The sequence below is a fragment of the Variovorax sp. V213 genome, from assembly GCF_041154455.1.
GTDB lineage: Bacteria > Pseudomonadota > Gammaproteobacteria > Burkholderiales > Burkholderiaceae_C > Variovorax.
Genome location: NZ_AP028664.1, coordinates 1949128 through 2005095, shown reverse-complemented (window position 1 = coordinate 2005095; position 55968 = coordinate 1949128). Strand labels below are relative to the sequence as shown.

General features: G+C 67.1%; 52 protein-coding genes and 1 pseudogene (2 of these 53 cut by a window edge). 30 read left to right on the top strand and 23 right to left on the bottom strand.

Going from position 1 to position 55968, the window contains the following annotated elements; translation table 11 throughout:
• A protein-coding gene (gene glyA / locus ACAM55_RS09555) for a serine hydroxymethyltransferase (RefSeq protein ID WP_369655787.1) crosses the window boundary here: on the top strand, positions 1-943 show its 3' portion. The gene continues 302 nt to the left of window position 1, outside the view; the window shows 943 of its 1245 coding nt (coding positions 303-1245); its start codon lies beyond the left edge, outside the window; its stop codon occupies positions 941-943.
• Positions 944-962: 19 nt separating this feature from the next.
• Positions 963-1406, top strand: coding sequence for a transcriptional regulator NrdR (gene nrdR / locus ACAM55_RS09550; RefSeq protein WP_012748200.1), 444 nt, complete (start codon positions 963-965; stop codon positions 1404-1406).
• A 46-nt stretch (positions 1407-1452) separates the two neighbouring features.
• On the opposite strand, the gene ACAM55_RS09545 is transcribed toward nrdR, so the two are convergent.
• The 6 genes from ACAM55_RS09545 to pilV form a co-directional block, all read right to left on the bottom strand.
• On the bottom strand, positions 1453-1989 hold the full coding sequence (locus ACAM55_RS09545) for a GspH/FimT family pseudopilin (RefSeq protein ID WP_369655786.1): 537 nt from the start codon (positions 1987-1989) through the stop codon (positions 1453-1455).
• Between the two features lie 20 nt (positions 1990-2009).
• Positions 2010-2435 carry a type IV pilin protein gene (locus ACAM55_RS09540; protein ID WP_369655785.1) on the bottom strand — a complete coding sequence of 142 codons (426 nt, stop codon included), beginning with the start codon at positions 2433-2435 and terminating at the stop codon, positions 2010-2012.
• The gene (locus ACAM55_RS09535; RefSeq protein WP_369655784.1) at positions 2432-6265 is read right to left on the bottom strand and encodes a pilus assembly protein; all 3834 of its coding nucleotides are present in this window, start codon (positions 6263-6265) and stop codon (positions 2432-2434) included. The genes ACAM55_RS09540 and ACAM55_RS09535 overlap by 4 nt, the downstream gene beginning before the upstream one ends.
• A 148-nt stretch (positions 6266-6413) precedes the next feature.
• On the bottom strand, positions 6414-7067 hold the full coding sequence (locus ACAM55_RS09530; RefSeq protein WP_369655783.1) for a PilX N-terminal domain-containing pilus assembly protein: 654 nt from the start codon (positions 7065-7067) through the stop codon (positions 6414-6416).
• Entirely contained in the window at positions 7064-7996 is a 933-nt protein-coding gene (locus ACAM55_RS09525) for a PilW family protein (protein ID WP_369655782.1), read from the bottom strand. Before ACAM55_RS09525 ends, ACAM55_RS09530 begins: the two co-directional genes overlap by 4 nt.
• A 28-nt stretch (positions 7997-8024) precedes the next feature.
• On the bottom strand, positions 8025-8615 hold the full coding sequence (pilV, locus tag ACAM55_RS09520; protein ID WP_369655781.1) for a type IV pilus modification protein PilV: 591 nt from the start codon (positions 8613-8615) through the stop codon (positions 8025-8027).
• Between the two features lie 203 nt (positions 8616-8818).
• Between pilV and ribD the strand changes: the two genes are divergently transcribed.
• The 10 genes from ribD (at position 8819) to tolA (ending at position 16684) form a co-directional block, all read left to right on the top strand.
• Positions 8819-9916: a bifunctional diaminohydroxyphosphoribosylaminopyrimidine deaminase/5-amino-6-(5-phosphoribosylamino)uracil reductase RibD gene (gene ribD, locus ACAM55_RS09515; RefSeq protein WP_369656363.1), complete on the top strand. Its 1098-nt coding sequence runs from the start codon at positions 8819-8821 to the stop codon at positions 9914-9916.
• 87 nt (positions 9917-10003) lie between these two features.
• Complete coding sequence (locus ACAM55_RS09510) at positions 10004-10684, top strand: riboflavin synthase (protein WP_369655780.1); 681 nt, start codon at positions 10004-10006, stop codon at positions 10682-10684.
• On the top strand, positions 10681-11835 hold the full coding sequence (gene ribBA, locus ACAM55_RS09505) for a bifunctional 3,4-dihydroxy-2-butanone-4-phosphate synthase/GTP cyclohydrolase II (RefSeq protein WP_369655779.1): 1155 nt from the start codon (positions 10681-10683) through the stop codon (positions 11833-11835). Before ACAM55_RS09510 ends, ribBA begins: the two co-directional genes overlap by 4 nt.
• A 6-nt stretch (positions 11836-11841) precedes the next feature.
• A complete protein-coding gene (gene ribH, locus ACAM55_RS09500; protein ID WP_369655778.1) occupies positions 11842-12309 on the top strand; it encodes a 6,7-dimethyl-8-ribityllumazine synthase in 468 nt (155 codons plus the stop codon).
• Positions 12306-12842: a transcription antitermination factor NusB gene (gene nusB, locus ACAM55_RS09495; RefSeq protein WP_369655777.1), complete on the top strand. Its 537-nt coding sequence runs from the start codon at positions 12306-12308 to the stop codon at positions 12840-12842. The genes ribH and nusB overlap by 4 nt, the downstream gene beginning before the upstream one ends.
• An 88-nt stretch (positions 12843-12930) precedes the next feature.
• Entirely contained in the window at positions 12931-14127 is a 1197-nt protein-coding gene (locus tag ACAM55_RS09490) for a pyridoxal phosphate-dependent aminotransferase (RefSeq protein ID WP_369655776.1), read from the top strand.
• Positions 14124-14582, top strand: a complete 459-nt coding sequence (gene ybgC, locus ACAM55_RS09485; protein ID WP_369655775.1) for a tol-pal system-associated acyl-CoA thioesterase — start codon at positions 14124-14126, stop codon at positions 14580-14582. Before ACAM55_RS09490 ends, ybgC begins: the two co-directional genes overlap by 4 nt.
• The gene (gene tolQ / locus ACAM55_RS09480) at positions 14579-15301 is read left to right on the top strand and encodes a protein TolQ (RefSeq protein ID WP_369655774.1); all 723 of its coding nucleotides are present in this window, start codon (positions 14579-14581) and stop codon (positions 15299-15301) included. Before ybgC ends, tolQ begins: the two co-directional genes overlap by 4 nt.
• 15 nt (positions 15302-15316) lie before the next feature.
• On the top strand, positions 15317-15754 hold the full coding sequence (locus ACAM55_RS09475) for an ExbD/TolR family protein (RefSeq protein WP_369655773.1): 438 nt from the start codon (positions 15317-15319) through the stop codon (positions 15752-15754).
• A 3-nt stretch (positions 15755-15757) separates the two neighbouring features.
• The gene (tolA, locus tag ACAM55_RS09470; RefSeq protein WP_369655772.1) at positions 15758-16684 is read left to right on the top strand and encodes a cell envelope integrity protein TolA; all 927 of its coding nucleotides are present in this window, start codon (positions 15758-15760) and stop codon (positions 16682-16684) included.
• A 44-nt stretch (positions 16685-16728) separates the two neighbouring features.
• Here tolA and dnaE read toward each other — a convergent pair.
• Positions 16729-20246: pseudogene (gene dnaE, locus ACAM55_RS09465) on the bottom strand (DNA polymerase III subunit alpha).
• A 61-nt stretch (positions 20247-20307) separates the two neighbouring features.
• Between dnaE and ACAM55_RS09460 the strand changes: the two are divergent.
• Positions 20308-21093, top strand: a complete 786-nt coding sequence (locus ACAM55_RS09460) for a sulfurtransferase (RefSeq protein ID WP_369655771.1) — start codon at positions 20308-20310, stop codon at positions 21091-21093.
• A gap of 38 nt (positions 21094-21131) precedes the next feature.
• Here the strand turns inward: ACAM55_RS09460 and ACAM55_RS09455 are convergent, their stop codons facing one another.
• The 4 genes from ACAM55_RS09455 to ACAM55_RS09440 form a co-directional block, all read right to left on the bottom strand.
• The gene (locus ACAM55_RS09455) at positions 21132-22046 is read right to left on the bottom strand and encodes a pirin family protein (protein WP_369655770.1); all 915 of its coding nucleotides are present in this window, start codon (positions 22044-22046) and stop codon (positions 21132-21134) included.
• A 13-nt stretch (positions 22047-22059) separates the two neighbouring features.
• On the bottom strand, positions 22060-22623 hold the full coding sequence (locus tag ACAM55_RS09450) for a flavodoxin family protein (RefSeq protein ID WP_369655769.1): 564 nt from the start codon (positions 22621-22623) through the stop codon (positions 22060-22062).
• 58 nt (positions 22624-22681) lie between these two features.
• The gene (locus tag ACAM55_RS09445) at positions 22682-23119 is read right to left on the bottom strand and encodes a DoxX family protein (protein WP_369655768.1); all 438 of its coding nucleotides are present in this window, start codon (positions 23117-23119) and stop codon (positions 22682-22684) included.
• Between the two features lie 97 nt (positions 23120-23216).
• Positions 23217-23918 carry a pirin family protein gene (locus ACAM55_RS09440; RefSeq protein WP_369655767.1) on the bottom strand — a complete coding sequence of 234 codons (702 nt, stop codon included), beginning with the start codon at positions 23916-23918 and terminating at the stop codon, positions 23217-23219.
• Positions 23919-24085: 167 nt separating this feature from the next.
• Here ACAM55_RS09440 and ACAM55_RS09435 point away from each other — a divergent pair, with 167 nt between their 5' ends.
• From ACAM55_RS09435 to trmB, 4 genes are all read left to right on the top strand, one after another.
• A complete protein-coding gene (locus ACAM55_RS09435; protein ID WP_369655766.1) occupies positions 24086-25039 on the top strand; it encodes a LysR family transcriptional regulator in 954 nt (317 codons plus the stop codon).
• A gap of 87 nt (positions 25040-25126) precedes the next feature.
• Complete coding sequence (locus ACAM55_RS09430; RefSeq protein WP_369655765.1) at positions 25127-26209, top strand: NAD(P)/FAD-dependent oxidoreductase; 1083 nt, start codon at positions 25127-25129, stop codon at positions 26207-26209.
• 14 nt (positions 26210-26223) lie between these two features.
• Positions 26224-27147 carry a tRNA glutamyl-Q(34) synthetase GluQRS gene (gene gluQRS / locus ACAM55_RS09425; protein WP_369655764.1) on the top strand — a complete coding sequence of 308 codons (924 nt, stop codon included), beginning with the start codon at positions 26224-26226 and terminating at the stop codon, positions 27145-27147.
• Entirely contained in the window at positions 27147-27884 is a 738-nt protein-coding gene (trmB, locus tag ACAM55_RS09420; RefSeq protein WP_369655763.1) for a tRNA (guanosine(46)-N7)-methyltransferase TrmB, read from the top strand. The genes gluQRS and trmB overlap by 1 nt, the downstream gene beginning before the upstream one ends.
• Before the next feature lie 28 nt (positions 27885-27912).
• On the opposite strand, the gene ACAM55_RS09415 is transcribed toward trmB, so the two are convergent.
• Positions 27913-29358 (bottom strand): PLP-dependent aminotransferase family protein, encoded by a 1446-nt coding sequence (locus tag ACAM55_RS09415; protein ID WP_369655762.1) that lies wholly within the window; start codon positions 29356-29358, stop codon positions 27913-27915.
• Positions 29359-29451: 93 nt separating this feature from the next.
• Between ACAM55_RS09415 and ACAM55_RS09410 the strand changes: the two genes are divergently transcribed.
• The 3 genes from ACAM55_RS09410 (at position 29452) to ACAM55_RS09400 (ending at position 31999) form a co-directional block, all read left to right on the top strand.
• Entirely contained in the window at positions 29452-30201 is a 750-nt protein-coding gene (locus ACAM55_RS09410; protein ID WP_369655761.1) for an NAD-dependent epimerase/dehydratase family protein, read from the top strand.
• Positions 30198-30737 (top strand): cupin domain-containing protein, encoded by a 540-nt coding sequence (locus ACAM55_RS09405; protein WP_369655760.1) that lies wholly within the window; start codon positions 30198-30200, stop codon positions 30735-30737. Before ACAM55_RS09410 ends, ACAM55_RS09405 begins: the two co-directional genes overlap by 4 nt.
• Positions 30738-30841: 104 nt before the next feature.
• Positions 30842-31999 (top strand): ABC transporter substrate-binding protein, encoded by a 1158-nt coding sequence (locus ACAM55_RS09400; protein WP_369655759.1) that lies wholly within the window; start codon positions 30842-30844, stop codon positions 31997-31999.
• A 1-nt stretch (position 32000) separates the two neighbouring features.
• Here the strand turns inward: ACAM55_RS09400 and ACAM55_RS09395 are convergent, their stop codons facing one another.
• A complete protein-coding gene (locus tag ACAM55_RS09395; RefSeq protein WP_369655758.1) occupies positions 32001-32720 on the bottom strand; it encodes a Crp/Fnr family transcriptional regulator in 720 nt (239 codons plus the stop codon).
• Between the two features lie 133 nt (positions 32721-32853).
• On the opposite strand from ACAM55_RS09395, the gene ACAM55_RS09390 reads away from it, so the two are divergent.
• The 7 genes from ACAM55_RS09390 (at position 32854) to ACAM55_RS09360 (ending at position 41165) form a co-directional block, all read left to right on the top strand.
• On the top strand, positions 32854-33444 hold the full coding sequence (locus ACAM55_RS09390; RefSeq protein WP_369655757.1) for an HD domain-containing protein: 591 nt from the start codon (positions 32854-32856) through the stop codon (positions 33442-33444).
• 34 nt (positions 33445-33478) lie between these two features.
• A complete protein-coding gene (locus ACAM55_RS09385; RefSeq protein WP_369655756.1) occupies positions 33479-34246 on the top strand; it encodes a class II aldolase/adducin family protein in 768 nt (255 codons plus the stop codon).
• Between the two features lie 83 nt (positions 34247-34329).
• Entirely contained in the window at positions 34330-35256 is a 927-nt protein-coding gene (locus tag ACAM55_RS09380) for a LysR substrate-binding domain-containing protein (protein WP_369655755.1), read from the top strand.
• A 77-nt stretch (positions 35257-35333) separates the two neighbouring features.
• Complete coding sequence (gene tcuA, locus ACAM55_RS09375) at positions 35334-36761, top strand: FAD-dependent tricarballylate dehydrogenase TcuA (RefSeq protein WP_369655754.1); 1428 nt, start codon at positions 35334-35336, stop codon at positions 36759-36761.
• A gap of 34 nt (positions 36762-36795) precedes the next feature.
• Positions 36796-37971, top strand: coding sequence for a tricarballylate utilization 4Fe-4S protein TcuB (tcuB, locus tag ACAM55_RS09370; RefSeq protein WP_369656362.1), 1176 nt, complete (start codon positions 36796-36798; stop codon positions 37969-37971).
• A gap of 112 nt (positions 37972-38083) precedes the next feature.
• Entirely contained in the window at positions 38084-40360 is a 2277-nt protein-coding gene (locus ACAM55_RS09365) for a glycoside hydrolase family 3 N-terminal domain-containing protein (protein ID WP_369655753.1), read from the top strand.
• A 121-nt stretch (positions 40361-40481) separates the two neighbouring features.
• A complete protein-coding gene (locus tag ACAM55_RS09360; RefSeq protein ID WP_369655752.1) occupies positions 40482-41165 on the top strand; it encodes a methyltransferase in 684 nt (227 codons plus the stop codon).
• Between the two features lie 141 nt (positions 41166-41306).
• On the opposite strand, the gene ACAM55_RS09355 is transcribed toward ACAM55_RS09360, so the two are convergent.
• From ACAM55_RS09355 to urtA, 8 genes are all read right to left on the bottom strand, one after another.
• Positions 41307-41657, bottom strand: coding sequence for an alpha/beta hydrolase (locus ACAM55_RS09355; protein ID WP_093018010.1), 351 nt, complete (start codon positions 41655-41657; stop codon positions 41307-41309).
• A 147-nt stretch (positions 41658-41804) separates the two neighbouring features.
• Entirely contained in the window at positions 41805-42149 is a 345-nt protein-coding gene (locus tag ACAM55_RS09350) for a zinc ribbon domain-containing protein (protein WP_369655751.1), read from the bottom strand.
• 7 nt (positions 42150-42156) lie between these two features.
• Positions 42157-43389, bottom strand: coding sequence for a formamidase (fmdA, locus tag ACAM55_RS09345; RefSeq protein WP_369655750.1), 1233 nt, complete (start codon positions 43387-43389; stop codon positions 42157-42159).
• Positions 43390-43426: 37 nt separating this feature from the next.
• Positions 43427-44116: an urea ABC transporter ATP-binding subunit UrtE gene (gene urtE / locus ACAM55_RS09340; RefSeq protein WP_369656361.1), complete on the bottom strand. Its 690-nt coding sequence runs from the start codon at positions 44114-44116 to the stop codon at positions 43427-43429.
• Between the two features lie 15 nt (positions 44117-44131).
• Positions 44132-44875 carry an urea ABC transporter ATP-binding protein UrtD gene (urtD, locus tag ACAM55_RS09335; protein ID WP_369655749.1) on the bottom strand — a complete coding sequence of 248 codons (744 nt, stop codon included), beginning with the start codon at positions 44873-44875 and terminating at the stop codon, positions 44132-44134.
• Between the two features lie 14 nt (positions 44876-44889).
• Positions 44890-46101, bottom strand: coding sequence for an urea ABC transporter permease subunit UrtC (gene urtC, locus ACAM55_RS09330; RefSeq protein WP_369656360.1), 1212 nt, complete (start codon positions 46099-46101; stop codon positions 44890-44892).
• 34 nt (positions 46102-46135) lie between these two features.
• A complete protein-coding gene (urtB, locus tag ACAM55_RS09325) occupies positions 46136-47050 on the bottom strand; it encodes an urea ABC transporter permease subunit UrtB (protein WP_369655748.1) in 915 nt (304 codons plus the stop codon).
• A gap of 67 nt (positions 47051-47117) precedes the next feature.
• Positions 47118-48383, bottom strand: coding sequence for an urea ABC transporter substrate-binding protein (gene urtA, locus ACAM55_RS09320; protein WP_369655747.1), 1266 nt, complete (start codon positions 48381-48383; stop codon positions 47118-47120).
• Between the two features lie 261 nt (positions 48384-48644).
• Here urtA and ACAM55_RS09315 point away from each other — a divergent pair, with 261 nt between their 5' ends.
• Together ACAM55_RS09315 and ACAM55_RS09310 are read left to right on the top strand one after the other, a co-directional pair.
• A complete protein-coding gene (locus tag ACAM55_RS09315; protein ID WP_369655746.1) occupies positions 48645-52037 on the top strand; it encodes an ATP-binding protein in 3393 nt (1130 codons plus the stop codon).
• On the top strand, positions 52015-52923 hold the full coding sequence (locus ACAM55_RS09310) for a response regulator (protein ID WP_369655745.1): 909 nt from the start codon (positions 52015-52017) through the stop codon (positions 52921-52923). The genes ACAM55_RS09315 and ACAM55_RS09310 overlap by 23 nt, the downstream gene beginning before the upstream one ends.
• Positions 52924-53601: 678 nt before the next feature.
• On the opposite strand, the gene ACAM55_RS09305 is transcribed toward ACAM55_RS09310, so the two are convergent.
• A complete protein-coding gene (locus tag ACAM55_RS09305; protein ID WP_369655744.1) occupies positions 53602-54732 on the bottom strand; it encodes an ATP-binding protein in 1131 nt (376 codons plus the stop codon).
• Positions 54733-54860: 128 nt separating this feature from the next.
• Between ACAM55_RS09305 and ACAM55_RS09300 the strand changes: the two genes are divergently transcribed.
• Entirely contained in the window at positions 54861-55145 is a 285-nt protein-coding gene (locus ACAM55_RS09300) for a DUF1488 family protein (RefSeq protein WP_369655743.1), read from the top strand.
• Here ACAM55_RS09300 and ACAM55_RS09295 read toward each other — a convergent pair.
• On the bottom strand, positions 55131-55968 hold the 3' portion of the coding sequence (locus tag ACAM55_RS09295; protein WP_369655742.1) for a DMT family transporter. The gene runs 77 nt beyond the window's last position; 838 of the gene's 915 nt are visible here — the last part of the coding sequence; its start codon lies beyond the right edge, outside the window; the stop codon is at positions 55131-55133. The two genes, ACAM55_RS09300 and ACAM55_RS09295, sit on opposite strands and share 15 nt — an antisense overlap.

Genomic DNA, 55968 nt, shown 5'->3' with positions numbered 1-55968 from the left:
CAACGAAGCCGTGATGCTCGCCTTCCTGAAGCCCGGCGACACCATCATGGGCATGAGCCTGGCCGAAGGCGGCCACCTGACCCACGGCATGCCCCTCAACATGAGCGGCAAGTGGTTCAACGTGGTGAGCTACGGCCTGGACGCCAACGAAGCCATCGACTACGACGCGATGGAGCGCAAGGCGCACGAGCACATGCCCAAGCTCATCATCGCGGGCGCCTCGGCCTATTCGCTGCGCATCGACTTCGAGCGCTTCGCCAAGGTGGCCAAGGACGTGGGCGCTATCTTCATGGTCGACATCGCCCACTATGCGGGCCTGGTGGCCGCGGGCGTGTATCCCAACCCTGTGCCGCACGCCGACGTGGTGACGTCCACCACCCACAAGAGCCTGCGCGGTCCGCGCGGCGGCATCATCCTGATGAAGTCGCAGCACGAGAAGGCCATCAACAGCGCCATCTTCCCGGGCCTGCAAGGCGGCCCGCTGATGCACGTGATCGCCGCCAAGGCCGTCGCGTTCAAGGAAGCCATGACGCCCGAGTTCAAGGCCTACCAGCAGCAGGTGGTGAAGAACGCCCAGATCGTGGCGGACACCCTCACCGAGCGCGGCCTGCGCATCGTGAGCGGCCGCACCGAAAGCCACGTCATGCTGGTCGACCTGCGCGCCAAGGGCATCACCGGCAAGGAAGCCGAAGCCGTGCTGGGCAGTGCCCACATGACGATCAACAAGAACGCGATTCCCAACGACCCTGAAAAGCCGATGGTGACGAGCGGCGTGCGCATCGGCACCCCCGCCATGACCACGCGCGGCTTCAAGGACGAAGAAGCCCGCATCACCGCGAACCTGATCGCCGACGTGCTGGAGAACCCGCGCGACGCCGCCAACATCGATGCGGTTCGCGCCAAGGTCCATGCGCTGACAAGCCGGTTCCCGGTCTACCGCTGATCCAGGAAGACGTGGCCGCATGAAATGCCCTTTTTGCGGTCATCTCGAAACGCAGGTCGTCGAGACCCGCGTATCGGAAGACGCCGACTTCGTGCGCAGGCGCCGCCAGTGCAGCGCCTGCGACAAGCGCTTTACCACCTATGAGCGGCCGGACGTCAACTTTCCGGTCGTCGTCAAGAAGGACGGCAGCCGCGCCGACTTCGAATCGGGCAAGGTTCGCGCCTCGATGATGCTGGCGCTGCGCAAGCGGCCGGTGAGCATCGAGCAGATCGACAACGCATTGCTGCGCATCGAGCAGAAGCTGCTCGCCAGCGGCTTGCGCGAAATCGATTCGACCAAGGTCGGCGAACTCGTGATGCGCGAGCTCAAGAAGCTCGACAAGGTGGCCTACGTGCGCTTTGCCTCCGTATACCGGAGCTTCGAAGACGTGGACGAGTTCAGGCAGCTGCTGCGGGACATCTGAGCACACACGCTCGCGGTGGGTTCGTTCGGCGGTTCAATTCAGCCATTCACTGGCTGTCCTTGCCACAAGCGCCGCTTCCGCAATCCCCCTTGACTTCGGGGTTGCAGACCCTGGCTCGGCCCGACGCCGACACCACGATCGACGCCCTGCGGCCCGACTCCGCCTTCAGGGTCAGGCACCCGGCGCCGAAACCCGAGCTGCCCGCCCGGCGAGAGAAGCCGTTGCTGTCGTAGTCCAGCCCCTGCACGAATCCGTCCCCCAGCGCCGCGTCGACGCTGATTCCGGCCGGCAGCTTTTCGAACTTGCGCAAAGTTTGGGGCACGGCGTCGGATCCCGACCGCACGGCCCATCCGCTCGACCAGTCGTTTCCATTCAGCGCCACGACGTGGACCCGCTGCGAACGTTGAATAGCCTCGGTCCGGGCGAAATTCAGCGCCGCGACGAAGCCGTTGGACGCGGCCGCAAGGCGCTGGTGGAGCAGCAGATCGCGAAATGCGGGGACACCGAGGGAGCCCAGGATCGCGACGATCGCAATGACTGCCATCAATTCCACCAGCGTGAAGCCGCCCTGCGGCGCGAGCACTCGCCCGCGGCCACCCGCTCTCATTGCCAGCACCGCCCGCCCGCAGTGCCGTCGCAGCCCTTGTCGCCCGTGCTGTCGATCCAGAGCGTCCCGACCTCCGGATCGGAGAGGCCCGGCCTGGGGGTTGCGGTCAGCCTGATGCAGCGGTCGATGGTGTCCTGCCCCTCGCAATTGCCGCTCTGGACGAGGTATTTGCCGCCTGCGCCGCCCTCCCCGGAGCCGCCTTCGTAGCGCCTGTACTGTCCGCTCAAGGTGTAGTTGCGCTCCTGCTGCTGCATCTGCTGCACCAGGGCCGACCGCGCCTCGGTGCGCCAGCCTTTGCGCACGAAGTCCAGGTACGACGGGTAGGAGATTGCGGCCAGGATGGCGACGATCGCAAGCACGATCATCGCTTCGATCAAGGTGAAGCCGCAGCTGCGCCCGGCACCGCGTTGCACTGCCTTCATGGTTTCGCACCCCGGTAATCTGCAATCTGGCGCCAGTTCAGGCGCCCGGACACCCGGGAGACCTGGCCGCCCTCCACAGGCCGCGCGATGGACATGCGAGGCGCACCCGAGCCACCGGGAACACCGACGTTGACGACGGAAAGCTTCTTCGTTTCCGTTCGGCGTCCGAACGCATCGGTGGCCGTGTAGGCGCCCTCGCCCAGTTCGACCAGAAGAGGCGACGACAGCAGCCCGACGCTCGAAAGGACGCAGGTTCCGCCTTGCGACAGGCCGGTCATCGCATTGACCGCGCAGCTTCGGCCGCCACCGTTGGCGCTGCATGCCTCGGCATTCGGTATCAGCGTGTTGAAGAACAGATAGCCGTCGCTCAGCGTCAACCGCGAGACCTGCCGCTCGCCCAGTTCCAGCGCGCCCGGAAAATCGAAATACCAGCCGCGGCGGCTCACGGCGCTGCCGGTGGCGGTGCCATAGACGAAGGGCTCGCCCAGGATAGCCGGCAACGACTGGCCTGCGGCGGCAACAGCCCGCCGCGCCTGGAGTTGCGTACGCGTTTCGCCGGCCGGAATCGCCTTGCCGCTGTCGTACACGCCGTACAAGCTCTGCACGCCGCGGTTCGCGCGGCCCATGTCGTCGGCGCTCACGAACTTGCCGGTGCCGAACAGCACGATGGCACCGCCGTTCGGCCCGGCCCCGACTTCGGGCGCTACGGTGATGGGCTGGCGCTTCGCATCTGTGCCGCCCGATGTCGCCACCATCAACGGAAGGCCACCCAGCCCGAGTGCGTTGGCTTCGCTCCACGGCGCATTGCCCGTGAAGTCGAACTTCCACAGGTTGCCCTGCGTGTCGCCAGCGTACAGCCAGCGCGCCCAGCCGTCCGCCGCGGCAAAGTCGCCGGGCGTGCCCAAGGCATTCACGAGCGCGTTGTCGGCCGGTGCGGGCAGCACGACCTTGTGATAATTGAGGCCCCGCTTCCATGCTGCGCCGGCCGGTTTGTCGAGCGAGAGCAGGAACAGCGCGGCGCGCCGGTCCGCATTGGCGTTGTTGAACCCGGACGCAACGACCGCGAACCACGCATAGGCCGCGGGCTGGGTGCGAGTCGCTGCCGAGAGGCGGAACTTCATGATGCGTGGCGCCTGGAGCACATGGCCCATATCGCCGTCGTCCGCACCGGTGAACTCCCACAAGACCTTGTCCGCTGAAAAGGCGGCGGGGTCGGAAATGTCGAGCGCAAAAACGCCGGTGGCCCCGGCCCCCGTGCCGGAGACCAGCACCGTCTTCCACGCACCGCCGGCCATCTGCGCCTCTGCCGCCGCGGCCGAGCCGTCGACATAGGCCTGATGCGCATAGTTGGGCGAGGTGTAGCCGGCCAGCTTCGACGACACCGCGCGGGGAACATAGGCGAAAAGCTCGTGGCCCGTGGCGGCCGAGAATGCATGCAGCATGCCGTCGTTGGCGCCGACGTACACGGCCTGCGGCCTTCCCTTGTGAGCATCGAGAAACTGTTGGTACTCGGCACCTCGCACGTTCGGGCTCGGATGGCCGACGAAGAGCGGGTTCGAATTGGCAACGTCGCCCATCACCGAATCGCGCACACGGAACGTGCCACCGGACGCTGACAGCTCCTTGCGCCGGTCGCCGCGCAGGTAGGCCAGCCGCTCGGGGCCCAGGCCATCGGATGCCGCTGGCACGGCATAGGGCTCGGCGTTCAAAGCGCTTTGCAGCGACTTGTCCAGTGCGTTCCACTGAAAAGGCGTGCCGACGCCGGCAGCCGAGAGGGTGAAGATGTGCCGGTCCGCCGGCTCGCGCGCAGGCACTGCGGGTTGGGCCGATGCATCGCCGGTCAGCAAGGCGCCCGCGTCCCAGCTGGGTTCCTCGGCCTGGCGAACGGTGCCCGAGCCTGCGTCGTAGGCCAGTGAATACGCCAGCAACGTTCCCGACCACCTGCGCCCGCCGAACCGGGCCACATAAAGACTGCTGCCCGCGGCCCCGATGCGGTTCGACGAAATGGCCGCGTCCGCCGTGCTTCCGCCCGATGGCGCCGCCGCCGACCGGAATACGCGCCGGATCGCGGCCAGGAGCTGCTGCGGCTCGCCGGCCAGGAAGTAGTTGGACGGCTTCGGCTGGCCGTCGTCGTCGATGCCTTCGGCCCATTCGGCATTGCTGGCCACGTCCGCCCGGCCACCGCCGCCCGATGCGAGGAACGGATTGCCGTCGTTGTTGCTGTCCACGAAGCCGCCGTATTTCGATGCGAGGTACAGGGCGCTGCCGCGCTGGCCCTGCCGAACGGCGCCCTGCCCGCCCGCGTCCAGATCGATGCCGAAGGTCTGGACTCGCGCCCCGGCAAAATCGGCGCGGATCTTCTGCGTATTGGCCCAGTAGGCCAGACCCGCCATGCCGAACGAGCCCCTGTCTGCGCCAGTTTCCGCGCCGGCGATGGCGCCCGAGGTCAGTTGCGCGCCGCCCTTGTAGTTGAAGGCCGGAAGCCCCCGGTTGCCGGTGGTGGCAAGGCCGGTCTTGCCCGAAGGATGCGTGTAGGAAAGCGATTCGCGGTTTTCGAATGCACCGACAAGGCGGGTCCAGTAGGAGGTGTCCGGCTCGAACGACGCGCTGCTGAAGCCGCGGCCGCCGCCAGACATGCCTGGCAAGGAACGGTCGTCGTGCGTTTCGAGATCGCCGATCGCCAGGATGTGGTTCTTGCGGCAGCTCGCCGCCACCGGGTCCCAGTTGCTCTTGCGGCTCTCGTCGCGCCATGGGACCGTGTCGTTGTAGACCGGCAATCCGTCCTTGCGCGGATCGTCCGTTGCGGTCACCCCGGCCATCGCTCCCGGCGTGGGCGCCTTGGCCTGCAGGTAGCGCAGCGACTCATAGTAGAGCTCGCCCGCGGGGTCGAACTTCTTGTATGCGCCGCCGCGTCCGAATCGGTTCAGGTAGTTGACGACGCCGCTGTATCGGCCACCCTGCGCAGCCGCATCGGGATCGTGGACGAAGACGCCGGTCGCCGCGTTCCACTCGGCCTGGGGGTTGTCCACGCTGTCGAGGCCGACGTCAAGTTTTCGAGGCCCCGTGTATTTCATCGGCGCGCGCAGCACGCCGCCGTAGCGCGCCGGGTCATCGTCCAGCAGGTAGCCGAAAACGGCGAAGCGCATGCGGCTCGAATGGCGCTGGACTTCGCCGACGGGTTTGGACTGGCCGCTCGGGTATTTGAGGCAGAGATCGACGCGCGTCGCGGCTTCGGCCGCGGTGCAAACCTCGACCCGGGCAAAGTAAGGTGCGTTCGCAGCGCCGGGGCCATATTGCTGGTCGGTACCGGGGCTTGCACAACTGCCGCTGGCGCTCGGCCCCACGAACATGCGGCCGGAACAATGGTTGAAGTGAACAGTGCCCGCCGCGCGAACGCCCGTGCGGCCGTCCGCCACGAGCGGCGTGAGCTTGTCGAGGTTGCCCGTTACGGTCTTGTCGGGAAAGTAGCTGCTGCGATAGAAGTCTTCTTGCAGAACCGCGCGCTGCAGCACGGTGCGGTCGGCTTCGTCCACCACCCGGTCTCCGCCTGTCAACGCGAGCCGCAGCACGTCGATGGTGGAGGTTGCCGCCCAGTTCAGCAAATTGCCGCTCCACTGATTGGCGCATGCGATCTCGCCGCCGGCGAGCTTCGCCGCAGGTGCAAGGCGCCTGAAGTAGCCATCGGCCGCCGCATAGCCGTAGCAGGCCATCGGATCCCAGTAGCCGCGATAGACCTTCTTCCAGTCGAAGCTGCCGCGGTACGCGGCGCCGGCGTTCGAGAACTCCAGCGCGAGATCGAGCACCAGGTTCGGATCGGCGCGAGATGCCATGGAAGACAGCGGTTCGCTCGGAAGCTCGACCTGCTCAGCCGCAAAAACGCATGGGGCGTTGCAAAGGGCCAAGGCAGCAACAACCGCAGCCGCGACGCCGCAGCCGCTTTCAAGAGAACACATTCGGGTCCGTTTCAAGATGAAGAACTCAGGAAGGGCAGCCGGGGCTCGCGCCCGACTTGTACAAGTTGGTCTGCAGCACCACCTGCGTGTCCTCTTGCATGCCGTAGCCGATGGCCGTGACGCGAAAGAGATATGAGGCGCTGCGCGCGCTCGCGCTCTGCAACTGGTCCGGCTGCCAGCCGCCGAGATTGCGAACCGCCTCGACGATGTAGCGCGGCGCACGCGCGGGCAATGTTCCGGCGCGTGCGTCCGTAGCGCCGTCGCCAGCGGCATAGGCTTGTCCGGTGAAGGTGCCGTAGACGATGGATGTGGTGCTGTCGACAGCGAAGTCGGCGGCCATCCACGCCGGCTTGTCGCCGGCCTCGGCTGGCGCACACAGCCCTTGGCGCATGCCCGCGCCACCGCATCCGGGAACAAAGGCCGAGATATCACTGCCGTTGAAAAGACAGAGGCGCTGGGCCGCGCTGGAATTGGGGCCGAGCACGTCGCGTTCGGCGTCGACGAGCGCGGCTTCGGCGGCCTGGAACGCAACCTCGGTGTCGCGCTCGTTGCGCGCACTTCGCTCGCCCACCAGCGACACTTGTGCCGCACCGATGCCCAGCGCCATGGCAATGACCAGCATCAACAGCACCACGATCAACGAGAAGCCTCGTTCCGGCAAGCGACGAGCCCGGCTCACGGCGCCGGCTCCTTCATGACGTTGCGCAGCATGACGGTGAAGGCCGCGGTGCGACGCAGCCTGCCATCGGCCGGGGGCTTGAAACTCGTGCTTGAAAACTCCGCGCCCAAGGGGTAGAGCGTCTCGCCCTGCAGACGAGGCCAACTGTTGTTGCGGCCACTTCGCGCGACCATGCCGATGCGAAGACCGACGACCTTGCGCCATTCACCGTTGATGGCGGCAACCGATCCCGCCTGCGCCTCCAGTTGCGCGGCGTCGAGCCAGCGCTCGGGCACGCCATCGCCGTTGCCGTCGTAGGCATAGACGACCTTGAACACCTCGATGCCGCGCGCGAGCGGCTCGGACCTGAACGTGTCCACCGTTTCGCTGTGGTACTTGCAATAGAGCTCGGGCTCCTTGTCGGCCGCTTCGGCAACGTGAAAGAAGCTCCACGCACGATCGGCAAGCGCCGGCTTGCCCGCCGACGGCCCGGCCTGCGCAATCCCCATGCAATCGACCATGGTGCCGTCGGGCTCGGTGCCGTCGCCTCCGGTGCGGCTGCGGCCGAAGAAGCGCACGCGAAGCGAGTCGCTTCCGTTCACGCCCTTGCTGTTGTGGGTGCCGTGGCTTTCGCCCGTGGCGCTGACCTTGGCATTGCTCGCGCCGACGATGTCGAGGTCGGAAGGATCGTCCGGAGATGCCGCCAGATTCGCCCTGCTGGCAATGACCACGGTGCCGTCCACGGCGGCGTGGTCGGGCGCGTAGTCGGAATATCCGGCCTGGCGCACGATGCCCCGGACGACGAAACCCGCGAACCTCAGCGAATCTTCCACCGCCTGCGCTTCCGCATTGGCAACGAAGAGCTGCCTGCTGCCGAGAAAGGTTGCCGTGGCCGCAAGCACGACCAGCAGCCCGGCAGCCATGGCGACCAGCAGTTCGACGAGCGTCATGCCTTGTGCGCGGCAAGGCCGAGCGGTATCAGGACCCGTCATGGCCAGCCTGTGCCCAGCCGGAGACCAGCTGCATCACGAGACGGGGCGCGAGCTCCCGTTGCGACTTGATGTTTGTCGCATCGGCATGCGGTGCCCAGCCGAGCTTTGCGACCAGGTTGCGGCCGGTCTGGCTGCATGCCCAGGCATATTCGCCGGCCGCCGCGTTCCAGGGCTTTTCGTCGAAACACACGCGCACCCGGGCACCGGGCAGTGCCTTGGCAACGCGGCGCGTCCATTCGCCGATGTCCCACGCGGCCAGGCCCGCAGCATCGCAGGACGCGCCCGGCGCTGCGCATCCCCCCGACGCAGGGCTCGCGCCGCCTTCGCTGGCCAGGCGATCGACCAGGTAGGCATTGGCGGCATCGTTTCTTGCTGCAACGCCCGGGTTCATGCGAACCTTCTCGGACAGGTCGCGCACGAGACCGACCGCCGCGTGGAACGTTGCAGCCTCCTTGCCCGCGCGCACCGCCGCCAGCAGCATGCCGATCGCGCCGAGCAGGCCAATGCTCAGCACCGCGACGGAAACGAGCACCTCCACGAGCGAGAAGCCCGCACCGGACCGCCTTGAGGTCGTCATTTGTCGATGTCCTCCCGTCTTGCAACTTGGGTTGCTTCTTTGTTCCCGCCATCGAATCCGCAGCGTAGGCGTCGCCTTCGGCAGTGCATTTGCCGTTCGTCCGCTTTGCACTGCCGCTCGTATGATCCGGCGGCTCCGGTGTTAAATAATTCCTCTCGCAGCCCATGCCCTTCCCCGAACAAGATGCACAAGACGCGCAGCACATGGCCACGGCCTTGCGGCTGGCTTCCGCGGCGCTGTTGCTGACCGACCCCAACCCTCGCGTCGGCTGCGTGCTGTGCGATGCAGAGGGCCGCGTGCTGGGCCAGGGCCACACGCAGCAGGCCGGCGGGCCGCATGCCGAAGTGATGGCGCTGCGCGATGCGGCGGCCAAGGGCCATGCGGTCGCGGGCGCCACCGCGTACGTCACGCTCGAACCCTGTTCGCACCACGGGCGCACCGGCCCCTGCTGCGACGCCCTCATCGCAGCCGGCATCGGCCGGGTCGTGGCATCGCTCGCCGACCCGAATCCGCTGGTGGCGGGCCAGGGCTTCGCGCGCCTGCGCGCGGCCGGCGTCCAGGTGGAAACCGGCCCGGGCGCTGCCGAGTCGCGCGAACTCAACATCGGTTTCTTCAGCCGCATGGTCCGCAAGCTGCCCTGGGTGCGCCTCAAAGTGGCGGCCTCGCTCGACGGCAAGACCGGCCTTGCCAACGGCGTGAGCCAATGGATCACCTCCGAAGCTGCCCGCGCCGACGGCCACGCCTGGCGCGCCCGCGCCAGCGCGGTACTGACGGGCGTGGGCACCGTGCTCGAAGACAACCCTCGTCTCGACGTGCGCCTGGTCGATACGCCGCGCCAGCCGCATCTGGTGGTGGTCGACAGCCACTTGCAGACGCCGCCCGATGCTCATGTTTTCATAGCAGGCCGGCCGGTGTGGATCTATGCCGCAACGCGCGACGAAGCCCGCGCCAAGGCGCTGGAGGCACGCGGCGCCACGATCACCTGCCTGCCCAACGCAAGCGGAAAGGTCGACCTGGGCGCCATGCTGCAAGACCTGGCGCAGCGCGGCGTCAACGAGCTCCACGTCGAAGCCGGCCACAAGCTCAACGGCTCGCTGATCCGCGAAGGCTGCGTCGACGAACTGCTGGTGTACCTGGCGCCCAAGCTGATCGGCAGCGGCCTCGACATGGCAAGCCATCTGCATGCCGAGGGCCCACTCACCACCTTGGCGGGCGCGCTGCCGCTCGAATTCAAGTCGGTGGAGATGCTGGGACCGGATCTCCGGATCGTCTCCCGGGTGAGCGGACGGGACAGCTTCTAGGCCCTTCCCCCGCTGGGGCGGGCAAATTGCATGGCGCAAAGCGCCATGAAAAGCCGGGGGACTCACAGCATCTGCGAAAATGTGCAAATGTTCACCGGAATCATTACCGGCGTGGGGCGCATCGCCGCCATCCACGACCTCGGCCCCTCCTCCTCCTACGGCAAAAGACTCGGCATTTCGGTGCCCGACGGGTATCTCGACGATGTCGGGCTCGGCGACAGCATTGCGCTCAACGGTGCCTGCATGACCGTCACCACCCTCGATCCGGCGCAGCAGCAGTTCACCATCGACATTTCGGCCGAATCCCTCGACAAGACCGCGGGCCTCACCGAAGAAGGCGCCCGCATCAACCTCGAGAAGGCGCTGCGCGCCAGCGACCGCCTGGGCGGCCACATCGTGTCCGGCCATGTGGACGGCATCGGCACGGTGAGCCACTTTGCGCCCATCGGCGAAAGCTGGGAGCTGCGCGTGCTCGCACCGCCCGCGCTGGCGCGCTTTCTCGCCTACAAGGGCTCCATCACGATCAACGGCGTGAGCCTGACCGTCAACAGCGTGGCCGACAGCGATGAAGGAAGCGAGATCAGCATCAACCTGATTCCGCACACCGTCGAGAACACCTCGCTGGGCGGGCTGAAGGCTGGCTCCAAGGTCAATCTCGAAATCGATACCGTGGCGCGCTACGTGGAGCGCATGCTTCAGGCCGGCGTTCTTGCGCCCGCATCCATGGCCTCCACGCGATCCACGTACTCCAAGGACACTGCCGAATGAACGCTTCCGTCACACCCATCGGCGCGCCCCGCACCTCGCGGGCACCCGCGCCGATTTCCCCGGTCGAGGAGATCGTCGCCGAGCTCGCCGCCGGCCGCATGGTGATTCTGGTGGATGAGGAAGACCGCGAGAACGAAGGCGACATCGTCATTGCGGCCGACCACATCACGCCCGAAGCCATCAACTTCATGGCACGCCACGCGCGCGGGCTGATCTGCCTCACGCTCTCGCGCGAGATGTGCGAGCGGCTGCAACTGCCGCCCATGGTGTCCCGCAACGGCGCCAAGCACTCGACCGCCTTCACCGTTTCGATCGAAGCAGCCGAGGGCGTGACCACCGGCATCTCCGCCGCCGACCGCGCGCGCACCGTGCAGGCGGCCGTGGCACGCAACGCCGTGGCCGCCGACCTGGTGCAGCCGGGCCACATCTTTCCGCTGCAGGCGGTGGACGGCGGCGTGCTGATGCGCGCCGGCCATACCGAAGCCGGTTGCGACCTCGCGGCCATGGCCGGCTGCTCGCCCGCCTCGGTGATCTGCGAGGTGATGAACGAAGACGGCACCATGGCGCGCCTGCCCGACCTGCAGATCTTTGCGGCCGAGCACGGGCTCAAGATCGGCACCATTGCCGCGCTCATCGAGCACCGCAGCCGCACCGAATCGCTGGTCGAGAAGGTCGGCTGCCGCGACATCCAGACCGCGTGGGGCATCTTCACCGCCCACGCCTTCACCGACAAGCCCAGCCGCGGCGTGCACCTTGCGCTGGTGCGCGGCAAGTGGGCGCCCGAAGACACGGTGTCGGTGCGCGTGCACGAGCCGCTGTCGGTGCTCGACGCGCTCGAAATCAACCGATCGCTGCACTCGTGGAGCCTCGATGCCAGCCTGGCGCACATCGCGAACGAAGGCAAGGGCGTGGCCGTGCTGCTCAATTGCGGCGAAACGGCCGGCGAACTGCTCGCGCAATTCGACGGCACCGCACGGCCCGCGCAAGCCCCCGAGCGCGGCCGCATGGACCTGCGCAGCTACGGCATCGGCGCGCAAATTCTGCGCGAATGCGGCGTGCACAAGATGAACCTGCTCGGCACGCCCCGCCGCATGCCGAGCATGGCCGCAGGCTACGGCCTCGAAATTGCCGGCTACCTCACGAAAGACTGACACGACATGCAAGGTGCAAACAAGGGTGCGGATGCAAAGCCGCTCGACGGAAAAGGGCTGCGCATCGGCATCGTGCAGGCGCGCTTCAATGCCGACATCACCGATGCGCTGGCCGCGGCATGCCTCGCCGAGCTCGAGAAGCTGGGCGTGGCCGCGGACGACATCCATCACGTGCGGGTTCCCGGCGCGCTCGAAGTGCCCGTCGCCCTGCAGGCGATGGCCGTGCGCGGCGGCTACCACGCGCTGGTGGCGCTGGGCTGCATCATCCGCGGCGAAACCTACCACTTCGAACTGGTGGCCAACGAATCGGGCGCAAGCGTGAGCCGCGTTGCGCTCGACCACCGCCTTCCCATCGCCAACGCGATCCTCACGACCGAAAACCTCGAGCAAGCCGTCGCCCGACAGACCGACAAGGGCCGCGATGCGGCCCAAGTGGCTGTCGAGATGGCGCAGTTGCTGGCCTCCCTGACATGACCGAAGACAACAACAAGACAGCCGGCGCCAAGCCGCGCCAGGCGCGCACCGGACTCACCAGCACCGGCGCGCGCAAGGCTTCGGCCAAGTCGAACCGCAGCCGCGCGCGCGAATTTGCGCTGCAGGCGCTCTACCAGCACCTGGTGGGCCGCAACGACCCGACCGAGATCGATCACTTCACGCGCGACCTCGCGGGCTTCCACAAGGCCGATGCCGCGCACTACGACGCACTGCTGCACGGCTCCATCGAAGGCGCCGAGCAGCTCGACGCGCTGATCCGGCCGCTGCTCGACCGCAAGTTGGAAGAGATCTCGCCCATCGAGCATGCCGTGATGTGGATCGGCGTGTACGAGTTCCAGCATTGCCTGGACGTGCCGTGGCGCGTGGTGCTCAACGAGTGCATCGAGCTTGCCAAGGAATTCGGCGGCACCGACGGCCACAAGTACGTGAACGCCGTGCTCAACGGCCTGGCACCGCAGCTGCGCGCCGCCGAGGTCGAGGCCGACCGGGCCTCGGGCAAGGCCAGGACGTGAGGAGCGCCGCCCGGCCGCCCGAAGGCGCTCGCCCCCTCGCTTGCGAGGGGGATGGCGAAGGCGCGCAGCGCCGTAGCTTGGGGGTGCAATGAGAATCTCGGCGCGCGCACAGCGCATCGAACCCTTCTATGTGATGGAGGTCGCCAAGGCCGCCGGCGTGCTCGCGCGCGAGGTGGCCCACACCGACCGGCCGATGATCTTCCTGAACATCGGCGAGCCCGACTTCACCGCGCCGCCGCTGGTGCAGGAAGCCGCCGCGCGCGCCGTGCGCGCGGGTGCCACGCAGTACACCCAGGCCACCGGCCTCGACCTGCTGCGCGAGCGCATCAGCGGCTGGTACGCGCAGCGCTTCGGCGTCGACGTGCCGGCGCGCCGCATCGTGGTGACCGCCGGAGCCTCGGCCGCATTGCAGCTGGCTTGCCTCGCACTGATCGAATCCGGCGACGAGATCCTGCTGCCCGATCCCAGCTACCCGTGCAACCGCCACTTCGTGAGCGCCGCGGACGGCAAGGCCGTGCTGATACCGACCACTGCCGAAGAGCGCTTCCAGCTCACCGCTGCCAAGGTCGAAGCCGCATGGACCGACAAGACGCACGGCGTGCTGCTCGCCTCGCCCTCCAACCCCACGGGCACCTCGATCGCGCCCGACGAACTGCGCCGCATCCACGAGGTGGTGTCGCAGCGCGGCGGCATCACCTTGATCGACGAGATCTATCTCGGCCTCTCGTACGACGACGCGTTCGGGCAAACGGCGCTGGCTATCGACGACAACGTCATCAGCATCAACAGCTTCAGCAAGTACTTCAACATGACCGGCTGGCGCCTGGGCTGGCTGGTGGTGCCCGAAGCGCTGGTGCCGGTGGTCGAACGGCTCGCGCAGAACCTTTTCATCTGCGCAAGCACCGTGTCGCAATACGCGGCGCTGGCCTGCTTCGAGGCCGAGAGCATTGCCGAATACGAACGCCGCCGCGCGGAGTTCAAGGCGCGCCGCGACTGGTTCATTCCGCAGCTCAATGCGTTGGGCCTCAACGTGCCTGTGGTGCCCGATGGCGCCTTCTATGCCTGGGCCGACTGCACCAGCGTCGCGGAGAAGCTGGGCATTTCGGGCAGTTGGGATTTCGCCTTCGAAACCATGAAGCGCGCCCACGTCGCCGTGACGCCCGGCCGCGATTTCGGCACCGCCGAGACGGCCAGGTTCGTGCGCTTCTCCACCGCCAGTTCGATGGCGCACCTGCAGGAATCCGTCGAACGCCTGCGGGCCATGATCGCGAACCCCGCCCGATGAGCTACGCGTTTCCGATCCGCGTCTACTGGGAAGACACCGACGCCGGCGGCATCGTGTTCTACGCCAACTACCTCAAGTTCATGGAACGCGGCCGCACCGAATGGCTGCGTTCGCTGGGCGTGGAGCAGCGCAAACTGCGCGAGGAAACCGGCGGCCAGTTCGTGGTGAGCGAAACACAGCTCAAATACCATCGCCCTTCCCGCCTGGACGACGAACTGCTGGTTACAGCCGATCTCCAGCAACTGGGCACCGCGTCGTTGATAATCGGTCAACGCGTGCTATCAAAAACAGAGCAAGAGCGTACCGGGGCCGCCGCACCCGTGCTGTTGTGCGAAGGCACGATCCGCATCGGCTGGGTGGATGCCTCCACATTGCGCCCCGCGCGCATACCGGCCCAAGTTTCGGGAACCCTCGAGCGCTGCGGCGGCTCCATGACTCAACCTTTCAAGCCATGAACCAAGACCTCTCCATCATCAATCTCCTGCTCCATGCGAGCTTCGTGGTGCAACTGGTCGTGCTGCTGCTCGTGATCGTCTCGATCGCCAGCTGGGCCGCGATCATCCGCAAGTACTTCGCCCTGCGCCGCATGCGCGCCCTCAACGACGATTTCGAGCGCGAGTTCTGGTCGGGCACCAGCCTGAACGAACTGTTTGCCTCGGCCGCGCAGAACGCCAAGTTCGCCGGCCCCATGGAGCGCATCTTCGCTTCGGGCATGCGCGAGTACCAGAAGCTGCGCGAGCGCCACGTGAGCGACGCCGCCACGCTGCTCGACGGCGCCCGCCGCGCCATGCGCGCGAGCTTCCAGCGCGAACTCGACGCGGCCGAGCAGAACCTGTCGTTCCTGGCCACCGTCGGTTCGGTGTCGCCGTACGTCGGCCTTTTCGGCACGGTCTGGGGGATCATGCATGCCTTCACCGGCCTGGCGGCGCTGGCGCAAGTGACGCTGGCCACCGTGGCGCCCGGCATTGCCGAAGCGCTGGTGGCCACCGCCATCGGGCTGTTCGCGGCCATTCCGGCCGTGGTGGGCTACAACCGCTTCGCGCGCGAGATCGACAAGATCGCGATCGCACTGGAGACCTACATCGAGGAGTTCTCCAACATCCTGCAGCGCAACCTCTCGGCCAACCCGGCCGCGGTGGCGTCGGCAACTTCGGCGGCTCCGGCCAACCGCTGAGCGGAGGTCCAGCGCATGCCCGCCGTTTCATCCCGGGGCCGAGGCCGCCGCACGATCAACGAGATCAACATGGTCCCGTTCATCGACGTGATGCTGGTGCTCCTGATCATCTTCATGGTCACCGCGCCGCTCATCACGCCGAGCGTGATCAACTTGCCTTCGGTCGACCGTGCCAACAAGCAGCCCGACAAGCCGATCGAGATCGTCATCAAGAGCGACGATGAGGTGCAGATCAAGAAGGACCCCTCCGCCGGCAGCGGCGGCGCGTCGATTCCCATGACCCAGATCGGCTCCGCGGCCAAGACCGCCCAGGGCGGCGACGACCAGCGCCCCGTGGTCATCAGCGCCGACAAGTCCGTCAAGTACGAAACCGTCGTGAAGGCGATGAACCAGCTCAAGCGCAGCGGCATCGAGCGCGTGGGCTTGTCCGTCACCACCACGGGCGGCAAATAAGGCATGTCGCTCGCCCTGGATCGCCCCGAGTTCGCACCACCGCCGCAGCGCGGCACGCCGCGCGCGGTGCTGCTCGCGCTGGTCGCGCATGCGCTCTTGATCGCGGCGCTGACATGGGGAGTGCGCTGGCGCAGCGAGGCCGACGACGGCGCCGTCGATGCGGAGCTGTGGTCGTCCACGGTGCAGCAGGCCGCCCCGCGCCTGTCCGCGCCACAGGCACCCACGCCGGCTCCCGCGCCTCCGCCGCCTGCGCCACCACCCCCGCCACCGCCTCAGGTGAAAGCCCCCGAGCCCGCACCGGCGCCGCGCGCCCCGGACATCGCGCTCGAGCGCGAGAAAAAGCTCAAGGAAGAAAAAGAGCAGAAGGAGCGCGAGCTCGAGCGCCAGCAACAGCAGCGCAAGAAAGAAATCGAAGCCAAGCAGCGCGCCGAAGACGAGGCCGAACGCAAGAAGGCACAGCAGCAAAAGCTCGCCGAGCAGCAGAAGAAGCAGCAGCAGGAGGCCGAAGCCAAGCAGGCCGAAGCGAAGAAACAGCAGGAAGCCGCAGCCAAGCAGGCGGCGGCCGACCGCGCCGCAACGCTCAAGCGCATGCAGGGCCTGGCGGGCGCCAGCGGCAGCGACGACTCCAAGGGCACGGCCATGCGCTCGTCAGGACCGTCGAGCGGCTATGCGGGACGCATCGCGGCCGCGGTGCGCCCGAACATCACCTTCCCCGATGCCGAGACCGTCAACGGCAACCCGGCGGCCGAGTTCGAAGTGAATCTGGCGCCGGATGGCACCATCGTCGGCGTCAAGCTCACCAAGTCGAGTGGATTGCCAAGCTGGGACGAAGCCGCCGAACGCGGCCTGCACAAGACCGACAAGCTGCCGCGCGACACCGACGGGCGCATCTTCCCGTCGCTGATCGTCTCGCTGCGGCCCAAGCGCTAGCAGGGCCGGCCGGGCGCTGCGCGCGCCCGGCCGCCCCTCGCCGCTCATTCGTAGACTACCGAGGCTTTTCCGGCTTCCGCCTGCGCCGTCCAGCTCGCAAGCGCGGCGTCGGTCGGGAAGAACTTGGCGCGCTCCCCGAGCTGCAGCTCGACCTGCGCGCCCCCGCGCGCCATCGAGAGACGCACCGGCAGGCCCTGCACCAGGTCGCCGTGTTCGCTTTGCTCGGTGCGCGGCGGAAAGTCTTTCACCAGGCGTGCGATGTCGGGCGCCTTGCCATTGACCGCCACCCGCAGGAACTTGCCGAAGCGGCAGCGCGCCGTGGCCAGGTCCCACACCTGCTGCACCTGAAAGCGCGCCTCGAACCCGCCGCGCCCCGGCTGCAGGCGGCCGCTCACGATCACCAGTTCGTCGTCTTTCAAGGTGTTGCGGTTCGCGTTGATCAGCGCCTCGTCGGCGGTAGCGTCGATCGAGTCCGACTTGTCGTCCAGCTTGAAGATCGCCAGGCGCCCGCGCTGGCCGTTGATCACGCGGAAGTCGCTCACAATGCCCGCGATCACCTGCTGCTCGCGCGTGTCCATCAGGTCGCCGATCTCGCGCTTGCAGAATCGCCTCACCTCGTGCGAGACCTCGTCGAACAGGTGGCCCGAGAGATAGAAGCCCACGGCCGTTTTCTCGTAGGTGAGTCGCTCCTTCACGCCCCAGGGGGTGGCGTCGACCAGTTCGGGCTCCTGCGTGGCCGAGCCGTGCTCGCTGTCGCCGAAGATGTCGACCTGGGCCGCATTGGCTTCCGTGGCCGACGCGAACTCGAAGGCGCGGTCGACCGAAGCGATCAGCGACGCGCGGTTCTGCTGGATCGCGTCGAAGGCGCCGGCCTTGATGAGCGCTTCGACCGTTCGCTTGTTGATGCGCTGGCGATCGATGCGCACGCAAAAATCGAACAGGCTCTTGAACGGCCCGCCTTCTTCGCGTGCCCGCACGATAGCCTCGACCGCCAGCTGGCCCGTGCCCTTGACGGCGCCCAGGCCATAGCGAATCACCTTGTCGGTGACGGGCTCGAAGCGGTAGTTGCCGCGGTTCACGTCCGGCGGCTCGAAGGTGATGCCGAAGTTCTTCTGCGCGTCCTCGAACAACACCTTGAGCTTGTCGGTGTCGTCCATTTCCACGGTCATGTTGGCGCAGAAGAACTCGGCCGTGTAGTGGACCTTGAGCCAACCGGTGTGGTACGCGAGCAGCGAGTACGCGGCGGCATGCGACTTGTTGAAGCCGTAGCCCGCGAACTTCTCCATCAAGTCGAAGATCTCGTCGGCCTTGTCTTGCGGAATGCCGTGCGTCGAGAGCGCGCCCGCGCGGAATTTCTCGCGGTGCTCGGCCATCTCCTCGAGCTTCTTCTTGCCCATCGCGCGGCGCAGCAGGTCGGCGCCGCCGAGCGAGTAGCCGCCCAGGATCTGCGCGGTCTGCATCACCTGTTCCTGGTAGACCATGATCCCGTAGGTTTCGGACAGCATCTCGGCCACGGCCGGGTGCGGATACTCCACCTCTTCGCGGCCGTGCTTGCGTGCCACGAAGCTCGGAATCAGGTCCATCGGGCCCGGGCGGTAGAGTGCGTTGAGCGCGATCAGGTCCTCCAACCGCGTCGGCCGCGCGTCCTTCAGCATGCCCTGCATGCCGCGGCTTTCAAACTGGAACACCGCTTCCGTCTTGCCCTCGGAAAACAGCTTGTAGGTTTCGCGGTCGTCCAGCTTGATGTTCTCGTACGCGAAGTTCTCCTGGCCCTTGTGGCGCTTGACGATGAACTCTTTCGCAATCTCGAGGATGGTGAGCGTGGCGAGGCCCAGAAAGTCGAACTTCACGAGGCCGATGGCCTCCACGTCGTCCTTGTCGTACTGGCTCACGGCCGAGTCGCTGCCAGGCTGCTGGTACAGCGGGCAAAAGTCGGTGAGCTTGCCGGGCGCAATCAGCACGCCGCCCGCGTGCATGCCGATGTTGCGGGTCATGCCTTCGAGCTTTTGCGCCAGCTCGACCAGCATGCGCACTTCTTCTTCCTTCTCGATGCGGGCCGCGAGCTGCGGCTCCATCTCGATGGCGTAGTTGTTCTTGTCGCCTTCCACCTTCGGGTCCGGCGGATACTGGATCGTGACGGGCTGGCCCGGCTTGTTCGGAATCAGCTTGCTGATGCCGTCGCAGAACATGTAGCTCATGTCCAGCACGCGGCCCACGTCGCGAATGGCGGCGCGCGCGGCCATCGTTCCGAAGGTCGCGATCTGGCTCACCGCGTCGCGGCCGTACTTGTCCTTCACGTAGTCGATCACGCGGTCGCGGTTGCCCTGGCAGAAGTCGATGTCGAAGTCGGGCATCGAGACGCGCTCGGGGTTCAGGAAACGTTCGAACAGCAGCTTGTATTCGAGCGGATCGAGGTCGGTGATCTTCAGCGCATAGGCCACCAGCGAGCCCGCGCCCGAGCCCCGGCCCGGACCCACCGGACAGCCGTTGTTCTTGGCCCACTTGATGAAGTCGCCCACGATCAGGAAGTAGCCGGGGAAGCCCATGTTCAGGATCGTGTTGATCTCGAACTCGAGGCGCTCCACATAGCGCGGCCGCTCGGCATCGCGCTTGGCGACGTCGGGGTAAAGATGCGCAAGACGCGCTTCCAGGCCTTCAAACGACTCCTGGCGGAAAAACTCGTCGATCGGCATGCGAACGCCTTCGCTGACGAAGGGCGTCGGAAAGTCGGGCAGCTGCGGCTTGCCGAGCACCAGCGTCAGGTTGCAGCGCTTGGCAATCTCGACCGTGTTGGCGAGAGCGCTCGGCACGTCGGCAAAGAGCGCTTCCATCTCGGCGCTCGACTTGAAGTACTGCTCCTCGGTGAACTTGCGCACCCGGCGCGGGTTGCCGAGGATTTCACCTTCCGAGATACAGACGCGCGCCTCGTGCGCCTCGTAGTCCTGGCGTTCGGCAAACTGCACCGGATGCGTCGCGACCACCGGCAGGCGCAGCCGCGCCGCGAGCTTCACGGCGGCAATCACATGCGCCTCGTCCTCGGGACGGCCTGCGCGCTGCAGTTCGATGTAGAAGCGGTGCGGGAACATTCCGGCCAGCTGCAGCGCCAGCTCGCCAGCGCGTTCTTCCTGCCCTTGCAGCAGTGGCGCCCCAGCGGGCCGGCCTGCGCGCCCGAAAGCGCAATCAGCCCGCCTTGCAATTCTTCGAGCCATTCGAGCTTGCAGGCGGCCTGCGACTGGCCCCGGCCCACGTTCTGCGTCCAGGCGCGTGCCAGCAGCTCGGACAGGTGCAGGTAGCCTTCCATGTTCTGCACCAGCAGCACGATGCGCGTGAGCACGCCGGGCTCCTTGCCCAGCCCCTCGATGAAGATCTCGGCGCCGATGACCGGCTTGACGCCCTTGCCTCGCCCCTGCTTGTAGAACTTGACCGCCCCGAACAGGTTGTTCAGGTCGGTGATGGCGAGCGCGGGCTGCTTGTCGGCAGCGGCAGCCTTGACCACTTCGTCGATTCGGTTGGTGCCGTCGACGACGGAAAACTCGGTGTGCAGGCGCAGATGAACAAACATCCTTCCATTGTAGAAAGCCGCACTCCACGATGTGGGTTGACGATCCCTACAATTACGCCCCGTGCAAGAGATTTTGAATATTGCGGCCTACAAATTCGTAGCCATCGACGACAGCCCCGTGCTGCGTGAAGACCTGCGCGAGCGCGCACTGGCCCAGGGCCTCATGGGCACCATCCTGCTCGCTCCGGAGGGGATCAACCTGTTCCTGGCCGGCTTGCCCGACGCGATACGCAGCTTCATGGCCAGCCTGCGCGCCGATGCGCGCTTTGCCGACCTCGAAACCAAGGAAAGCTGGTCCGCCGCGCAGCCCTTTCGCCGCATGCTGGTCAAGCTCAAGCGCGAGATCATTCGCATGGACCATCCGGCCATCCAGCCGGCCGCCGGGCGGGCGCCGGGCGTGGACGCGCCCACGCTCAAGCGCTGGCTCGACCAAGGGCACGACGACGAAGGCCGCGAGATCGCCCTGCTCGACACGCGCAACGCCTTCGAGGTCGACGAGGGCAGCTTCGAGGGCGCCATCGACTGGCGCATCGATAAATTCACCGAATTTCCGCCGGCGCTGCGCGAGCATCGTGCAGAGTTCGCGGGCAAGACGGTGGTGAGCTTCTGCACCGGCGGCATCCGGTGCGAGAAGGCCGCCATCCTCATGCGCGAAGAAGGCGTGGAGAACGTGCTGCAGCTCGAAGGCGGCATTCTCAAATACTTCGAGCTGGTCGGCGGCGCGCACTACAAGGGCGACTGCTTCGTGTTCGACGGCCGCGAGGCGCTGGCGCCCGACCTGAGAGCGCGCTCCAACAAGGCCAGCGCACGCGCCTCTGAAGACCCTGACCTCGCACGAAAGAACTGAGCCCCCGCAGCCCGGGGGCCGCTCTTCTTGCGAACCCGTCAGACGGGCGTGGTGCCCACGTCAGGCTCGCGCACGCCAAAAGGCTTGCCCGGCAGCGGAATGAACTCGGTCTCGCCCGGCACATGGCCCATGCGCTGTGCGGCCCAGTCGGAGCCGGCTTCGAGGATGCGTTCGCGCCGGCTCGAAACGAAATTCCACGTGATGTAGCGCGGCCCATCGAGCGGCTCGCCGCCGATCACCATCAGGCGCACGGCGGTGGTGCCGGAAGTCAGCACCGCACCCTGGCCATCGGGCAGCACCGCCATCGTGTGCACGGGCACCGGCTCGCCATTGACGCTTGCATCGGCATCGACGGCATAGACCGCCAGCTCGGGCGCCAGCGCAGGCAACTCGAAGCGCCCGCCGGCTGGCAGCGCGATGTCGAGATAGATCGTCTTCGACAGCGTCTTGACCGGCGAGCGCTTTCCGAAAGCCTCGCCCACCAGCACGCGCACTGCCACGCCCTGCTCCACCAACTCGGGAATGGCACCGGCCGGCGTGTGCTCGAAGCTCGGCTCGGTTTCTTCATGCACCTGCGGCAAGGCAGCCCAGAGCTGCAGGCCGTGATTCACGTAGGTGTCGGCCTTGAGGCGTTCGGGCTTGCGCTCGGAGTGCACGATGCCGCGGCCCGCCGTCATCCAGTTGATGGCGCCGGGCAATATCTCCTGCACGCTGCCAAGGCTGTCGCGATGCATCATCGCGCCTTCGAAAAGGTAGGTGACGGTGGAGAGGCCGATGTGCGGATGCGGCCGCACGTCATGCTCCGTGCCGGGCTGCTCGGTGGCGGGCCCGAAGTGGTCGAAGAAGACGAAGGGCCCGACCGAGCGGCGGTTCGCGGCCGGCAGCAGGCGCCGAACTTTGAAGCCGCCGCCGAGATCCTTGTCAGCGGGGTGCAGCGATAGAAGCGAGTCCATGCTGCATCATGCCTCAGGCCTTGCCGGCTGCCCAGCGGGCCGCGGCCTTGGCCACGCGCTCGCCGAAGAGGCGCGCGGTGTCCAGATCGCCCTGGGCCATCTCGGCCGGCGACGAATCCGAGGGCGATTGCGCCATGGCGCCGCTGAACGAGGCCACGTAGTTGATGTCGTTGCGCTGTGCCGCCTTGGTGTTGCTCGGCATGATCGCGGTGCCGACCCAGACGCCGCCCTGCTGCATTGCCAGCGTGAACAGGTAGTGCAGGGTCGAAAGCTTGTCGCCGTTCATGGACGCGCTGTTGGTGAAGCCGGCAAACATCTTGTCCTTCCAGGCCTGGGTGAACCAGGGCTTGGACGACGCATCCGCAAACTTCTTGAACTGCCAGCTCACGCTGCCCATGTAGGTGGGCGAACCCATGATGATGGCGTCGGCCGCGTTCAGCAGCTCCCAGCCACCTGCCGGCAGGTTGCCGTCGGCATCGATCTGGACCAGCTCTGCGTTGGCGCCTTCGGCCACGGCCTGGGCCATGCGTTGCGTGTGGCCGTAGCCCGAATGAAATACGACTGCGATCATGGACATGAAGTTATCTTGAGTTGTGATTGAAAAGGAATCCAGGCGGATGGAACGACGCAGCGGATCAGCGCTTGTCGATGCTGAAGCGGCCGGGGCCGAAGGCAGCGATGGCGAGCAGGCCGCCGGCGATGGCAATGTTCTTGTTGAAGTTGATCTGCTGCATCATCTTCATGGCATCGGGCGCCGACCAGTACTTGTGGAAGAACAGCGCGGCGGCCACCGTGAAGACCGCCATGAGGATTGCGGTCCAGCGGGTCTTGAAACCCACCAGCAGCGCAATGCCGAGGACGAGCTCGGCGAAGATGGCAATCGCCGCCCCCACTTCCGGCAGCGGCAAGCCGACCGAGGTGATGTAGCCCACGGTGCCGGAAAAACCCATGAGCTTTCCGATGCCTGCGGGGATGAACAGGTACGCGACCAGGATGCGGCCGACGAGGGCCAGCGTGTCCTGTGCCGCATTGGGGTTGCTGGCTGCGGTTGCGTTGATTGTGGTGGTTGCCATGATGATGAAACTCCTAGGTTATCGATTGATTGAATGAATGAATAAAGAGACGAGGTAAAGCAAGACAAATGCCGGGCGGCGCACGCCCGGCATGGAATCAGGCCGCCAGGTCGAACACGAGCACTTCGGCATCCTTGCCGGCGCCCAGCGTGAGCTGCGATTCGCCTTCGAGCATCGCGGCGTCGCCGCCCGACAGCTTCTGGCCATTGACTTCGAGCTCGCCGTGCACCAGGTGCACGTAGCTCTTGCGCTTCGGGTCGAGCGCCAGGCTGGCCTTTTCTTCGCCGTCGAGCAGGCCCGCGAACAGGCGCGCATCGGCATGCACCGTCACCGAGCCTTCGGCGCCGTCGGGCGAGGCCACCAGGCGCAGCTTGCCGCGCTTTTCAGCGGTGCTGAATTTCTTCTGCTCGTAGCCGGGCGCAATGCCGCGCACGTTCGGCTCGATCCAGATCTGCAGGAAGTGCGTGGTCTCGTCGGCCTTGTGGTTGAACTCGCTGTGCATCACGCCGCGGCCCGCGCTCATGCGCTGCACGTCGCCCGGCGGAATCGATTCCACGTTGCCCATGCTGTCCTTGTGCGCCAGTTCGCCCGAGAGCACGTAGCTGATGATCTCCATGTCCTTGTGGCCATGGGTGCCGAAGCCGGCGCCCGCGGCCACGCGGTCTTCGTTGATCACCCGCAGGTTGCCGAACCCCATATAGGCGGGATCGTAGTAGCCAGCGAAGGAAAAGCTGTGGAACGAGCGCAGCCAGCCGTGGTCGGCATAGCCGCGTTCCTGTGATTTACGGACTTGCAACATCGTCGAACTCCTTGGCCCTTCCCCGAGGGGATGCTCGGGCCTTCTTCGTATGCCGCGCCGGATGCGCAGCGGATGTGAAGAACTTTAGGCCCGCACCCCCGCCCTGAAAGCGCCGGGTTTTGATGGCATCATTCAAATTTTTTGATCAATCGATCCATGGAGCCGCCATGCCCAGCGCCCGAGACGTACTGACCCCCGACGCGCTCGCCATGCTGCAGACCGTCGCCAGCACGGGCAGCTTTGCGGGCGCGGCCCGCGCGCTCAACCTGGTGCCCAGCGCGCTCAGCTACCGCGTGCGCCAGATCGAGGACGCGCTCGACGTGCTGCTGTTCGACCGCAGCACGCGCCAGGCCCGCATCACCGAGGCGGGTGCCGAGCTGCTGCGCGAGGCGGCGCGGCTGCTGGGCGAAATCGACGCGGTGGCCAACCGCGTGAAGCGCGTGGCCACCGGCTGGGAGCCGATGCTCACCATCGCGGTCGACAGCGTGATCGCGCGCGATCCGCTGCTCGACCTGGCCACCGCCTTCTTCGCGCTCGATCCGCCCACGCGGCTCAAGCTACGCGATGAAACACTGCTCGGCACCATCGAGGCGCTGACCAGCGGCGAGGCCGACCTGGCGATTGGCGCGGTGCTCGACGCGGCGAGCCTGGCCTTCACGGCCACCGGCATCCGCAGCCGGCCGATCGGCGAGCTGTGCTTCGTCTATGCCGTCGCGCCGCATCATCCGCTCGCGCGCCTGCCCGAGCCATTGACCGATGCGGTGCTGCGCCAGTACCGCGCGGTTGCGGCCGCAGACTCGGTGCGCAGCGGGCCGAGCATGACGGTCAACCTCGTCGGCGGACAGGATGTGCTCACGGTGCCGAGCATGCATGCCAAGCTGAATGCGCAGCTGCACGGCCTGGGCGGCGGCTTTCTGCCCGAGCCCATGGCACGGCCGTATATCGAGGCCGGCCACCTGGTCGAACGCAAGACCGAACGCCGCCCGCCGCTCGCGACCATGCACTGCGCATGGCGCGTGCGCAGCGCGGGCGGGCCGGGCCGCGCGCTCGAATGGTGGCTCGCGCAATTCGACCACGAGGCCACGCGGCGGGCGCTGCTGGAACGGCACCGGGGACGCTGAGCGCCCGACGCCCGCAAGCGCCCCTCGCAGACCGTTGTAGAGTCCGAATACATCCATCGTCTCCCCTACACAAGAAAAGAGTCCCTCATGACCACTCGCGCAACCGCAAAGGCGACCGACCGCCACCGAACACCCGCCGCTGCACGCCACTACGCCGTCGTCGGCGCGGGCATTGCCGGCGTGGCCTCCGCCCGAACGCTGGCGCAGGCCGGCCACAAGGTCACGGTGTTCGAGCGCGAAGCCGCGCCCGGCGGGCGCATGGCAAGCGTCGACACCGCCTTTGGCCGCTTCGACAGCGGCGCGCAGTACTTCACCGTGCGCGATCCCCGCTTTGCGCTGGCGCTGGAAGCCACGCCCAATCTCTGCCGGCCATGGAGCGCGAACCTCGTGCGCGTGCTCGACGCGCATGGCCGCGTGGCCGAGGCGGCCCTGCCCGGACGCGAATCGCACTGGGTGGCCCAGCCCGGCATGGATGCGCTGGTGGCCCACTGGGCCGCACCGCTCGGCGACAGCCTCGTCGCCAACACGCAGGTCACGCAGATCGAGCCCGATGCGCTCGACCCCAAGCGCTGGCAGTTGCGCACCGCGGGACAAGATGACTCGCAGCACGTGTACTCGGGCTTCGACGCCGTGCTGCTGGCCGTGCCGCCGTCGCGCACGCGGGTGCTGCTGGGCGACGGCAAGCTTTCGGCGTCCGTCAGCCAGAAGATCGAGCCGGTGCGCATCGCGCCGTGCTGGACGCTGATGATCGCGTTTCCCCAAGCCAACCAGGCCAACATGTCGCACCTCGGCCCGCAATGGAATGCGGCGCGCAGCACCCACCACCGCGTGGCCTGGCTGGCGCGCGAGTCGTCCAAGCCCGGCCGCGAACGCGTCGAGCGCTGGACGCTGCAGGCCAGCGCCGCCTGGTCGCAAGAACACCTGCGCGACGACGCCGCGCGCGTCGAAGCCAAGCTGCTGCGTGCCTTCGCCGAAATCACCGGCATCCACGCCACGCCCACGCACGCCCAGGCACGCTGCTGGACCGAAGCCCAGACCCAGATTCCCGTCGGCAAGAGCCACCTCTGGGACGCCAAGGCGCGCATCGGCGTGGCCGGCGACTGGTGCACCGGGCACCGCGTGGAAGACGCGTTCCTCTCGGGCCTTTCACTGGCGCTGGCAGTGATCTGATATCTGATTCAAGGATGCGTGAGACCGGCCGTTTCGCGCCCTCGCCCACCGGCCCGCTGCATGCCGGCTCGCTGGTGGCCGCGCTTGCGAGCTGGCTCGACGTGCGCGCCCGCGGCCCGCACGCGCGCTGGCTGATCCGCATCGAAGACGCCGACACCGAACGCTGCCTGCCCGGCATGGGCGAACACATCCTCCGGCAACTGGCCGACTGCGGCCTGCTGTCCGATGAAACGCCGGTGTGGCAGACGCAGCGCACCGCACGCTATGAAGCGGCGCTTGCCAGGCTGCAGGCCCTCGGCCTCGCCTACCCCTGCGGCTGCTCGCGCAAGGACATCGACGAGGCGCTGGCACGCCTTGGACGGCCACACACGCGCCACGGGGAACGGGTCTATCCCGGCACCTGCCGGAGCAGCCTGCGCGGCAAGCCCGCGCGGGCCTGGCGCTTTGCCACCGAGAAGTTCGAATCGGCCCAGCCGGTGCTGCCGGACGGTGCACTCTGCTGGACCGACCGCCGCCTCGGCCGCCAATGCCAGAACGTCAGCCGCGAGGTCGGCGACTTCGTGCTGCGCCGTGCCGACGGCCCCTGGGCCTACCAGCTCGCGGTGGTGGTCGACGACGCGGAACAGGGCGTGACCGACGTCGTGCGCGGCGAAGACCTGGCCGACAACACCGCGCGCCAGATCCTGCTGCAGCGCGCGCTCGGCCTGCCCACGCCCAGCTACCTGCACACGCCGCTGGTGCGCGGCGCCGACGGCGACAAGCTCTCCAAGCAGAACGGCGCAACCTCCATCGACACCGGGGCGCCCGAGGCCGCGCTGGCCTCGCTCGACGCCGCCGCGCGCGTGCTCGGCCTGGGTGCCGCACAGGGCGGCTCATGCGCCGCGGCATTGGCCGGCTGGGTGCCCGAATGGCACGATCTCTACAATTCGCGGCCGTAATGACCTCTTCCGACACCGTGCCCCACGATTCCCCGCCAAGCGACGACGCGGCCGACAAACCGCACCCGCTGCACCGCCGCCTCAAGAGCTTCGTGAAGCGCGCCGGCCGTACCACCGAAGGCCAGGCGCGCGCCTTTGCCGAACTCGGTCCGCTGTTCCTCATCCCCTACACGCCCGAGCCGCTCGACCTCGCCGCCGCTTTCGGCGGCCGCGCCGCACCGACCGTGCTCGAAATCGGCTTCGGCATGGGCGAAGCCACCGCGCACATCGCCACGGTGATGCCCGAGACCAACTTTCTCTGCTGCGAAGTGCACGAGCCCGGCGTGGGCGCGCTGCTCAAGCGCATCGGCGAGCAGTCGATCACAAACATCCGCATCTGCGCGCACGATGCGGTCGACGTGCTCGACCACATGCTGCGGCCCGATTCGCTGGCCGGCGTGCATGTGTTCTTTCCCGATCCGTGGCACAAGAAGCGCCACAACAAGCGACGGCTGATCCAGCCCGAGTTCGTGAAAAAACTTGCCGAGCATCTGCGCCCGGGCGGCTACATCCACTGCGCCACCGACTGGCAACCCTACGCCGAGCAGATGCTCGAGGTGCTGTCCGCGGAACCGCTGCTGCGCAACACTGCCGAAGGCTACGCGCCCAAGCCGGACTACCGGCCGCTGACCAAGTTCGAGAACCGCGGCCTCAAGCTGGGCCACGGCGTCTGGGACCTGGTGTTCCAGCGCGCCTGAGCCGCACTCGCCTTTTCGGGCAGCCGTTTCAGGGTTTTCGGCCCAAGGCAGCCCGCAGCCTTGCCGCGAGCTGCTGCGCATGCGCGGCGGAGCCGATGTTGGTGAAGCCCATCAGCAGCCCCTCGTCGCGGAAGGCCGCCGTGCCTCGCCGGGACAGCGGCTGGCAGTTCAACCCGGCGAGCTGCGCGAGGCGGGCCAGTTCCTCGTCGCTTTCGCGCCACCGGCCGAAGCGCGCGATCAGGTGCATGCCGCCGCTCTGCAGATCGATGCGCACGTCCTCGCCAAAGGCTTTCCGCAATGCGGCCGCAAGCGTGCTGCGGCGGCGCGCATAGAGCAGCCGCATCTTCTTGAGATGGCGGGAGAAGTGGCCTTCGCGCATGAAGTCGGCCACCACCGCCTGCGTGAGCTGCGGGCATCCGTTGGACCAGGTCCGCGCGGCCTCGCCGAAGGCGCTCAGCAGCGAGTCGGGCGCGACCACGTAGCCCAGCGCCAGCCCCGGGTAGAGCACCTTCGAGAAGCTGCCGGCATACAGCACGCGATCGTGGCCGTCGAGGCTCTTGAGGGCGGGCAACGGCGGGCCGGCGTAGCGGTATTCGCCGTCATAGTCGTCCTCGACGATCCAGGCCTTGGCCTCGGAGGCCCAGTCGAGCAGTTGCAGCCGGCGCGCGAGCGACATCGACACACCCAGCGGCGCCTGGTGCGAAGGCGTGACGACGGCCATCTTCGCCTTTGCGGCCTTGCGCGTGCCGTGCGCAACGTCCATGCCTTCCTGGTCCACCGGCACAGGCACCGGGCGCTGGCCGGCGCCGCGCAGCACCTCGTGCGTGGGCGTGTAGCCCGGGTCTTCCACCCACACGCGGTCGTCCTTCGCGAGCAGCGTGTGCGAGATGAGCGCGAGCGATGCGCGGTAGCCGCCGGTCACGAAGACCTGCGACGGATGGCACGAGACGCCGCGCGACACTTGCAGATAGGCTGCAATGGCCCCGCGCAGCACCGGGTGGCCCGAGGGATCGCCATAGAACATGTCGGCCGCGGTCGTCGCCCTGACGCGGCGCGCAGCCAGGCGCGCCCAGAGCTTGCGCGGAAACGCATCGAGCGCCGGAATGCCCAGCTGCAAAGGCGGCGGCGAGGCGGGCTCGGCCAGCGCCTGGCCGACGGCTTCCGCCCCGGTTCTTCGAGGCCCGCGGCGCGCCGGCCGGCGGATGGGGAGCGAGGGGGAAACCACCGTGCCCGCCTGGCCCTGCGGCGAAAAATAGCCTTCGCCCGCAAGTTGGTTGTAGGCCGTCTCGATGGTGCCCCGCGCCACGCCCAGTTCGCTGGCCAGGCTGCGTGCGGAGGCCACGCGGTCGCCCGGGCGAAGCACGCCCAGTTCGATGGCCGCCCTGAAGCGCTCGTAGACCTGCCGGTACAGCGGCGCAGGCGCCGCGCGATCGATTTCCAGGTGGGCGGCGGAAAAGGCCTTCTCTTGAATCATGGCCTATTCATTCTGACGAATCTTGGCCCTTTCGAGTGGGGCATCGAAAACCTAAGCTCGACCCGTCGAACAGCCAGCAGAAAAGGACATGCGATGAGCGAGAAGATATTTGTCGCGGGTGCGGCCGGCGCCATTGGCAGCGCGCTGGTCCCGCTGTTGATCGAGGCCGGCTATACCGTGTACGGCAGCACCCGGCGCGCCGAACGCGCGTATGCGCTGGAGGCGCGCGGCGCACGTCCGGTCATCGTCGACGTGTTCGACGCCGAAGCTCTGCGCGTGGCGCTGAAGCGCATTGCGCCAATGGCCGTGATCCACCAACTCACCGACCTCCCGCCCGACCTCGATCCCAAGCTGATGGCCGATGCCGCACACCGCAACGCACGCGTGCGCAGCGAAGGCACGCGCAACCTCGTGGCCGCGGCACTGGCGGCCGACAGCCGCCGGCTGGTGGCCCAGAGCATCGCCTGGGTCTACGCACCGGGGCCCCTGCCCCACGTCGAAGAGCATCCGCTCGATCTCGAGGCCGAAGGCAGCCGCCGCGTCAGCGTGGACGGCGTGGCTGCACTCGAGCGCAGCGTGCTCGGCACGCCGGGCATCACGGGCACGGTGCTGCGCTATGGCCAGTTCTACGGCCCCGGCACCTCGAACGCCGTGCCCAAGAGCGTGTGCCCCGTCCACGTGGAGGCCGCGGCCTGGGCGGCGGTGCTGGCGCTGCGGCAGGCGCAAGGCGGCGTCTTCAACATCGCCGAGGACAACCCCGAGATCAGCAGCGAAAAGGCGAAGCGCGATCTGGGCTGGCACGCATCGCTGCGGCTGCGTCCGCTGCAAGGAGCCGCGTCGTGAAGGCGTCCCGGCTTCATCGCGGCCAGCTCGGCGCCGGCATTGCGGCGCTCTCCCTCGTGCTGGCCGCCGGCTGGGCGCTGATGCCACACGGCAACCGGCAGGAGGCGGCGCAATGGTTCGCCGATGTGTGCAGCAGCGTGGCCCGGCCAATGTTCTCGTCGGCCCCGGCACCTGCGGGCTCGGGTGTCGATGCCAGGCCAGCGACCTCGGTCAAGGTGCTTTCGTGCGAGGCGCTTCCGAATGTGCCGGGCAAGTCGGTCACCACGGTTCTCGTCGACTTTCCGCCGCTCGCCTATTCGCCGGCCCACCGGCATCCGGGCTCGGTGACTGCGGTCATTCTCGAGGGCACGATCCGCTCGCAGCTTGGCGGCGGGCCGGTGGGCACCTACAAGAGCGGCGAGACCTTCTTCGAGCCGCCGCGCACGCTGCATCTCTTTGCGGAGAACCCCGATCCGGTGCGCCCCGCCAAGCTGGTCGCGGTGTTCGTTGCCGACGAGAACTGCGGGCCGCTGTTGCTGCCGCCCGACGCCGACTGAAGAGGCCACGGAAACCGCCGCGCGAGAACCTTAGGGTGCGGGAGCATTCCGCACAGGCATCGAACTTGCTACACTTTTTTACTAATTTGTACAGAAGGTGGCACATGAACGGTTCTCGAAGGAAACTGGTGCAGGCGTGCGGGGCAATGCTGCTGGGCGGCAGCCTTCCGCTTCCGGCGCTCTCGCAATCCACCAAGGCAGCCCCGGGCGCGCGGGTGGTGCTGCTGGGCCAGTCGGTGCCCTTGACCGGTGCGGCCGGCGAGATCGGCCTGGCCTTCGCGGCCGGCAGCCGGCTGGCCGTGGGCGACTTCAACGAGCGCAATGCTGCCAGCGGCCTCCAACTCAAGCTGCTGCAGCTCGACGACGGCTATGACGCGAGCCGCGCCGCGGCCAACGCCCGCACGCTGCTTGGCGCCGACAAGGCCGACATGCTGTTCGGCTTCGTGGGCACCGCCAGCAGCGATGCCGGAGCCAGTGTGGCCGCGCAGCAAGGCAGCCTGCTGTTCGCGCCCTTTGCCGCAGCCGACTCACTGCGCGAGGCAAGCCACCCGAACGTGTTCCACGTCCGCCCGGGGATGATCGACGAGGCCTTGAAGATCGTGCGCCAGTGCGCCACCGTGGGGCAGACCCGCATCGCGCTGGTGGGCGACGACGACGCCATGGGCCGCGCCGGCCTGGCGGCCGTGCAGCAGGCCATCACCGAACTCAAGCTCCCCGCGCTGGTTGCCACGGCCATGGTTCCTGCGGGCGGCGACAAGCTCGACGCGGCGCTGAAGACGGTGCAGCAGCAGACGCCGCAGGCCATCGTGCTGGTATCGCTCTCGGGCACCACCGCCAACGCGATCCGCAAGCTGCGCAAGAGCGGCTATTCCGGCAACTTCATGGCGTTCTCGATCGTGGGCATCGATCCGCTCTACGCCGAGTTGGGCAAGGACATCGGCGGCATCGTGATCTCGCAGGTGGTGCCATCGCCACGGCCCTCGGCCATTCCCATCGTCAAGGAGTACCGCGCCGCGGTCGACAACTCCGACCAGACGCCTTCGTACGAAGGGCTCGAGGGTTTCATTGCGGCCAAGGTGGTGGGCGAAGCGGTGCGCCGCGCGGGGCGCGGCTTCACGACGGCGAGCCTGCAGCGCGTAATGACCGCCATGACCGATTACGACGTGGGCGGCTTTCGGGTCAACCTGCGCCCCGGCCTGCGCGATCCGTCCAGGAACATCGACCTGATCAGCATCTCGGCCGACGGCCGCGTGCTGCGCTGAGCTATCCGCTCCTGACCAGCGACTGCAGCGCCTCGACCGACAACAGGTCGATGCGCCCGTAGCCCAGCGAAATCACCTCGTCGCGCGCGAGTGCGTTGAGCTCTTTCGAGAGCGTCTGCCGCGAGACGCCGAGCATCATGGCCAGCGCCTCCTGCGGCAGCATCAGCGTACTGCGCAAATGCACCGATTGCGTGGCATCGCCTCGCGCCAGCACCAAGATCCGGTGCGCCACGCGCGCGCGCAGGCTGCGCAGCGTGGCATCTTCGGTCAGGCCGTAGAGCATGCGCACGCGCGCCGCCAGCATCGCCGCAATGGCGTTCGCAAAGACCACGTCGCGCATCTGGTAGGCGAAGGCCTCCGGCGGCACCACGAGCAGATCGAGCGATTCCAGCGCGGTCGCGTCGTGCGTGCGCGGCGAGCCGTCGATGAGCGTGATTTCGCCGAACCAGTTGCCCGGCTCCAGCACTGCGAGGATAGCTTCGCGCCCATCCTGCCGCAGCGACGAGATCTTTATGGTGCCTGCCGCCAGCCCATAGAAGCCACCGCCCGCCGCATGCACCGGATCGCCCTGGCGAAACACCATGGCGCCGCGCCGCACGTGAATCAGTTCGGCCGCGCCCACCAGCGCCTCGCGCTGTGCACGCGGCATGCTGGTGAACCAGGGGTTGCGCTCCATTGCGGCGCGATGCGGAGCGGAAAGACGCAGCTTGGGAGCGGCCATGCGGGAGAAATTGCCTCGAAGACGCCTCGGGGCGGGGGTTTACCAGAGCCTTGCATTGTCAAATTCAAGACAGTTGAACGTCAAGCACAGGTCTACAGTGGCCGGCATCCCCCGAGAACATGGAGACGACACGATGAGCGAACGGGCAAGTTTCAGGAGCATGCAGGAGAGCACGCGCGAGGACTGGCAACTGATCGGCGGCGAGTTCAGGCAGTTTGCGGGCGGCCTGCCCGCGCGCGTGATCAAGCACCTGCAGATCCTCGAAGGCGACTACGGCGGCTTTCCGGTCGACCGCTACACCCATTCGCTGCAGACCGCGACGCGCGCACTGCGCGACGGCCGTGACGAGGAGTACGTGGTGTGCGCGCTGCTGCACGATATCGGCGACACGCTCGGCAGCTTCAACCACCCCGACATTGCCGCGGCCATTCTCAAGCCCTTCGTGAGCGAAGCCAACCACTGGATGGTGCAGCACCACGGCATTTTCCAGGGCCACTATTTCTTTCATCACATCGGCCTGGACCGCGACATGCGCGACAACTTCAAGAGCCATGCGCACTACGAGCGCACGGCCGAGTTCTGCGCGCTGTACGACAACCCGGCCTTCGACCCCAAGGCCGAGACGCTGCCCATCAGCGAGTTCGAACCCATGCTGCAACGCCTGATGGCCGAGCCGAAGCAGAGCATCTACAAGGCCGCGATGAAAGAACCGGCGGCCGCCTGAACCCGACAAGGAACCCGAGAAGGAAACACCCACCATGAACGCAGCCTCCCAACCAGAAATCCAGAAACTCGTGTCCGCCGAAGAATGGCAACTCCGCGTCGACCTTGCCGCCTGCTATCGCCTGGTGGCGCTCTACGGCTGGAGTGACCTGGTGTTCACGCACATCAGCGCGCGCATCCCCGGGCCCGAGCACCACTTCCTCATCAACCCCTATGGGCTCATGTTCGACGAGATCACCGCGTCGAGCCTGGTCAAGGTCGACCAGCAGTGCAACAAGATCATCGAGTCGCCCTACCCGGTGAACCCGGCGGGCTTCGTGATCCACAGCGCGGTGCACGCCGCGCGCGAAGACATCCAGTGCGTGCTGCACACCCACACCAAGGCCGGCATTGCCGTGAGCGCGCAGAAGAACGGCGTGCTGCCGATCAGCCAGCAATCGACCTTCGTGCTGGCTTCGCTGGCCTACCACGACTATGAAGGCGTGGCCTTCCGCGACGACGAGAAGCCGCGCCTTCAGGCCGACATGGGCAGCGCCAATTTCCTCATGCTGCGCAACCACGGCCTGCTCACCTGCGGCAAGACCATTGCGGACGCCTTTCTTTCGATGTACACCTTCGAGAACACCTGCCAGATCCAGATTGCGGCGCAGTCGGGCGGCGGCGAACTCACGCAGGTGAACCCGAAGATCGTCGAAGGCGTGGGCCAGGCCATGAAGGTGCAGACCGGCGGCCTGGGCGGGCAGTTCGTCTGGCCGTCGCTGATCCGCAAGCTCGACCGCATCGACGGCAGCTACAAGCAATAAGCGCCGATCCCGGTTTACACGGCTGCCAGCGCCTGCGCGACAGGTGCCGGCAGCCATTTTTTTATCTGCGCGATGATGCGGGCATGGAACTGAGGCAACTGCGCTACTTCGTCAAGGTCTGCGAGCTTCGCAGCATGGGCCGCGCAGCCGTCGAGCTGGGCGTGGTCACTTCGGCGCTGAGCCAGCAGATCAGCCGGCTGGAGGGCGAGCTCTCCACACGGCTCTTGCAGCGCAACTCGACGGGCGTGACGCCCACCGATGCGGGCCTGGCCTTCCTGCAGCAGGCGCAGCTCACGCTGCGGCATGCCGACGACGCGGTGCGCGCGGCGCAGCAGGCGCGCCTCTCGGGCCATGTGAGCGTGGGCCTCGCGCCCACCACCGCCGCCGTGCTCGGCGTGCCGCTGATGCGCGCCATGCGGGAGCGCTACCCCGAGGTGCGGCTGCACATGGTCGAGGCGCTCTCAGGCCACCTCACCACCATGCTGCAGGCGCGCCAGCTCGACCTGGCGGTGCTGTTTCAGACCGACACGCCGCGGCGCTGGAGCGTGCTGCCGCTGCTGGCGGAAAAGCTGTTCGTGATCGCATCGCCCAATCTCGCGCAGCGCCCGCCCGGCGCCAAGGTGCGGCTGTCGCAACTGGCCGAACTGCCGCTCATCCTGCCCAGCGGCAGCCACGGCCTGCGCGCCACGCTGATGGCGGCCTTCGCCCGGGCCCGCATCCAGCCGCGCATCGTCGCCGAGGTGGATGGCCTGGCGCTGCTGATGGACGCGGTGCGCGCGGGCTACGGCGCCACCATCCAGCCCGGCGCCGCCACCGCCCGCCATGACCGCGACGACCTTCAGCTCACGCAGATCAGCGATGCGCACGTGGGCCGCGACAACCTGCTGGTGAGCCTGTCCGACGACGAGCTTTCGCCGGCCGCACTGGCGGCGCGCGTGGTGCTTGTCGACACCGCCCGCGCCCTGGTGCGCGAGGGGCGCTGGGCCGGCGCCAGTCTTCACCAGGACTGAACACCCGTTGCCTCTTTCGGCCTTTCGGATGAAGGCCGCTCTCCCTAAAGTCTCCTGGATTCCAAGGAGACCCACGAGTGATAGACGTATTGGTTGTCGGCGGCGGCAATGCCGCGCTGTGCGCTGCGCTGATGGCGCGCGAGGCCGGCGCCTCGGTGCTGCTGCTCGAAGCATCACCGAAGGCGTGGCGCGGCGGCAATTCGCAGCACACCCGCAACCTGCGCTGCATGCACGACGCGCCGCAGGACGTGCTGGTCGATGCCTACCCCGAAGAGGAATACTGGCAAGACCTGCTGAAAGTGACCGGCGGGCTCACCGACGAGCACCTGGCACGCCTGGTGATCCGCGCCTCGTCGAACTGCCGCGACTGGATGCGCAGCCACGGCGTGCACTTCCAGCCGCCGCTCTCGGGCGCGTTGCACGTCGCGCGCACCAACGCTTTCTTCATGGGCGGCGGCAAGGCGCTGGTGAACGCCTATTTCCGCAGCGCCGAAAGGCTGGGGGTCCAGATCCGCTACGACACGCCCGTGGCGTCGGTGGAGCTCGACGGCGACCGCTTCGTGGCCGTGCGGACCGAAGCCGGCGAGCGCGTCGAGGCGAGGAGCTGCGTGCTGGCTGCCGGGGGCTTCGAATCGAACCGCGAATGGCTGCGCGAGGCCTGGGGCCAGAACGAACGCGGCGAATGGCCGGCCGACAACTTCCTCGTCCGCGGCACGCGCTTCAACCAGGGCGTGCTGCTCAAGTCCATGATCGAAGCGGGCGCCGACAGCGTCGGCGATCCGTCGCAAGGCCACATGGTGGCCATCGACGCGCGCGCCCCGCTCTACGACGGCGGCATCTGTACGCGCATCGATTGCGTGTCGCTCGGCGTGGTGGTCAACCGCGAAGCGCGGCGCTTCTACGACGAGGGCGAAGACTTCTGGCCCAAGCGCTATGCGATCTGGGGCCGGCTGGTGGCGCAGCAGCCGGGGCAGATTGCCTGGTCGATCATCGACCAGAAGGCAGTCGGTCGCTTCATGCCGCCGGTGTTCGCCGGCACACAGGCGAACACGCTCGGCGAACTGGCGCAGAAGATCGGCCTCGACGAAGCCGCCTTCGTACGCACCGTGCAGGACTACAACGCCGCCTGCCGCGTCGGCCGCTTCGACCACACCGCGCTCGACGACTGCCACACCGAGGGCATCGAACCTGCCAAGACGCACTGGGCGCGCCCGCTCGACACCGCGCCCTTCTACGCCTACCCGGTGCGGCCCGGCATCACCTTCACCTACCTGGGCCTGAAGGTGGACGAGACCGCCGCGGTGCGCTTCAACGGCCGGCCCAGCCCCAACCTGTTCGTGGCCGGCGAAATGATGGCCGGCAACGTGCTGGGCAAGGGCTACACGGCCGGTGTCGGCATGAGCATCGGCACGGCCTTCGGCCGCATCGCCGGCACGCAGGCGGCGCGCGCCGCCAAGAACCTATCGAAGAATTCCCTGGAGACAGCCCTTGCAGCCGCTCACTGATCTCGTCGCACGCGCCCGTGCAGATGCCGACGGCATCGGCAGCGCCCCGGCGCGCGTGATCCCCATCCGCCCCGCGCTGCCGCTGACCGCCAGCGAAGGCGAAGTGGCGCGCATCCTGCAGATCTGCAACGCCTGCCGTTACTGCGAAGGCTTTTGCGCGGTGTTCCCCGCGATGACGCGGCGGCTGGAGTTCGGCAAGGCCGACACGCACTACCTCGCCAACCTGTGCCACAACTGCGGCTCCTGCCTGCATGCCTGCCAGTACGCGCCGCCGCATGAGTTCGCGGTCAACGTGCCACAAGCGATGGCGCAGGTGCGCATGCAGACCTACCACGACTACGCCTGGCCGCCTGCGATGGGCGCGCTGTACAGGAAAGCCGGCCTCACCGTGGCGCTGGCCCTGGCCGGCGGGCTCGCGCTGTTCCTCGTGCTGGCGGTGGCGATGACGGGCGCACTGCTGCACGAGCCGCTCGCCGGTAACTTCTACGCGATCTTTCCGCACAACTTTCTCGCGCTGGTGTTCGGCGCGGTGTTCGCCTTCGTGCTGTTCGCATTGGCGATGGGCGTGCGGCGCTTCTGGCGCGAGGTGTCGCCGGCGCAGGAGAACGCGCCCACCGAAGTGGCAGGCGTGCGCGCCGCCGCGAGCGCCGAGGCCGCGCACGACGCGCTGCGCCTCACCTACCTGGGCGGCGGCCATGGCGAGGGCTGCAACAACGAGGACGACCGCTTCACGCTCTGGCGCCGGCGCTTTCACCACTTCACCTTCTACGGCTTCATGCTGTGCTTCGCCTCCACCTGCGTGGCGACGCTCTACCACTACCTGCTCGGCCTGCATGCACCCTATGCGCTCACGAGCCTGCCGGTGCTGCTGGGCACCGCGGGCGGCATCGGCCTGGTGATCGGGCCGATCGGCTTGCTGTGCATGAACCTGCGGCGCAACGCGGCCCACGGCGACGTGGCGCAGCGGCCGATGGACCGCGGCTTCATCGCGCTGCTGCTGCTCACCAGCGCCACCGGCCTGGCCCTGCTCGCCTGGCGCGACACCGCCTTCATGGCGCTGCTGCTCGCGGTGCACCTGGGCGTGGTGATGGGGCTCTTTCTCACGCTGCCCTACGGCAAGTTCGCGCACGGCATCTTCCGCTCGGCGGCGCTGCTCAAGTCCGCGATCGAAAAACGCCTGCCCAGCCGCTTGCAACTGGGCGCCGACTGAAAACCCGAATCCGCCGACCGACGCAAGGCGAGCCGCTCTGCTGAACCGGATGTAACAGCGCCGAAGCCCGCCCGAACGGCCCTGCCTCGCTTTGGCGTGAGAATGGCGGGCCATGCACGTTCGAATCCCCGCCATGGCGGCCCTGCTGGGCCTGGCCTGTTTTCTCTTCTCCCCCGCCTCCCACGCCGCCCCGGCCACCCCCGAGGGCACCGTGGATGCCAGCGCCCGAATCGAGTCGCTCATTTCCCGCATGACGGTCGAGGAGAAGGTGGGCCAGCTCAGCCTCTACGGGCCCGCGGACACCAACATCCCCGGCAATCCGCAGGCCGCCCAGCGCAACGGGCAGCAGGAGATCGACGATGTGCGAGCCGGCCGCGTCACCGGCCTGTTCAACAACGAAGGGCTCGAGCGCAAGCGCGTGCTGCAGGAGGTGGCCGTGCGCGAATCGCGCCTGGGCATTCCGCTGCTCTATGGTGCCGACGTGATCCACGGCTTTCGCACCATCTTCCCGATGCCGCTGGCCGAGGCCGCCAGCTGGGAGCCCGCGCTCGCCGAGCGCACCGCGCGCGCGGCGGCGGTGGAAGCCAGCGCCGATGGCTTCCGGTGGACCTTCGCGCCCATGGTGGACATCGCGCGCGACGCGCGATGGGGCCGCGGCATCGAAGGTGCGGGTGAAGACGTGTACCTGGCCAGCCAGTTCGCGGCCGCGCGGGTGCGGGGCTTCCAGGGCAGCGACCTCTCGCGCGCCGATGCGCTGCTGGCCACGCCCAAGCACTTCGCAGCCTATGGCGCCGCCGAGGGCGGCCTCGACTATGCCGCCACCGACATCTCCGAACGCACACTGCGCCAGGTGTACCTGCCGCCGTTCCGCGCCGCCCTGGACGCGGGCGCGCTGTCGATCATGAGCGCCTTCAACGAGATTGCCGGCATCCCGTCGATTGCCAATCCGGCGCTGCTGACGGGCGTGCTGCGCGACGAATGGAAGTTCAAGGGCTTCGTGGTTTCCGACTACACGGCCGACGAAGAGCTGATCGCCCACGGCTATGCCGCCGACGGCCGGCAGGCGGCCAAGCAGTCGTTCCTGGCCGGCACCGACGTCAGCATGCAGAGCGGCCTGTACATGCGCTATCTGCCCGAGTTGGTGTCGTCCGGCGAAGTGCCGATGGCGCGCCTGGACGAGGCCGTGCGCCGCGTGCTGTGGGTCAAGCAGAAGCTCGGGCTCTTCGACGAGCCTTTGCGAGGGCTCGGCGCCGCACCGGCACAAGCCCGCGTCGAGAACCCCGAGCACATCGCACTCGCGCGCGAGGATGCACGCCGCTCCATCGTGATGCTGAAGAACGAGCGCGCGGTGCTGCCGCTGCCCAAGGCGGGAAAGAAGATCGCGCTCATCGGGCCCTTCGCCTCGGGCACGCAAGACCTGCTCGGCGCGTGGAGCCTGTTCCCGGGCCAGTCGGCCCCGGTGGGTATCGACGAGGGCCTGCGCGCCGCACTGCGCGATGCCGGCAAGCTGGCCGTGGTCCGCGGCTCGAACATCGACACGCCGCTGCCCGGCGGCATCGATGCGGCCGTGGCGGCCGCGCGCGGCGCCGACGTGGTGGTGCTCGCCATCGGCGAGAGCGAGCGCATGTCGGGCGAAGCCCGGTCGCGCACCGACATCGGCATTCCGCAAGCCCAGCAAGACCTGGCCGAGGCCGTGGCCGCCACCGGCAAGCCCGTGGTCGTGCTGCTGAGCAACGGCCGCGCCATGGCCCTCAGGGGCGCGGTGCGCAATGCCGACGCCATCCTCGTGACCTGGTTTCTCGGCGCGCAGACCGGCACCGCCATTGCCGACGTGGTGTTCGGCGACTTCAATCCTTCGGGCCGACTGCCGGTGAGCTTTCCACAGGCCTCCGGCCAGGTGCCCTTCTACTACGGCCAGAAGCGCACCGGCCGGCCGCTGCCCGACAGCGACCAGACCATGGCATTCAAGACGCGCTACGTGGACACCACGAACCAGGCGCTCTACCCCTTCGGCCACGGCATCGGCTATGCGCTGGTGCGCTACGACAGCGTGGAGACCAGCCAGGACCGGCTGCCGCTCGGCGGCACGCTGCGCGTGCGTGCGACCATCACCAACACCGGCCAGCGCGAGGCCGAGGAAGTGGTGCAGCTCTATGTCGCCGAACGCGCCGCGAGCGTGACGCGGCCGGTGCGCGAGCTGAAGAACTTCCGCAAGGTGCGCATCGAGCCCGGCGCATCGAAGACGGTCGAGTTCACGCTGGGCACCGAAGACCTTCAGTTCATCGGCCGCGACATGAAGCCGACCGTGGAACCCGGTGAGTTCGACCTGTGGGTCGCGCCTTCGGCCACGGGCGGCCTGCGAAAGAGTTTCGCTCTCACGCGGGAGTAACCCCGCGCCGCCCTGCCAACTCCAAGGCAAGGCGATTCATGCGCCGGACCGGCCCGCCAGCGCGCATACTCGGCGACCTTTGCTGCTTCGGGGCCTCGCGTGCGAGGCCCCGCACCCTCCGATGCCGGGCTACCGAATCAAGCTGGAACGCATCGCCATCGCGGGTGCCGATGACCTGGTCATCCGGTCGCTGCTCGATCGCCAACAGTTCTCCGACCCGCTGGGTGCGGCCGCTGCACAGGGCATTTCTTCCGCGGCATGGCCGATGTTCGGGCTGCTGTGGCCGTCGGGCGCGCAGCTGGCGGCGCGCATGGCAGCACACCCCGTCGCCGTCGGCGCACGGGTGCTGGAGATTGGCTGCGGCCTTGCGCTGGCAAGCCTGGTCGGGCACCGCCGCGGCAACGACATGACCGCAAGCGACTGCCATCCGCTCACTGCGGGATTCCTGCTGGAGAACCTTCGGTTGAACGCCCTGCCGCCAATGAAGTACCGCCGCGGCCACTGGGGCATGCGCGAGACCGGCGCCGAAGGCGATGTGCGCGGCCTGTACGACCTCATCATCGGCAGCGACCTGCTGTACGAGCGCGACGCCGGCGGCCTTCTCGCGGCGTACATCGGCCGCCACGCAAGCCCTGCCGCCGAGGTGTGGATCGTCGACCCCGACCGCGGCAACCGGCCGGCTTTCAACCGGCAGATGGCCGACGAGGGATTCGGAATGCGCGAAGAGCGGCTCGACCAGCACGCTTCAGCGAACCGCCTGGCCTATCGAGGCCGGGTGCTAACCTACCGGCGCGCGCACGGCTGAACGCTCGGGCGCGAGGACGAACTCAATTCTCTTCGCCCATTCGCGCTCCATGTCCACCGGTACCTATCGGGCATCGGGTGACAGGGCTACTGTCTCAACGAGAAACGGGCCCGAGGGCCCGTCGATCAAAGACCAAACGGCTTACAGGCCAGCTTGGCGCGTGAACGACACGCTGGGCTTCTTGTAGGCTTGCGGCACTTCGTCACGGTAGAAAGCGCGGCGGTCGAGGCTGGCGAGCGGGTCGTGCGCCTTGGCAACGGCTTCGGCCTGGATCACCGAGCGATCGGCGGTCGAGCTGAAGGCTTGCGCGCCGGCGCTGGCGCCGTCGCTGTATTCGTTGCCGGCGCGGGCGGCGGCAACGGCTTGCGGTGCGACTTCGGCGCGCGAGACGCCGGAGTTCACGCTCTGCACGCCTTCATAGGTTTCTGCGTGTGCACCGGCAGCGGCCAGGAGCGAGAGAGCAGCGGCGGCGAGGATCTTCGAGGCATTCATTTCAATCTCCTAATGGGTTGGTTGGTGAGATGAAGTTTGATCCCGAAGTCCCATGAAAAAACGCCGCAAAACGAATCACGGCGTTCACGGGATTGAAACAATCGAGCCGTGCCGACCCGCTGCACGCCGCGAATAGTTAGCCCGGCATTAGTGCGAAATCATCCATGGCCGCTTCGACGGCGCGGACTTGGCGCCGTTGGGTGCGGTCACTGTCGCGTTGCGCCGCGATGAACCCGAACAGCAGCCGCAGCCCGCCGGATGCTTGAAGCGCGCGTAGTCGCGTGAACTCCCCGGCTCGTGCCGCGCGCGCTCGTTGGTCTCCATCGCACGGCGCGTGCCCGAGGCCATCAGCGCGAGCCGCGGCGCGGCCGAAAGTACACGCGGCGAAGCGGCTCCGCAGTCGGGACAGGCGGCCGGCTCGTCGCGTTGGCCCGAAGGCCGCAGCGCGTCGAATCCGCCGCATTGGCCGCAGGCGTAGTCGTAGGTCGGCATGGATGCCTCAGGCCAGGTCGTGCGAGAGCGGCATGTCGATGCTGCCATCGATCATCTTCACAGGCCCCGATGCATTCGGGTTGATGTCGAAGTCGAAGATCTGCGTGGGCAGCCACAGCGTGGCGCAAGAGTTGGGCACGTCGACCACACCGCTGATGTGGCCCTGCACGGGCGCGGTGCCCAGGATCGAATAGGCCTGCGCGCCTGAATAGCCGAACTTCTTCAGGTACTCGATGGCGTTGAGGCACGCCTGCCGGTAGGCCACGTTCACATCGAGGTAGTACTGCTTGCCGGCCTCGTCGACCGAGATGCCTTCGAAGATCAGGTAGTCGTTGTACTGCGGCGTGATCACGCTCGGCTTGAAGATCGGATTCTTGATGCCGTACTTGGCCATGCCGCCCTTGATCAGCGTGACCTTCATGTGCACCCAGCCGGCCATCTCGATGGCGCCGCAAAAGGTGATCTCGCCGTCGCCCTGGCTGAAGTGCAGGTCGCCCACCGAAAGGCCCGCGCCGTCGACATACACCGGAAAGAACACCTTCGAGCCGCGCGACAAATCCTTGATGTCGCAGTTGCCGCCGTGCTCGCGCGGCGGCACGGTGCGCGCGCCTTCGGCCGCTGCCTTGGCGCGCGCTTCGCCGCTCATCTTGCCCATGTGGGCGGTGCCGGCCGATGGCGGGTTGGCGAGGCCGGGCACGCGGGTCGGATCGGTGTCGATGAGCTTCTGCTCGCGCTCGTTCCACACGTCGAGCATCGGCTTGTCGGGCAGGCAGCCGATGAGGCCGGGATGGATCAGGCCCGCAAAGTTGACGCCCGGCACGTGGCGCGAGCTGGTGAACATGCCCTTGAAGTCCCAGATGGATTTTTGCGCTTCGGGAAAATGGTCGGTCAGGAAGCCGCCGCCGTTCTTCTTCGAGAAGAAGCCGTTGAAGCCCCAGAGACTGTCCTGCTTGGCGCCGATGTCGAGCAGGTCGACCACCAGCAGGTCGCCGGGCTCGGCACCCTTCACGCCCACGGGGCCCGAGAGGTAGTGCACAGTGCTCAGGTCGATGTCGCGCACATCGTCGGCGCTGTCGTTGTTCTTGATGAAGCCACCGGTCCAGTCGAAGGTCTCGAGGATGAAGTCGTCGCCCGGGTTGACCCAGCAGGCCATCGGAATGTCCGGATGCCAGCGGTTGTGGATCATCTCGTTTTCGGTGGGCGACTTGGTCAGGTCGACCTTGATCAGCGTGTTCGTCATTTGCAGTGGCTCCTGGTTGGGTTGTGGTTAACGAAAATCAAACGGAGAGGTAGGCCTTGATGCGATCGACGTCGGTCTTGTCGCGCGCGGTCTCGTGCACCAGGCGGCCGCCCTCGATCACGAAGAGCCGGTCGGCCACGTCCATGGCAAAGCTCAGCACCTGCTCGGACACGACGATGGTGATGCCGCGCAGCTTGCGGATCTCGTTGAGCGCCTTGGCGATGTCCTTGATGATCGAAGGCTGGATACCCTCGGTGGGCTCGTCGAGCAGCAGCACCTTGGGGTCGGTGACGAGGGCGCGCGCAATGGCCAGCTGCTGCTGCTGACCGCCGGAGAGGTTGCCGCCCTTGCGGCGTTTCATGTCCCACAGCACGGGGAAGAGCGCGTAGATCTCGTCGGGAATGCGCCGCGTCCTGAAGTTCTCGAGACCGGTCTGGATGTTCTCTTCCACCGTCAGCGTCGGAAAGATCATCCGGCCCTGCGGCACGTAGGCGATGCCCTTGGCCACACGGCGAAAGCTCTCGTCGCGCGACACGTCCTGCCCCGCCACCTCGATGCGCCCGCTCTTGATGGGAAGCACGCCCATCAAGCTCTTGAACAGCGTGGTCTTTCCCATGCCGTTGCGGCCCATGATGGCGACTGTCTCGTTGGCATGGCCCTCGAAGGAGATGCCGTGCAGGGCCTCGCTCTGGCCATAGGCGACGTGCAGGTCTTCGACCTTCAGCATGATGTTGCTCATGGTTCAGTGCCCCAGATAAACGTCGATGACCTTCGGATCCGCCTGCACTTTCTCCATCGGCCCTTCGGCGAGGATCTTTCCCTGGTGCATCACGGTGACCTTGTGTGCGATCTGCTTCACGAAAGCCATGTCGTGCTCGATGACGATCACCGCGCGGTTCTGGCAGATGCGCTTGAGCAGCTCGGCCGTGAGTTCTCGTTCGCGGGCGCTCATGCCCGCAATGGGCTCGTCGAGCATCAGCAGTTCGGGCTCCTGCATCAGCAGCATGCCGATCTCGAGCCACTGCTTCTGGCCATGGCTCAGAAGGCCCGCCTCGGTGCGCAACTTGTCGGCCAGGCCGATGTCCTCGGCCACCGCCTGCACCTTGGCCTTGACCTCGTCGTCGCACTTGAACGCCAGCGCACCGAACACCGAACGGCCCTTCGGGAAGGACACCTCCAGGTTCTGGAACACGCTGAGGTTCTCGTAGATCGACGGCGTCTGGAACTTGCGGCCGATGCCCAGCCGCACGCGCTTGTGCTCGGCCATCTTCGTGAGCTCGGTGTTCTTGAACTTGATGCTGCCGCCGCTGGCGCGCGTCTTGCCGCAGATCAGGTCGAGCAGCGTGGTCTTGCCAGCGCCGTTGGGGCCGATGATCACGCGCAGCTCGTTCCTGTCGATGTAGAGCGTGAGGTCGTCGATGGCCTTGAAGCCGTCGAAGGACACGGTGAGGTCTTCCACCGCAAGGGCGAAGTCGGTGTTGCTCATGGGAGGCTCCGGGTTCAGGCGCGCTGGCTGCCCACGCCTTCGGGCAACTTCGGTTCGGGCGAAGACGACGACGTTGAGGAAAGAGAGGCCGGTGCGGGCGGCATCGGCGTAGATGCGCGCGGCTGCACCGCCGCCTCGCGCAGTGCCTTGCGGCGCTCCTTCCACCAGGGCTTGATCTTTTCGTCCCACAGGCCCGCGAGCCCCATCGGGAAGGCCATGGTCACGCCGATGAAGAGCCCCGCCATCAGGAACAGCCACAGGTCCGGGAAACTCTCCGAGAACAGCGTCTTGCCCGCATTCACCAGCAGCGCGCCGTACACCGCGCCCACCAGGCTCATGCGGCCGCCCACGGCGCAGAAGATCACCATCTCGATCGACGGCACGATGCCCACGAAGCTCGGCGACATGAAGCCCACCTGCAGCGCGAACATCGCGCCGCCAATGCCCGAAAGCGCAGCGGCCAGGCAGAAGATGAAAACCTTGAAGTTCGACACGTCGTAGCCCGAGAAGCGCACGCGATCCTCCTTGTCGCGCATGGCGAGCAGCAGCGTGCCGAGCTTGCTGGTCTGGATCCAGCGGCACAGCACGATGCTGCAGACCAGCAAGCCGACGCAGACGTAGTAGAGAACGTACTTGGCGCTGTCGGTGCGCGTGTCCCAGCCCAGCATCGTCTTCAGGTCGGTCATGCCGTTGACGCCGCCGGTGTAGCCCTGCTGGCCGATGATGAGCACGGTGAGAATAAGCGCCACCGCCTGCGTGATGATCGCGAAATAGACGCCGCCCACGCGGCGCTTGAACATCGCAAAGCTGATGAGCCAGGCCAGCGCCATCGGCGCCACCACCACCAGGATGAGGCTCAGCGGCAGGCTCTTGAACGGCAGCCACAGCATGGGCAGCTCGGTGATCTGGTTCCAGTCCATGAAGTCCGGAATGCCGGGCGTCGACTGGATCTTGGTCGTGACCGGGTCGGAGGCCTCGAGCTTGAGAAACATCGCCATCGCATAACCGCCGATGCCGAAGAACACGCCCTGCCCCAGGCTCAGCACCCCGCCGTAGCCCCAAACCATCACCAGCCCCACCGCAACGAAGGCGTAGGTGAGGTACTTGCCCACGAGGTTCAGGCGAAAGATGTCGAGCGACAGCGGCAGCACGACCGCCAGCAGCAGCACGAGCAGCAGCAGGCTGCCGAGCTGGTAGCGCAGGATCGAGGCCTTGATGAAATTCATCATCGGAACGTTCTCCAGAAAGGAATCGGGTTCATCAACGGCGCACCTTGACTGCGAACAGCCCTTGCGGCCGCATCATCAGGATCAGCACGATCAGCGAGAGCGTCAGCACCTTGGCCATCGAGCCGGTCATGAAGAACTCCGAGACCGATTGGGTCTGCGCGATGCCGAAGGCCGAGACCACCGTGCCCAGCAGGCTGGCCGCGCCGCCGAAGGTGACCACCAGAAAGGCGTCGACGATGTAGAGCGAGCCCGAGGTCGGCCCGGTCGAGCCGATGGTGGTGAAGGCCGCGCCCGCCATGCCGGCAATGCCGCAGCCGATGGCGAAGGTCAGCCGGTCGGTCTTCATGGTGTCGATGCCGGTGGCGTTGGCCATGGTGCGGTTGGCCACGGTGGCGCGCACGCGCAGGCCCCAGCGGCTCTTGTGCAGCGCGATCAGCACGCCACCGGTGACCAGCGTGGTGAGCGCAAGCACGAACAAGCCATTGATCGGGATGTCGAGGCCTTCATGCGGCGTCCACGAGCCCATGAGCCACTCGGGCAGCGTGGGGCTCACTTCCTTGGGGCCGATGAAGGTGCGAAAGAGCTGTTGCAGCCCCAGGCTCACGCCCCAGGTGGCCAGCAGTGTGTCGAGCGGTCGCTTGTAGAGGTGCCGAATCAGCACCCACTCCACGATCCAGCCGACGATGAAGGCAAACACGAAAGCCAGGCCGATCGCGATCGGAAAGTAATACGGCATGAAAGCCGGCGCCAGGCTTTCGGTGACGCGCGCGGCCAGGTAGATCGAATAGGCGCCGATGGTCATGAACTCGCCATGCGCCATGTTGATCACGCCCATCTGGCCGAAGATGATCGCGAGCCCGAGGCCCATGAGCAGCAGCACCGCGAAGAGGCTCAGCCCCGCGAAGCCCTGCATGAGGCCGATGTTCAGCATGTCCGACAGTGTCATGGAGAGTCCTGGTTTGGCTCCCTCTCCCGCACGCGGGAGAGGGTTGGGGTGAGGGGCGGCGGCCTGCTTACTGATAGCCCTTGGGAAACGGATCCGGCTTGATCAGCTCGCTCGATTCCGCCACCACCTTGAACGTCCCATCCAGCTGCCCCTGCCCGATGCGCGCCTTGCTCCACAGGTGGTGGTTCGCATCCAGCTTCACGTACCCCTCAGGCGCGGTCTTCAACTCGATGCCCGGCGAGCCGGCCACCACCTTGTCGACGTCGAAGCTGCCGGCCTTTTCCACGGCGGCTTTCCACAGCCACGGCCCCAGGTAGCCCGCCTGCGTCACGTCGCCGATCACCGCGTCCTTGCCGTACTTGGCCTTGAAGGCTTCGACGAACTTCTTGTTGTTCGGGTTGTCGAGTGACTGGAAGTACTTCATCGACGAATAGAAGCCCGCGAAGTTCTCGCCGCCCACGCCGGTCATCTCGTCTTCGGTCACGGCCAGCGTCAGCAGGAATTGCTTGTCGCCCGTGATGCCCGCGGCCTTGAGCTGCTTGTAGAAGGCCACGTTCGAGCCCCCTACCACCGCCGCGAAGATGCAGTCGGGCTTGGCCACCTTGATCTTGTTGATCAGCGAGTTGAAGTTGGTATGGCCCAGCGGGTAGTACTCCTCGCCCTTGACCGAACCCTTCTGGAAGTTCTCGATGTGCTTGCGCGCGATCTTCATCGAGGTGCGCGGCCAGATGTAGTCGGAGCCGACGAGGAAGAAGGTCTTGGCCTTCTTCTCCTTCGCGCCCCAGTCCAGGCCCCAGATGATCTGCTGCGTGGCTTCCTGCCCCGTGTAGATCACGTTCTTGCTCTGCTCCAGGCCTTCGTAGAAGGTCGGGTAGTACAGGAGGCCGTTCTCCTTCTCGAACACCGGCAGCACGGCCTTGCGCGAGGCGCTGGTCCAGCAGCCGAAGACGGCGGCGCAGTGGTCGTTGACCAACAGCTTCTTCGACTTCTCGGCAAAGGTGGGCCAGTCGGAGGCGCCGTCTTCCTTGATGACCTTGATCTTGCGGCCGAGGATGCCGCCCATCGCATTGATCTGGTCGATGGCGAGCTGCTCGGCCTGGATGGAGCCGGTTTCCGAGATGGCCATGGTGCCGGAGGACGAGTGCAGCTGGCCCACCGTCACTTCGGTATCGGTCACCGCGAGCTTGGTGGTGTTGACCTTGGCCGTGGGGAACTGCGACTGGCCGAAGCTCAGGCCGCTCAGGCCCATCACGGGCAGCGCGGCGGCGCCCTGCAGCAGTCGGCGGCGGCGCAGTGCCAGGGCATTGAGGGAGGGATCGGAATCACGCGACATCAGGAACTCCAGGCAGGTTGAAGAAAGAGTTGGCCGCGCACCATCGAAGTGCATCGGACGGTGCCCCGAGCACCATGGCTGGTACTTTAGAAATCACTCGCGCCGCCGCGAATACGTCATTCAACGTAGCGGCCGGAGGCGCGCCTGCAGCCAGACTCGCAGGCCGTGCACCGGTGGCGGCAGGTGGCGAAAAAGCAGGGAGCGCTTCTTGCTGTGTCTGCCGCCATGCCACTGCCGCCGCCCTCGCCGCAAGAGCCCACCATGCAATCCGTCACCGGCCAGAAGATCTTTCGCATCCGCCGCGACTACAACGCGTGGGTCGCGAACGAAACGCTGGAGGACTACGCGCTGCGCTACACGCCGCGCAGTTTTCGCAAGTGGTCGGAGTTCCGCGTGGCCAACGCGGCCTTCGGCGCCACCTCGTTCCTGGCGCTGGAGGCTATCGGCGGGGCCATCGCGCTGAACTACGGCTTCTCGAACGCGCTGTGGGCCATCCTGGTGGTGGGGCTCATCACTTTTCTCACCGGCCTGCCGATCTCGTACTACGCGGCCCGGCATGGCGTGGACATGGACCTGCTCACGCGCGGGGCGGGCTTCGGCTACCTGGGCTCCACGCTCACCTCGCTGATCTACGCGAGCTTTACCTTCATCTTCTTCGCGCTGGAGGCGGCCATCCTCGCGCTGGCGCTGCAGCTGTACCTCGACTGGCCATTGCCGCTTCTCTACCTGCTGTCGTCGATCGTGATCGTGCCGCTGGTGATGCGCGGCATCACGCTCATCTCGGGCCTGCAGTTGTGGACGCAGCCGATCTGGATCGTGCTGTTCGTCTGCCCCTTCCTCGCGGTGCTGCTGAAGAAGCCCGAGCTGTACGCAGACTTCACGGGCCTGGTGGGCCGCACCTCCGACAGCAGCGGCTTCGATCCGCTGATGTTCGGCGCCGCCGCCACGGTGGCCTTCTCGCTGGTGGTGCAGATCGGCGAGCAAGTCGACTACCTGCGCTTCCTGCCCGAGAAGACGGCCGCCAACCGGGGCCGCTGGTGGGCCGCGGTGCTGGTGGCGGGGCCGGGCTGGATCGTGCCGGGCATGCTCAAGATGATGGGCGGCGCCTTCCTGGCTTTTCTTGCGCTCCAGCACGAGATCCCGGGCAAGCACGCCATCGAACCCACGCTGATGTACCTCACGGGCTTTTCGTATGTGCTGCGCGACCCGGCCTGGGTGCTGGCGATCACCACGCTGTTCGTGGTGGTCTCGCAGATGAAGATCAACCTCACCAACGCCTATGCGGGCTCGCTGGCGTGGTCCAACTTCTTCGCGCGCCTGACGCACAGCCACCCGGGGCGCGTGGTGTGGCTGGTGTTCAACGTGGTCATTGCCATCCTGCTGATGGCGCTGGGCGTGTTCGCGGCGCTGGAGCACGTGCTGGGCTTCTACAGCAACATTGCCATCGCCTGGGTCGGCGCGCTGGTGGCCGACCTGGTCATCAACAAGCCGCTGGGCTGGAGCCCGCGCACCATCGAGTTCAAGCGCGCGCACCTGTACGACATCAACCCGGTCGGCCTGGGGGCGATGCTGGTGGCGGCCGCGCTGGCCATGCTGGCCTACTCCGGCGCGCTGGGCCAATGGGCGCGGGCGTTCTCGCCGTTCATCGCACTCATCACGGCGCTGGCCGTCTCGCCGCTCCTGGCGTGGCGCACGCGTGGGCGCTACTACCTGGCCCGCACCGACATCCAACGCTGGACGCCCGGGCAGATGGTCAAGTGCTCGGTGTGCGACAACAGCTTCGAGTCGGAGGACATGGCGCACTGCCCGGCGTACAGCGCGCCGATCTGCTCGCTGTGCTGCACACTGGAATCGCGCTGCCACGACCGCTGCAAGACCGACTCGCGCGCGGCCGAGCAGATGAGCGGCTGGCTCAAGGCGCTGCTGCCGCCCGCGCTGTCGGGGCGGCTCAACTTTCGCGTGGCGCACTACCTGATGGTGGCCACTTCGCTCGTGGCGCTCGTGGCCACGGTGATGGGCGTCGTGTATGCGCAAGAGACCATCGTGGGCTCGGACCTCGTGGACCCGGCCCTTCGCAGCGCTTTTCTCAAGGTGTTTGCGCTGCTCTCGCTGGTGGCGGCGGTGGCCGCGTGGTGGATCGTGCTGGGCAGCGAGAGCCGGCAGATGGCGCAGGAGGAATCCAACCGCCACAACCACCTGCTCACCGTCGAGGTAGAGGCGCACAAGCGCACCGACGCGGCGCTGCAGACGGCCAAGGAAGCGGCCGAGGCCGCCAACCAGGCCAAGACCCGCTACGTGGCCGGCATGACGCATGAGCTGCGCACGCCGCTCAACAGCATCCTGGGCTATTCGCAGATCCTGCTCAAGGGCGAGGCGGTAGCGCCGCCGCGCGACGCGGTGCAGACCATCCAGCGCAGCGGCGAGCACATGCTCGGCCTGATCGACGGGCTGCTCGACCTGGCGCGTATCGAGGCCGGCCGCCTGCAGCTGGAACCCGCCCCGCTCGCGCTGCCCGCCTTTCTCGACGAGCTCGTGCACATGGTGCGGCCGCAGGCGGAGAGCAAGGGCCTGGCGTTCGTGTACACGCACAGCGGGCGGCTCCCGCCCTGGGTGCATGCCGATGCCAAGCGGCTGCGCCAGATTCTCATCAACCTCCTGGCCAATGCCGTGCGCTTCACCGACAGCGGCACGGTCACGCTGCATGTCGACGCGCGGCGCGAAGTGCTGCGCTTCGACGTGGTCGACACCGGCATCGGCGTGGCGCCGCAGGACCACCAGCGCATCTTTCTTCCGTTCGAGCGCGGCGCCGCCGGGCGCCGGCGCGGCGAGCCCGGCACCGGCCTCGGCCTCACCATCACCGGCCTTCTCACGTCGCTGATGGGCGGCGAGCTGCGCCTGGCCGCCACCTCGCCCGCGGGCAGCACCTTCAGCGTGCGGGTGTACCTGCGCGAAGTGGCCGACCCGGGGCCAGAGGCGCAGTCCGGCGCACTGCGGCGGCCGGTGTCGGGCTACATCGGCGCGCGCCGCACGCTGCTGGTGGTCGACGACCAGCCGGTGCAGCGCCAGATGCTGGCGGGCATGCTCGCGCCCCTGGGCTTCGAGGTGCGCGAGGCCGCAAGCGGCACCGAGTGCCTCGACAGCCTGCGCGAGAACCTGCCCTCCGCGATTCTGCTGGACCTCACCATGGACGACATGGACGGCTGGCAGACCGCGGCACTGGTGCGCGCCTCGGGCTTCGACCGCATCCCGATCATCATCGTCTCGGCCAACATGTTCGAGAACCAGAGCGAGCTGCTGCGCGCCGCGGGCTGCCAGGCCTTCGTGGGCAAGCCAGTCATCGAGTCGCAGCTGATTGCCACCCTGGAGCGGCACCTCGGGCTCGAATGGCTGGCTCTGAACGATCCCATGCCGCCCCCGGTTGACATCGCGCCGCGGCCTCAGCAGCTCGCACTTTCCGAGGACGACCGCGCCGAGCTGATGCGGCTGGTGCAGATGGGCCACGTGCGCGGCCTGCACCAGGTGCTCGACCGGCTCGCCGCCGCTTCTCCGCCCGCGGCCGTGACCTGCACCTGGCTGCGCGGCATGGTCAACCGCTTCGATCTCGACAATCTCCGCAAGGCACTCGCAGAAGATGCAGACACTCTCTCCCCCTGAAGCCGAACGCCACGTGGTGCTGGTGGTGGACGACGCCCCCAGCAGCCTGGGCATGCTGTGCGACACGCTGGAGGCCAGCGGCTACACCGTGCTGGTGGCCGCCGACGGCGAAGCCGCACTGCAGCGCCTCGAACTGGTGGTGCCCGACGCCATCCTGCTCGACGGCATGATGCCAGGCCTCTCGGGGTTCGAGACCTGCCGGCGCATCAAGGCCAATGCGGCGCTCGCGCACATTCCGGTGCTGTTCATGACCGGGCTTTCGGAAACCGCGCACGTGGTCGAAGGCTTCGAGTGCGGCGGCGTCGACTACGTGGTGAAGCCGATTCGCGCGCAGGAAGTGCTCGCTCGGTTGCACACGCACACGCGCAATGCGCGCATCACGCGGATGGCGCGCGATGCCGTCGACGTCGCCGGCATGGGCGTGGTCTTTGTGGATGCGCACGGCCGCATTGCCTGGCGCTCACCCCAGGCCGCGCTCTGGCTCCGTGCCCTCGACGCAGCACCGGCCACGGGGTTGCTGCCCGCATCGCTCGAGGCCGTGCTGGCGCCCGGTGCGGCCGTTGCACTGGTCACGGCGACGGGCACACGGCTGTCGGTGCGCAACCTGGGTGCTGCCGCGCTTGGGGAAACCATGCTTCTTTTCGCCACCCAGCGTGAAGGCACGCCGGGCACTTCTTCTTCGGCACGGCTTGCCGAAGCAGCACTCACGCCGCGCGAGACCGAGGTGCTTTCGTGGCTTGCCAAGGGCAAGACCAACCGCGACATCGGCGAAATTCTCGGCACCAGCCCGCGCACGGTGAACAAGCACCTCGAACACATCTTCGAAAAGCTCGGCGTGGAAACACGCGCTGCCGCAGCGGCACTGGCGAGCGGCCAGCTGGCCTGACAGCAGAAAAGAGGGCCGGCAACACCACGTCTGTCCGGCCCTCTTTTCTGTCTTCTTACCTCTTTGGCGCCGGCGTTGCTGGCACCGCGGGCGTCGCTGTGTTGGTGTCCGACTTGGACGCCGGCACTGCGGGCGTCGCTGGCGTTGCAGACATCGTGGACGATGAAGATTGCGGCGACGGCGTGGCCGGCGTTGCAGGCGATGTGGCCGTGGCTGGCGTTGCTGGCGTTGCGGGTGTCGCTGGCGTTGCGGCATTGGCCGAGGCGTTGGACCCGCTGGTCGCGCCCGCGCCACTACCCCCCGCGCCCGCGGCGGCGCCTACACCGGCACTGCCGCCTCCGCCTCCGCTGCCGCTACCGCCACCCGAGCCTCCACCGCCGCCACCTCCACCGCCGCCGCCCGCGGCCAAGGCAAGGGGTGCAACGCAGGCGCCCATGAGAACCGCCACCAGAGTCGGTGCAATACGTCGTTTCAGCTTCATCGAATTGTCCTTGTTGATGTTTCGACAGGAGCAAACTAGATGAGGCCGGCAACCGTCCTTGTAGTCAAAAGTCATCATGGAAGGCCGGTCCAGTCGGTCGGATGCCGTGCCGCTATGCAATGAATAGCGGTGCAGCCTTGTTCGATAGGGGCCCGCAGGGACTACGGCCATCGGCCGCCCGTGCAGGGCGAGCCTTGCTATTTCTTGCCGCGAGGCAAATGAACGGTAAATGCCGTGCCGTCTGCCGCGGACGACGTCACCGTGATGGTGCCGCCGTGGCCCGTCACGATTTCCCGCGCAATGTAGAGGCCGAGTCCCAGGCTCGTGGCAGGCCGCTCGTGCGGCGCCGATTCGCGGGTCGCAACCTGCACCAGCGGGTTGAAGATCACTTGCATCGCGTCGGGAGGAATCGGCCTTCCCCGGTTCTTGACAACCAGGGTCGCATGCGCCTCTTCGTCCCTGATCAGCAGCACCACGGGATAGGTCGGGTCGCCGTGCTGCACGGCATTGCTCAGGAGGTTCGTCAGGACCTGGCGCATGCGGGCCGGGTCGAACATCAGGACCACGTCGCCTGGCAGATCCGCGACCAGTGCCCGCTGGGGATACGCCGCGCACACCTCGTCGAAGGCCTCCTGGCACAGGGCGCCCAGGTTGCCTTCCTGCGGAACCACCTCGATGCCGCGGCCGAGCCGGGTGCGCGTGTACTCGAGCAGGTCGGTCACCATGTCGTTGATCGACGCAATGCTTCGCCTCGCGACCTGGAGCGTCCGTTCCTTGGGCTTGGCATCACCTGCCAGGCTGAGGAGATGGATGCAGGAACTGAGCGCGCTCAGGGGGTTTCGCAGGTCGTGCCCCAGCACGGCCAGGAAGGTGTCCCTGGAATTGGCGACATGGTCGGAATACGTGGCCATGGCCTCTGCAAGGCCCTGGTCGATGCCCTCGTTGAAGCGCACCACTTCTTCGAGCACCGCGGCGTCGACCGCGCCCACCTTCCCCATCCACAAGCGAAGAACCGTGGCCCGCAGCGCGCGATATTCCGCGCCCAGCTGAGACAGATCGAAGCCCACACGCTGGCGCAAGCCTCCATGTTCGGCGGCAAAGGTCTCTGTTGCGAACGGTACGGCAAGCCCCTTGGACTTGGCTTCGCGCTCCTTTTCGGATTGCGTGGACTCCATTTCGCTTGCAATGGCCAGCAGGATTTCATGCGCATGGTCCCGGAGCTCGACGACGGACATGGTCTCCGCCGGTGGGATCATCGTTCGCGCAAAGGATTCCCACTCGACAAGAATGGGTTCGATGTTGTCTTTGATGAATTGGCTCAGGCGCATGCTGGAGCGAGTATGCGCCCGTGTAGGACAACCGGCGGTTCGGCGAACAGCGCCTGCCTGCCGGAGCGACGGAAGAAGGGGTACTCGACGAAGCGTATCCTGAAGCCCCTCGTACCGGAATACATCCCATGACCGAACAGCCGCTTTCCGGGACGAACCCCGTCGCCCCGCCCTTCTTCCACGAGGCCTCCGGCACGGTCCGCTTCTGGGTGCTGATCGATGGCCAAGCGATGGGCGCGAGTATTGGCCGGGAGATCCTGCACTACCGCTACCACTCCGGTGCCCAGGGCGACGATCCGCTCGAAACCTACACGCAGCACGCCGACCAGATGGAAGCGGCCGTGCGCCGCCGGGTTGCGCAAGGCTCCATCGAGCCCGTGATGCTGCGCGAGTACGACTTACCCCGCGCTTGATTTCGCCCGGCCACCGCGCGTCCAGGTACCGCTTGCCAACGCCACGCCGACCACGGCGCTGGTGATGGCCAGGAGGTCGACACCCGTGATGGGTTCGGCCAGCCACCACCACCCGCCCCCCGCGGAAAAGACGGGCACCAGTCCGCCGAAAGCCGACGCCCGAGGCGCGCCAAGGCGCGAGACGGCAGCGCTGAAGATCCATAGCCCCAGCAATCCGGCAATCACGCCTTGCATCAGTGCCTGCCACAGCACGTCGCGCACGGGAGCGTCGACCAGGCCCGTTTCCCCTCGCCAGAGCAACCATGGAACAAGCAGGATCGCCGACCATGCATTGACGACCGCCGCGCCTTGCCATCCGCTGAGGCCGGACCGCCTGAACGACAGCGTGAACCCGGCCCACAGCACGGCCGCGAGAAGAAAAAGCAGGTCGCCCCGCCAGGCGTTGGTATCGATGCCGCGAAAACTTCCTGCGCCCAAGACTGCCATGCCTGCCACGAGGAATGCCAGCCCCCACGCGCGCGAACGGTCCGGACGGTCTTTCCAGAGCATCCACGCGAGCCCCGTGGCAAAGAGCGGGGATGCGCCCGCCATGAAAACGCCCATGTGCGCCGATGGGGCAAACTTTGTTCCGGTCATGGCGACGAGCCCGAACGGCAGTCCGGCGCCAAGGACCATTCCCAACAGCCAGCGCAACGGCACCCCGCGAGGCAGCAGCCCCACACGCAGCCACACAGGCGCAAGAACCATGGCCGGTATGGCATAGCGCAGGACGGCCAGGTCGGCCGGAGCGATCGTGGTGATCGTCGAGTGGCGCGTGGCCACC

Bases quoted from the DNA above. Each gene is read 5' to 3' on its own strand.
- nrdR (WP_012748200.1), top strand. From the start codon at position 963: ATGAAATGCCCTTTTTGCGGTCATCTCGAAACGCAGGTCGTCGAGACC.
- ACAM55_RS09540 (WP_369655785.1), bottom strand. From the start codon at position 2,435: ATGAAGGCAGTGCAACGCGGTGCCGGGCGCAGCTGCGGCTTCACCTTG.
- ACAM55_RS09535 (WP_369655784.1), bottom strand. From the start codon at position 6,265: ATGGCATCTCGCGCCGATCCGAACCTGGTGCTCGATCTCGCGCTGGAG.
- ACAM55_RS09525 (WP_369655782.1), bottom strand. From the start codon at position 7,996: ATGACGCTCGTCGAACTGCTGGTCGCCATGGCTGCCGGGCTGCTGGTC.
- pilV (WP_369655781.1), bottom strand. From the start codon at position 8,615: ATGACGACCTCAAGGCGGTCCGGTGCGGGCTTCTCGCTCGTGGAGGTG.
- ribD (WP_369656363.1), top strand. From the start codon at position 8,819: ATGGCCACGGCCTTGCGGCTGGCTTCCGCGGCGCTGTTGCTGACCGAC.
- ACAM55_RS09510 (WP_369655780.1), top strand. From the start codon at position 10,004: ATGTTCACCGGAATCATTACCGGCGTGGGGCGCATCGCCGCCATCCAC.
- ribBA (WP_369655779.1), top strand. From the start codon at position 10,681: ATGAACGCTTCCGTCACACCCATCGGCGCGCCCCGCACCTCGCGGGCA.
- ribH (WP_369655778.1), top strand. From the start codon at position 11,842: ATGCAAGGTGCAAACAAGGGTGCGGATGCAAAGCCGCTCGACGGAAAA.
- nusB (WP_369655777.1), top strand. From the start codon at position 12,306: ATGACCGAAGACAACAACAAGACAGCCGGCGCCAAGCCGCGCCAGGCG.
- ACAM55_RS09490 (WP_369655776.1), top strand. From the start codon at position 12,931: ATGAGAATCTCGGCGCGCGCACAGCGCATCGAACCCTTCTATGTGATG.
- ybgC (WP_369655775.1), top strand. From the start codon at position 14,124: ATGAGCTACGCGTTTCCGATCCGCGTCTACTGGGAAGACACCGACGCC.
- tolQ (WP_369655774.1), top strand. From the start codon at position 14,579: ATGAACCAAGACCTCTCCATCATCAATCTCCTGCTCCATGCGAGCTTC.
- ACAM55_RS09475 (WP_369655773.1), top strand. From the start codon at position 15,317: ATGCCCGCCGTTTCATCCCGGGGCCGAGGCCGCCGCACGATCAACGAG.
- tolA (WP_369655772.1), top strand. From the start codon at position 15,758: ATGTCGCTCGCCCTGGATCGCCCCGAGTTCGCACCACCGCCGCAGCGC.
- ACAM55_RS09455 (WP_369655770.1), bottom strand. From the start codon at position 22,046: ATGGACTCGCTTCTATCGCTGCACCCCGCTGACAAGGATCTCGGCGGC.
- ACAM55_RS09450 (WP_369655769.1), bottom strand. From the start codon at position 22,623: ATGTCCATGATCGCAGTCGTATTTCATTCGGGCTACGGCCACACGCAA.
- ACAM55_RS09445 (WP_369655768.1), bottom strand. From the start codon at position 23,119: ATGGCAACCACCACAATCAACGCAACCGCAGCCAGCAACCCCAATGCG.
- ACAM55_RS09440 (WP_369655767.1), bottom strand. From the start codon at position 23,918: ATGTTGCAAGTCCGTAAATCACAGGAACGCGGCTATGCCGACCACGGC.
- ACAM55_RS09435 (WP_369655766.1), top strand. From the start codon at position 24,086: ATGCCCAGCGCCCGAGACGTACTGACCCCCGACGCGCTCGCCATGCTG.
- ACAM55_RS09430 (WP_369655765.1), top strand. From the start codon at position 25,127: ATGACCACTCGCGCAACCGCAAAGGCGACCGACCGCCACCGAACACCC.
- gluQRS (WP_369655764.1), top strand. From the start codon at position 26,224: ATGCGTGAGACCGGCCGTTTCGCGCCCTCGCCCACCGGCCCGCTGCAT.
- trmB (WP_369655763.1), top strand. From the start codon at position 27,147: ATGACCTCTTCCGACACCGTGCCCCACGATTCCCCGCCAAGCGACGAC.
- ACAM55_RS09415 (WP_369655762.1), bottom strand. From the start codon at position 29,358: ATGATTCAAGAGAAGGCCTTTTCCGCCGCCCACCTGGAAATCGATCGC.
- ACAM55_RS09410 (WP_369655761.1), top strand. From the start codon at position 29,452: ATGAGCGAGAAGATATTTGTCGCGGGTGCGGCCGGCGCCATTGGCAGC.
- ACAM55_RS09400 (WP_369655759.1), top strand. From the start codon at position 30,842: ATGAACGGTTCTCGAAGGAAACTGGTGCAGGCGTGCGGGGCAATGCTG.
- ACAM55_RS09395 (WP_369655758.1), bottom strand. From the start codon at position 32,720: ATGGCCGCTCCCAAGCTGCGTCTTTCCGCTCCGCATCGCGCCGCAATG.
- ACAM55_RS09390 (WP_369655757.1), top strand. From the start codon at position 32,854: ATGAGCGAACGGGCAAGTTTCAGGAGCATGCAGGAGAGCACGCGCGAG.
- ACAM55_RS09385 (WP_369655756.1), top strand. From the start codon at position 33,479: ATGAACGCAGCCTCCCAACCAGAAATCCAGAAACTCGTGTCCGCCGAA.
- ACAM55_RS09380 (WP_369655755.1), top strand. From the start codon at position 34,330: ATGGAACTGAGGCAACTGCGCTACTTCGTCAAGGTCTGCGAGCTTCGC.
- ACAM55_RS09365 (WP_369655753.1), top strand. From the start codon at position 38,084: ATGCACGTTCGAATCCCCGCCATGGCGGCCCTGCTGGGCCTGGCCTGT.
- ACAM55_RS09360 (WP_369655752.1), top strand. From the start codon at position 40,482: ATGCCGGGCTACCGAATCAAGCTGGAACGCATCGCCATCGCGGGTGCC.
- ACAM55_RS09355 (WP_093018010.1), bottom strand. From the start codon at position 41,657: ATGAATGCCTCGAAGATCCTCGCCGCCGCTGCTCTCTCGCTCCTGGCC.
- ACAM55_RS09350 (WP_369655751.1), bottom strand. From the start codon at position 42,149: ATGCCGACCTACGACTACGCCTGCGGCCAATGCGGCGGATTCGACGCG.
- fmdA (WP_369655750.1), bottom strand. From the start codon at position 43,389: ATGACGAACACGCTGATCAAGGTCGACCTGACCAAGTCGCCCACCGAA.
- urtE (WP_369656361.1), bottom strand. From the start codon at position 44,116: ATGCTGAAGGTCGAAGACCTGCACGTCGCCTATGGCCAGAGCGAGGCC.
- urtD (WP_369655749.1), bottom strand. From the start codon at position 44,875: ATGAGCAACACCGACTTCGCCCTTGCGGTGGAAGACCTCACCGTGTCC.
- urtC (WP_369656360.1), bottom strand. From the start codon at position 46,101: ATGAATTTCATCAAGGCCTCGATCCTGCGCTACCAGCTCGGCAGCCTG.
- urtB (WP_369655748.1), bottom strand. From the start codon at position 47,050: ATGACACTGTCGGACATGCTGAACATCGGCCTCATGCAGGGCTTCGCG.
- urtA (WP_369655747.1), bottom strand. From the start codon at position 48,383: ATGTCGCGTGATTCCGATCCCTCCCTCAATGCCCTGGCACTGCGCCGC.
- ACAM55_RS09315 (WP_369655746.1), top strand. From the start codon at position 48,645: ATGCAATCCGTCACCGGCCAGAAGATCTTTCGCATCCGCCGCGACTAC.
- ACAM55_RS09310 (WP_369655745.1), top strand. From the start codon at position 52,015: ATGCAGACACTCTCTCCCCCTGAAGCCGAACGCCACGTGGTGCTGGTG.
- ACAM55_RS09305 (WP_369655744.1), bottom strand. From the start codon at position 54,732: ATGCGCCTGAGCCAATTCATCAAAGACAACATCGAACCCATTCTTGTC.
- ACAM55_RS09300 (WP_369655743.1), top strand. From the start codon at position 54,861: ATGACCGAACAGCCGCTTTCCGGGACGAACCCCGTCGCCCCGCCCTTC.